Annotated in this window: 53 protein-coding genes and 1 pseudogene; 32 read left to right on the top strand and 22 right to left on the bottom strand. The window is 68.7% G+C overall.

The window, feature by feature from the left end; translation table 11 throughout:
- The first annotated feature begins 89 nt into the window (after positions 1-89).
- The 6 genes from ssb to lnt are packed head-to-tail and all read left to right on the top strand — an operon-like array spanning position 90 to position 5,935.
- Positions 90-566 carry a single-stranded DNA-binding protein gene (ssb, locus tag F793_RS0112110; RefSeq protein WP_018865690.1) on the top strand — a complete coding sequence of 159 codons (477 nt, stop codon included), beginning with the start codon at positions 90-92 and terminating at the stop codon, positions 564-566.
- Between the two features lie 47 nt (positions 567-613).
- Positions 614-1,966: a tRNA (N6-isopentenyl adenosine(37)-C2)-methylthiotransferase MiaB gene (miaB, locus tag F793_RS0112105; RefSeq protein WP_018865691.1), complete on the top strand. Its 1,353-nt coding sequence runs from the start codon at positions 614-616 to the stop codon at positions 1,964-1,966.
- 5 nt (positions 1,967-1,971) lie between these two features.
- Positions 1,972-3,000: a PhoH family protein gene (locus tag F793_RS0112100; RefSeq protein WP_018865692.1), complete on the top strand. Its 1,029-nt coding sequence runs from the start codon at positions 1,972-1,974 to the stop codon at positions 2,998-3,000.
- Complete coding sequence (gene ybeY / locus F793_RS0112095; RefSeq protein WP_018865693.1) at positions 2,990-3,502, top strand: rRNA maturation RNase YbeY; 513 nt, start codon at positions 2,990-2,992, stop codon at positions 3,500-3,502. The genes F793_RS0112100 and ybeY overlap by 11 nt, the downstream gene beginning before the upstream one ends.
- Entirely contained in the window at positions 3,495-4,427 is a 933-nt protein-coding gene (locus tag F793_RS0112090; RefSeq protein WP_018865694.1) for an HlyC/CorC family transporter, read from the top strand. Before ybeY ends, F793_RS0112090 begins: the two co-directional genes overlap by 8 nt.
- A gap of 5 nt (positions 4,428-4,432) precedes the next feature.
- On the top strand, positions 4,433-5,935 hold the full coding sequence (gene lnt, locus F793_RS0112085) for an apolipoprotein N-acyltransferase (protein ID WP_018882757.1): 1,503 nt from the start codon (positions 4,433-4,435) through the stop codon (positions 5,933-5,935).
- Positions 5,936-5,952: 17 nt separating this feature from the next.
- On the opposite strand, the gene F793_RS0112080 is transcribed toward lnt, so the two are convergent.
- Both F793_RS0112080 and F793_RS0112075 read right to left on the bottom strand, forming a co-directional pair.
- The gene (locus F793_RS0112080) at positions 5,953-6,492 is read right to left on the bottom strand and encodes a zinc ribbon-containing protein (RefSeq protein ID WP_018865696.1); all 540 of its coding nucleotides are present in this window, start codon (positions 6,490-6,492) and stop codon (positions 5,953-5,955) included.
- 109 nt (positions 6,493-6,601) lie between these two features.
- Positions 6,602-7,453: a DUF2189 domain-containing protein gene (locus F793_RS0112075; RefSeq protein WP_018882758.1), complete on the bottom strand. Its 852-nt coding sequence runs from the start codon at positions 7,451-7,453 to the stop codon at positions 6,602-6,604.
- 246 nt (positions 7,454-7,699) lie between these two features.
- Between F793_RS0112075 and leuS the strand changes: the two genes are divergently transcribed.
- The 8 genes from leuS to F793_RS0112035 are packed head-to-tail and all read left to right on the top strand — an operon-like array spanning position 7,700 to position 15,346.
- A complete protein-coding gene (leuS, locus tag F793_RS0112070) occupies positions 7,700-10,291 on the top strand; it encodes a leucine--tRNA ligase (protein WP_018882759.1) in 2,592 nt (863 codons plus the stop codon).
- Complete coding sequence (gene lptE, locus F793_RS0112065; RefSeq protein ID WP_018878086.1) at positions 10,288-10,827, top strand: LPS assembly lipoprotein LptE; 540 nt, start codon at positions 10,288-10,290, stop codon at positions 10,825-10,827. Before leuS ends, lptE begins: the two co-directional genes overlap by 4 nt.
- Entirely contained in the window at positions 10,827-11,864 is a 1,038-nt protein-coding gene (gene holA, locus F793_RS0112060) for a DNA polymerase III subunit delta (RefSeq protein WP_018879757.1), read from the top strand. The genes lptE and holA overlap by 1 nt, the downstream gene beginning before the upstream one ends.
- Before the next feature lie 4 nt (positions 11,865-11,868).
- Entirely contained in the window at positions 11,869-13,173 is a 1,305-nt protein-coding gene (locus F793_RS0112055) for a glutamate-5-semialdehyde dehydrogenase (protein ID WP_018882760.1), read from the top strand.
- A gap of 45 nt (positions 13,174-13,218) precedes the next feature.
- Complete coding sequence (gene nadD / locus F793_RS0112050; protein WP_018865702.1) at positions 13,219-13,869, top strand: nicotinate-nucleotide adenylyltransferase; 651 nt, start codon at positions 13,219-13,221, stop codon at positions 13,867-13,869.
- A gap of 8 nt (positions 13,870-13,877) precedes the next feature.
- Positions 13,878-14,270 (top strand): ribosome silencing factor, encoded by a 393-nt coding sequence (gene rsfS / locus F793_RS0112045; protein WP_026279156.1) that lies wholly within the window; start codon positions 13,878-13,880, stop codon positions 14,268-14,270.
- Between the two features lie 15 nt (positions 14,271-14,285).
- Positions 14,286-14,756, top strand: coding sequence for a 23S rRNA (pseudouridine(1915)-N(3))-methyltransferase RlmH (gene rlmH / locus F793_RS0112040; RefSeq protein ID WP_018882761.1), 471 nt, complete (start codon positions 14,286-14,288; stop codon positions 14,754-14,756).
- On the top strand, positions 14,753-15,346 hold the full coding sequence (locus F793_RS0112035; RefSeq protein ID WP_196799896.1) for a nucleoside triphosphate pyrophosphatase: 594 nt from the start codon (positions 14,753-14,755) through the stop codon (positions 15,344-15,346). The genes rlmH and F793_RS0112035 overlap by 4 nt, the downstream gene beginning before the upstream one ends.
- Positions 15,347-15,367: 21 nt before the next feature.
- Here F793_RS0112035 and F793_RS0112030 read toward each other — a convergent pair whose 3' ends face one another.
- Positions 15,368-15,790, bottom strand: coding sequence for a DNA polymerase III subunit chi (locus F793_RS0112030; RefSeq protein WP_018879760.1), 423 nt, complete (start codon positions 15,788-15,790; stop codon positions 15,368-15,370).
- Positions 15,791-15,806: 16 nt separating this feature from the next.
- Positions 15,807-17,300, bottom strand: coding sequence for a leucyl aminopeptidase (locus tag F793_RS0112025; protein ID WP_018882762.1), 1,494 nt, complete (start codon positions 17,298-17,300; stop codon positions 15,807-15,809).
- A gap of 88 nt (positions 17,301-17,388) precedes the next feature.
- On the opposite strand from F793_RS0112025, the gene lptF reads away from it, so the two are divergent.
- The 3 genes from lptF to F793_RS0112010 are packed head-to-tail and all read left to right on the top strand — an operon-like array spanning position 17,389 to position 20,206.
- Positions 17,389-18,495 carry an LPS export ABC transporter permease LptF gene (gene lptF, locus F793_RS0112020; RefSeq protein ID WP_018865708.1) on the top strand — a complete coding sequence of 369 codons (1,107 nt, stop codon included), beginning with the start codon at positions 17,389-17,391 and terminating at the stop codon, positions 18,493-18,495.
- A complete protein-coding gene (gene lptG, locus F793_RS0112015) occupies positions 18,492-19,565 on the top strand; it encodes an LPS export ABC transporter permease LptG (RefSeq protein WP_018878080.1) in 1,074 nt (357 codons plus the stop codon). The genes lptF and lptG overlap by 4 nt, the downstream gene beginning before the upstream one ends.
- Entirely contained in the window at positions 19,562-20,206 is a 645-nt protein-coding gene (locus F793_RS0112010; protein WP_018882763.1) for a GDSL-type esterase/lipase family protein, read from the top strand. The genes lptG and F793_RS0112010 overlap by 4 nt, the downstream gene beginning before the upstream one ends.
- A 321-nt stretch (positions 20,207-20,527) precedes the next feature.
- On the opposite strand, the gene F793_RS0112005 is transcribed toward F793_RS0112010, so the two are convergent.
- A complete protein-coding gene (locus F793_RS0112005) occupies positions 20,528-21,067 on the bottom strand; it encodes an RDD family protein (protein ID WP_018865711.1) in 540 nt (179 codons plus the stop codon).
- 59 nt (positions 21,068-21,126) lie between these two features.
- On the opposite strand from F793_RS0112005, the gene F793_RS0112000 reads away from it, so the two are divergent.
- Positions 21,127-21,480: a PilZ domain-containing protein gene (locus tag F793_RS0112000; protein ID WP_018865712.1), complete on the top strand. Its 354-nt coding sequence runs from the start codon at positions 21,127-21,129 to the stop codon at positions 21,478-21,480.
- 7 nt (positions 21,481-21,487) lie between these two features.
- On the opposite strand, the gene glp is transcribed toward F793_RS0112000, so the two are convergent.
- From glp to mobA, 3 genes are all read right to left on the bottom strand, one after another.
- A complete protein-coding gene (gene glp, locus F793_RS0111995) occupies positions 21,488-22,744 on the bottom strand; it encodes a gephyrin-like molybdotransferase Glp (protein ID WP_018882764.1) in 1,257 nt (418 codons plus the stop codon).
- 13 nt (positions 22,745-22,757) lie between these two features.
- Positions 22,758-23,294 (bottom strand): molybdopterin-guanine dinucleotide biosynthesis protein B, encoded by a 537-nt coding sequence (mobB, locus tag F793_RS0111990; protein WP_018876451.1) that lies wholly within the window; start codon positions 23,292-23,294, stop codon positions 22,758-22,760.
- A 63-nt stretch (positions 23,295-23,357) separates the two neighbouring features.
- Positions 23,358-23,951: a molybdenum cofactor guanylyltransferase MobA gene (gene mobA, locus F793_RS0111985; RefSeq protein ID WP_018882765.1), complete on the bottom strand. Its 594-nt coding sequence runs from the start codon at positions 23,949-23,951 to the stop codon at positions 23,358-23,360.
- Positions 23,952-24,086: 135 nt separating this feature from the next.
- Between mobA and F793_RS0111980 the strand changes: the two genes are divergently transcribed.
- The 4 genes from F793_RS0111980 to F793_RS0111965 all read left to right on the top strand — a co-directional run bounded on the left by F793_RS0111980 (position 24,087) and on the right by F793_RS0111965 (position 28,216).
- Positions 24,087-25,649: a nodulation protein NfeD gene (locus F793_RS0111980; protein WP_018882766.1), complete on the top strand. Its 1,563-nt coding sequence runs from the start codon at positions 24,087-24,089 to the stop codon at positions 25,647-25,649.
- Positions 25,650-25,688: 39 nt separating this feature from the next.
- On the top strand, positions 25,689-26,501 hold the full coding sequence (locus F793_RS0111975; protein ID WP_018878074.1) for a slipin family protein: 813 nt from the start codon (positions 25,689-25,691) through the stop codon (positions 26,499-26,501).
- Between the two features lie 3 nt (positions 26,502-26,504).
- Positions 26,505-27,410, top strand: coding sequence for a site-specific tyrosine recombinase XerD (xerD, locus tag F793_RS0111970; protein WP_018876448.1), 906 nt, complete (start codon positions 26,505-26,507; stop codon positions 27,408-27,410).
- Between the two features lie 92 nt (positions 27,411-27,502).
- The gene (locus F793_RS0111965) at positions 27,503-28,216 is read left to right on the top strand and encodes a DsbC family protein (protein ID WP_018876447.1); all 714 of its coding nucleotides are present in this window, start codon (positions 27,503-27,505) and stop codon (positions 28,214-28,216) included.
- 291 nt (positions 28,217-28,507) lie between these two features.
- Here F793_RS0111965 and trxA read toward each other — a convergent pair whose 3' ends face one another.
- On the bottom strand, positions 28,508-29,383 hold the full coding sequence (trxA, locus tag F793_RS0111960; protein WP_018865720.1) for a thioredoxin: 876 nt from the start codon (positions 29,381-29,383) through the stop codon (positions 28,508-28,510).
- A gap of 336 nt (positions 29,384-29,719) precedes the next feature.
- Between trxA and parE the strand changes: the two genes are divergently transcribed.
- Positions 29,720-31,606 (top strand): DNA topoisomerase IV subunit B, encoded by a 1,887-nt coding sequence (gene parE, locus F793_RS0111955; RefSeq protein WP_018882767.1) that lies wholly within the window; start codon positions 29,720-29,722, stop codon positions 31,604-31,606.
- 63 nt (positions 31,607-31,669) lie between these two features.
- Here the strand turns inward: parE and F793_RS0111950 are convergent, their stop codons facing one another.
- The gene (locus F793_RS0111950) at positions 31,670-32,848 is read right to left on the bottom strand and encodes a glycerate kinase (protein ID WP_081618707.1); all 1,179 of its coding nucleotides are present in this window, start codon (positions 32,846-32,848) and stop codon (positions 31,670-31,672) included.
- Positions 32,849-33,098: 250 nt separating this feature from the next.
- Positions 33,099-34,460 (bottom strand): GntP family permease, encoded by a 1,362-nt coding sequence (locus F793_RS0111945; protein ID WP_018865726.1) that lies wholly within the window; start codon positions 34,458-34,460, stop codon positions 33,099-33,101.
- Positions 34,461-34,587: 127 nt separating this feature from the next.
- Between F793_RS0111945 and F793_RS0111940 the strand changes: the two genes are divergently transcribed.
- The 4 genes from F793_RS0111940 to putP all read left to right on the top strand — a co-directional run bounded on the left by F793_RS0111940 (position 34,588) and on the right by putP (position 41,320).
- On the top strand, positions 34,588-35,193 hold the full coding sequence (locus F793_RS0111940; RefSeq protein WP_196799897.1) for a Spy/CpxP family protein refolding chaperone: 606 nt from the start codon (positions 34,588-34,590) through the stop codon (positions 35,191-35,193).
- Between the two features lie 77 nt (positions 35,194-35,270).
- Positions 35,271-35,921, top strand: a complete 651-nt coding sequence (locus F793_RS0111935) for a cupin domain-containing protein (RefSeq protein ID WP_018882770.1) — start codon at positions 35,271-35,273, stop codon at positions 35,919-35,921.
- Positions 35,922-36,017: 96 nt separating this feature from the next.
- Positions 36,018-39,713, top strand: a complete 3,696-nt coding sequence (putA, locus tag F793_RS0111930; RefSeq protein WP_018882771.1) for a bifunctional proline dehydrogenase/L-glutamate gamma-semialdehyde dehydrogenase PutA — start codon at positions 36,018-36,020, stop codon at positions 39,711-39,713.
- A gap of 131 nt (positions 39,714-39,844) precedes the next feature.
- A complete protein-coding gene (gene putP / locus F793_RS0111925; protein WP_018879772.1) occupies positions 39,845-41,320 on the top strand; it encodes a sodium/proline symporter PutP in 1,476 nt (491 codons plus the stop codon).
- Here putP and F793_RS0111920 read toward each other — a convergent pair whose 3' ends face one another.
- Positions 41,321-41,659 (bottom strand): GIY-YIG nuclease family protein, encoded by a 339-nt coding sequence (locus F793_RS0111920; RefSeq protein WP_018878065.1) that lies wholly within the window; start codon positions 41,657-41,659, stop codon positions 41,321-41,323.
- Between the two features lie 14 nt (positions 41,660-41,673).
- Positions 41,674-42,000, bottom strand: coding sequence for a DUF3634 family protein (locus F793_RS0111915; RefSeq protein WP_018865732.1), 327 nt, complete (start codon positions 41,998-42,000; stop codon positions 41,674-41,676).
- Positions 42,001-42,350: 350 nt separating this feature from the next.
- Here F793_RS0111915 and F793_RS14180 point away from each other — a divergent pair, with 350 nt between their 5' ends.
- Positions 42,351-42,797 carry a hypothetical protein gene (locus F793_RS14180; protein ID WP_231366539.1) on the top strand — a complete coding sequence of 149 codons (447 nt, stop codon included), beginning with the start codon at positions 42,351-42,353 and terminating at the stop codon, positions 42,795-42,797.
- Between the two features lie 94 nt (positions 42,798-42,891).
- On the opposite strand, the pseudogene F793_RS0111905 reads toward F793_RS14180, so the two are convergent.
- The 8 genes and pseudogenes from F793_RS0111905 to F793_RS0111865 all read right to left on the bottom strand — a co-directional run.
- Positions 42,892-43,065 (bottom strand): annotated as a pseudogene (locus F793_RS0111905) (pirin-like C-terminal cupin domain-containing protein); the annotation flags it as partial.
- A gap of 4 nt (positions 43,066-43,069) precedes the next feature.
- Positions 43,070-43,408 (bottom strand): DUF3634 family protein, encoded by a 339-nt coding sequence (locus tag F793_RS0111900; RefSeq protein ID WP_038037188.1) that lies wholly within the window; start codon positions 43,406-43,408, stop codon positions 43,070-43,072.
- Between the two features lie 106 nt (positions 43,409-43,514).
- Complete coding sequence (locus tag F793_RS0111895; protein ID WP_018865736.1) at positions 43,515-44,462, bottom strand: nitroreductase family protein; 948 nt, start codon at positions 44,460-44,462, stop codon at positions 43,515-43,517.
- A gap of 237 nt (positions 44,463-44,699) precedes the next feature.
- The gene (locus F793_RS0111890) at positions 44,700-45,209 is read right to left on the bottom strand and encodes a hypothetical protein (protein WP_018878064.1); all 510 of its coding nucleotides are present in this window, start codon (positions 45,207-45,209) and stop codon (positions 44,700-44,702) included.
- A 317-nt stretch (positions 45,210-45,526) separates the two neighbouring features.
- A complete protein-coding gene (locus tag F793_RS0111880; RefSeq protein WP_018878062.1) occupies positions 45,527-46,702 on the bottom strand; it encodes a hypothetical protein in 1,176 nt (391 codons plus the stop codon).
- A 45-nt stretch (positions 46,703-46,747) separates the two neighbouring features.
- Positions 46,748-47,230, bottom strand: coding sequence for a hypothetical protein (locus F793_RS13415; RefSeq protein ID WP_038035519.1), 483 nt, complete (start codon positions 47,228-47,230; stop codon positions 46,748-46,750).
- A 443-nt stretch (positions 47,231-47,673) separates the two neighbouring features.
- A complete protein-coding gene (locus F793_RS0111870; protein ID WP_018882774.1) occupies positions 47,674-48,513 on the bottom strand; it encodes a hypothetical protein in 840 nt (279 codons plus the stop codon).
- Positions 48,514-48,515: 2 nt separating this feature from the next.
- A complete protein-coding gene (locus tag F793_RS0111865) occupies positions 48,516-50,627 on the bottom strand; it encodes a molybdopterin-dependent oxidoreductase (RefSeq protein ID WP_018879775.1) in 2,112 nt (703 codons plus the stop codon).
- 180 nt (positions 50,628-50,807) lie between these two features.
- Here F793_RS0111865 and F793_RS0111860 point away from each other — a divergent pair, with 180 nt between their 5' ends.
- Both F793_RS0111860 and F793_RS0111855 read left to right on the top strand, forming a co-directional pair.
- Positions 50,808-51,176: a nucleotide pyrophosphohydrolase gene (locus F793_RS0111860; RefSeq protein ID WP_018879776.1), complete on the top strand. Its 369-nt coding sequence runs from the start codon at positions 50,808-50,810 to the stop codon at positions 51,174-51,176.
- Between the two features lie 305 nt (positions 51,177-51,481).
- Positions 51,482-51,850: a rhodanese-like domain-containing protein gene (locus F793_RS0111855; protein WP_018878058.1), complete on the top strand. Its 369-nt coding sequence runs from the start codon at positions 51,482-51,484 to the stop codon at positions 51,848-51,850.
- 77 nt (positions 51,851-51,927) lie between these two features.
- On the opposite strand, the gene F793_RS0111850 is transcribed toward F793_RS0111855, so the two are convergent.
- On the bottom strand, positions 51,928-52,134 hold the full coding sequence (locus F793_RS0111850; RefSeq protein WP_018867937.1) for a hypothetical protein: 207 nt from the start codon (positions 52,132-52,134) through the stop codon (positions 51,928-51,930).
- A 199-nt stretch (positions 52,135-52,333) separates the two neighbouring features.
- Here F793_RS0111850 and F793_RS0111845 point away from each other — a divergent pair, with 199 nt between their 5' ends.
- Together F793_RS0111845 and katG are read left to right on the top strand one after the other, a co-directional pair.
- Positions 52,334-52,882 (top strand): glutathione peroxidase, encoded by a 549-nt coding sequence (locus F793_RS0111845; protein ID WP_018867938.1) that lies wholly within the window; start codon positions 52,334-52,336, stop codon positions 52,880-52,882.
- Positions 52,883-53,127: 245 nt separating this feature from the next.
- Positions 53,128-55,308, top strand: a complete 2,181-nt coding sequence (katG, locus tag F793_RS0111835; protein WP_018882775.1) for a catalase/peroxidase HPI — start codon at positions 53,128-53,130, stop codon at positions 55,306-55,308.
- Positions 55,309-55,722 lie beyond the last annotated feature (414 nt).

Raw genomic sequence — 55,722 nt, 5'->3', positions numbered from 1 at the left:
TCCGCGTCGTGGACCGGTGCACTGTCGCGGCGGGGGTGGGCTGCTACACTATCGGGTCTGTCTCTCCATGCCCGACTGAAGGAGGCCCCATGGCCCGCGGCGTCAACAAAGTCATCCTGCTCGGCAACCTCGGGGCCGACCCGGAAAAGCGCGAGACCCCCAACGGGGTTACCGTCACCAACCTGCGTCTGGCAACGTCGGAACAGTGGACCGACAAGAATTCCGGCGAGAAGCGCGAGAACACCGAATGGCACCGGGTGGTGATGTTCGGGCGCCTGGCGGATATCGCCGCGCAGTATCTGTCCAAGGGCTCGCAGGTCTATATCGAAGGCAAGATCCAGACGCGCAAGTGGCAGGACCAGTCCGGCAACGACCGCTACAGCACCGAGGTGGTCGCCAACGACATGCAGCTGATCGGCGGTCGCGGGGGCGGCGGCGGTGGCGGGTTCGATCAGGACCCGGGCTATGGCGGCGGCAATGCCTATGGCGGTGGCGGCCAGCAGGGTGGCAACCGCAGCAGCGCCCCGGTCTCCGGTGGCTTTGATGACGACGACGTCCCCTTCTAGAACGCACGGCGATCCCTGACCGGCCCAACCAGCGAAGTACCGAGAGCATGATCCGCAAGGTCTATATTCAGACGCACGGCTGCCAGATGAACGAGTACGACTCCGATCGCATGCTCGACGCGCTGCGCGAGCTGCACGGGGCCGAGCGTACCGACGATCCGGAGCAGGCCGATGTCCTGTTGATGAACACCTGCTCCATCCGCGAGAAGGCGCAGGAGAAGGTCTTCTCGCTGCTGGGGCGCTGGCGCCAGATCAAGGAGCGCCGGCCGGAGGTAATCATCGGCGTGGGGGGCTGTGTCGCCAGCCAGGAGGGTGATGCCCTGCGCGAACGCGCTCCGTACGTGGACCTGGTGTTCGGCCCGCAGACCCTGCACCGGCTGCCGGCCATGATCCAGTCGGTGCGCCGCGAGCGCGCGCCGGTGGTGGATATCTCCTTCCCCGAGATCGAGAAGTTCGACCGCTTGCCGGAGCCGAAGGCCGATGGCCCGACCGCGTTCGTCTCGGTGATGGAGGGCTGTTCCAAGTACTGCAGCTTCTGCGTGGTGCCCTATACCCGCGGTGACGAGATCAGCCGGCCGTTCGACGACGTGATCGCCGAGGTGGTCGCGCTGGCCGCGCAGGGGGTCCGGGAGATCAACCTGCTGGGACAAAACGTGAATGCCTATCAGGGGCCGATGGAGGACGGTGATACCGCCGACCTCGCGCTGCTGATTCACTACGTCGCCGCGGTGGACGGGATCGAACGCATCCGCTTCACCACCTCGCACCCGGTGGAGTTCTCCGATTCGCTGATCCAGGCCTTTGCCGACGAGCCCAAGCTGGTCAGTCACCTGCACCTGCCGGTACAGAGCGGCTCCGACCGCATCCTGGCGCAGATGAAACGCGGCCACACGATTCTGGAATACAAGTCCAAGATCCGCCGCCTGCGCGAGGCGCGCCCGGACCTGGACCTGTCCTCCGACTTCATCGTCGGCTTCCCCGGCGAGACGGATGCCGACCACGCGGCGACTATGAAGCTGATCGAGGAGCTGCACTTCGACTTCTCCTTCAGCTTCATCTACAGCGCCCGTCCGGGCACACCGGCGGCCTCGCTGCCGGACGACGTGCCGCTGGCCACCAAGAAGGCCCGTCTGGCCGAGCTGCAGGCCCTGATCGAGCAGCACGGGCGCGAACGCAACCAGGCCATGGTCGGCAACATCGAGCCCGTGCTGGTCGAGGGCCCGGCCAAGCGCAATCCCGGCGAACTGGCCGGACGCACGGCGAACAACCGCATCGTGAACTTCGCCGGCGACCCCGGCCTGATCGGGCAGATGATCCCGGTCGAGATCACCGATGCCCTGGCGCATTCCCTGCGCGGCCGAACCGTGGAGCGGGCCATGTCTGCGGCCGTCGGCGCCTGACCGGAATGGCCAATCGTCTGGATTTCACCCTGGAACCCGGTGACCAGGAGACGCTCGCGCGGATCTCCGGGCCGCTGGATGCCCATCTGCGCCTGATCGAGTCGCGCCTGGGCGTGGCCGTGCACAACCGCGGCCCGCGCTTCAATCTGACCGGTCCGAAGACCGCGGTGCAGGCGGCCGGGGCGCTGATCCACGACCTCCATCGCATGGCGCAGGAGGAGCCGGTCAGCCTGGAGCAGGTGCATACGGCGCTGCAGACGGCGCATGTCGAAGGCCTGGCCGAGCCCGATGGCAATGCGGGCGATCCGTCGCTGCGTCTCAAGCGCGCGGTGATCCGCGGGCGCGGCCCGCGTCAGGCGAAGTACCTGGCGGCGATCGCGCAGCACGACCTCAGTTTCGGCATCGGGCCGGCCGGTACCGGCAAGACCTTCCTCGCGGTCGCCGCCGCCGTCGCGGCGCTGGAACAGGACCGCGTGCAGCGCCTGGTGCTGGTGCGCCCGGCGGTGGAGGCCGGCGAGCGTCTGGGTTTCCTGCCCGGCGACCTGGCGCAGAAGATCGACCCCTACCTGCGCCCGATGTACGACGCGCTGTACGAACTGATGGGCTTCGACCAGACCGCGCGCCTGATGGAGCGTCAGGTGATCGAGGTGGCCCCGCTGGCCTACATGCGCGGGCGCACCCTGAATGAGGCCTTCATCATCCTCGACGAGGCGCAGAACACCACGGTTGAGCAGATGAAGATGTTCCTGACCCGCATCGGCTTTGGTTCCACGGCGGTCGTCAACGGCGACATCACCCAGGTCGACCTGCCGCGCGGCCAGCGCTCCGGGCTCAAGCACGCGATGCAGATCCTGAACGACGTGGAGGGCGTACATATCACCCGCTTCCAGGCGGGTGACGTGGTGCGCCATCCGCTGGTGCAGCGCATTGTGGAGGCCTACGACGCCCACGACAGCGCCTCCGGCAAACCGGATGCGGCGCCCGAGTCCGGTGCCGGCGCCGCTGTGGACGGGCAGGACGCCGATGGGGCTTGAGGTTGCGGTGCAGTACGCCGTGCCGCGCGCCGGCCTGCCGGCTGCCACCACCCTGCACCGCGCGGCCCGCGCGGCCTGGCACGGCGCCGGCGAGGCCGCGGTGACGCTGCGCCTGGTGGATGTCGACGAGGGGCGCACCCTGAACCATGCCTTCCGCGGCCGAGACTACGCGACCAATGTACTGTCCTTCCCCGCACCGGAGCTGCCACCCGGTCTGCCGCCCGAGGCGAACGCCTATCTCGGCGACGTCATCCTGTGCGCGCCGGTGCTGGCGCGCGAGGCGGTGGAGCAGGGCAAGCCCCTGGCCGCCCACTACCACCACATGGTGGTGCACGGGATGCTGCACCTGCAGGGGATGGATCACCAGACGCCGGACGAGGCCGCGCGGATGGAGGCCGTTGAGCGCTCCATCCTGGCCGGGTTAGGCTATCCCGACCCCTACGCCGAGCATCCGGTCCGTGCCCTGACGCCGCACCCAGCCGGAAACGCCCCCGATGCCTGAACCCGAACCCGACGAGCAACCGATCTGGCGGCGCTGGCTGGCCCGCGTCGCCGAGACCCTGCGTCCGCGCCGCGAGCCGGCCACCCGCCGCGAGCTGATCGAGACCCTGCGGGGCGCCCACGCCCGCGAACTGGTCGACCCCGAGGCCCTGACCATGTTGGAGGGCGTGCTCAACGTCGCCGACATGCAGGTGCGCGACATCATGATCCCGCGCGCGCAGATGGAAGTGGTCCGCCGGGATGCGGGGCTCTCCGAGTTTCTCCCCGACGTGGTGGCCTCCGCGCACTCGCGGCTGCCGGTAGTCGGGGATCACCGTGACGAGGTCGTTGGCGTCCTGCTGGCCAAGGACCTGCTGCGCTTCTTCGGCGAGCCCGACGATGCTGCCTTCGACATGCAGGAGATCCTGCGCCCGGCGGTGTTCGTGCCGGAGAGCAAGCGTCTGAACGTGCTGCTGAAGGAGTTCCGCCTGAGCCGCAACCACATGGCGATCGTGGTGGACGAGTACGGTGGCGTGGCCGGACTGGTGACCATCGAGGACGTGCTGGAGCAGATCGTCGGCGAGATCGAGGACGAGCACGATGTCGAGGACTACCTGACCCAGATCATGCAGCACCCCGGCGGGCGCTACACCATCAAGGCGCTGACGCCGATGGAGGAGTTCAACGCCTACTTCCAGACCGCCTACAGCGAGGCCGACTTCGACACCATCGGAGGCCTGGTGCTGTCGCACTTCGGGCATGTGCCGCGGCGTGGCGAACAGATCGTGGTGGATGGCATGCAGTTTCGCGTATTGCGGGCCGACAACCGGCGTCTGCATCTGCTGGAGATGCGCCTGCCGGAGCCGGATGGCCGCGTGACCACCGGCGAGGGGGCGCAGCCATTCGATGGCCCGGCCCCGGAGCCGGGCGACCACCGCGCCCCCTGACGGTCATGCCGATCCGTGTCGCGGACTTGCCGCCCTGGGCCGCGGGGCTGGTGGCCCTGCTGGCCGGGGCGGGGGCGACCCTGGCCTTTGCCCCGGTGGGCTGGTTCCTGGCGGCCCCACTGGCCCTGGCCGCCTGGTTTGCCCTGCTGCCCGGGGTGACCCCGCGTCGGGCCGCGGGGATTGGCTATGCCTTTGGTCTCGGGTTTTTCGGCGTCGGGGTGACCTGGATCTTCAACAGCCTGCTGGTGTTCGGCCAGGCCCCGCTGGTCGTGGCCTCGCTGATTACCGTGCTGTTCGTGCTGGCCATGGCGGTCTATCCGGCGCTGCTGGCCGCGCTGGCGGCGCGCTTTTTGCCGCTGGGGCGTCCGGCCGGGATGCTGGCGCTGGCCGGTGGCCTGGTGCTGATGGAGCTGGCGCGCTCCTGGCTGTTCTCCGGCTTTCCCTGGCTCCTGTTTGGGCACACCGTGCTGGATACACCGCTGCAGCCTTGGTTGCCGCTGGCCGGCGAGCTGGGGGCAGGGTTGGTCGTGGCGCTGCTGGCGGTGGCCGTGGTCAGCGTGTTCCGGGCCGGGCAGCGCGGGGCGGGCGCGGGGCTGGTCGGGGTTCTGGTGCTGGCTTCGCTCGTGCCGGGGCTCGCACGCTGGGTAGAGCCGGGCGGCGAGGCGCTCTCGGTGGCCATGGTGCAGGGCAATATCGATCAGGCACGCAAGTGGGATGCCGACGGCATCGAGTATTCGCTGGGGGTCTACCAGGAACTGACCCGCGAGGCAGGGGACGTGGATCTGGTGGTCTGGCCGGAGACCGCGATCCCGGCGTTCTATGTGGAAGTGCAGCGCCCGCTGGGGCAGCTCGCGCAGTCGCTGGCGGAGCACGATGCCGAGCTGCTGGTTGGGGTGTTCGACCATGCTTCGGCCGGCCGTCACGTCTACAACTCGGTGATCAACGTGACCACCGGCGCGGGGTACAACAAGCGCCAGCTGGTCCCGTTCGGCGAATATATCCCGCTGCGCGGCCAGCTCGACTGGCTGGACCGGCTGCTGGCGATCCCGATGTCCGACCTGTCCCCGGGGACCGGTGACGGGCGCATGCGGGTGGCCGGCCAGACGGCCGGGGTCAGCATCTGTTACGAGTCTGCGTATTCGCGCCACATCCGGGCCGCGCTGCCGGAGGCGGGATTCCTGGTCAATGTCTCCAACGACGCCTGGTTCGGCGACAGCCTGGCGCCGGCCCAGCATCTGCAGATCGCCCGGGTGCGGGCGGTGGAGACCGGACGCCCGATGATCCGCGCGACCAATACCGGGATCTCGGCCCTGATCGATGCCGATGGCCGCATCCTGGAGCGTTCGGGCTCGTTTACCCGCGAGGTAGTCACCGGCACCCTGCAGCCGCGCCAGGGCGTGACGCCGGCGACCGCCACCGGGGCGGGGCCGGCCGTGCTTGCCGCGCTGGTGCTGGTGGTTGCCGGTGCCGCCGTCGGGCGCCGGCGCGGCGCCCGCGGGGCCGACTGAACCTGTCCCCGGAGGGGTTACTCCGCCTCGGTGCCTCCGGGGCCGCGGCGGAAGGTGGTGTTGTGGCAGTTGGAGCACGGGGGGATGCGGCCGACCCGGGTCATGTGCAGCGGATGGCCGCACTTCTTGCACAGCAGCTCGCCCGGGCCGGTGATCTCGCCGGTGTGCCACTCGCCCATCACCTGGGCGCGCGCGGTCAGTTCGGTGATCTCGATCCGGGTGCGGTCGGCGATCCGCTCCAGGGCGTTCTTGATGCCGGCCTCGATCAGGCCCAGATCGATCTGCAGCCAGCCGCGCCAGTCAGAGCTGCGACTGTCCAGGTAGGCGCCGAGGTCCTGCAGGTCGCGGCGCAGGTAGTCCATCACCTCGTGGGCCTCTTCGCGGGTCAGGTCGCTGGCCTTCTGCACACGGTCGCGGGCGTTCTCCAGGGCCTCGGTGATGGCCTTGCTGGTCTTGTCTTCCAGTTTCTCGAGGTCCTCGGTGACCTCGTTCAGCATGCGGTGATAGGCATCGCTCAGGCGCGATTCGCGCTCCTGATCCTTCTGTTCTTCGCTCATCGGCCTCTCCTTTGCGAGCGTAGATGGTGGCGTGTCCCTAACGTTAGCACGAGCGCGGTGGTCCCCGGAGCCCGCGCCCCGGGGACGACCGCGCTTGGCCTGTCGGAGCTCAGCTTGCCTCGACCATATCCCGGTAGCCATGCCACATGGCGAAACCCAGCCACGGGAAGATCACGATCAGGGCCAGCAGGCCGGTTGCGATCGACACCATGAACAGGGCCGTGATGATCAGGGCCCACAGAATCAGGGTGCCCGGGTTGTGGTTGAAGGCCTTCAGGCTGACACCAATGGACTCGATCAGGCTCTTTTGCGAGGCCTCTTCACGCACCCGGTGATCCAGCAGGGCCGGGATGGTCGCCAGGCTCAGGGCGAAGACCACCAGCCCGAAGACGATGGCGGCCAGCACGACCCCTACCAGCGAGATGATCCCGGCGCCACTGCCGAGCATTGCGCCCACCAGATGGTGCAGCTGCCCCATCATGTCGAGTTCGCCGATGTTGAGGACCGCGATCCACATCCACACGAAACTGGCCCAGATCACGAACAGCACGGCCAGGAGCGCGGCAAAGCCCCAGATCGATCCGCCCAGGGCGCCCAGCCAGCCGAGGCCGGCACCGCCCGGCTGGCCGCGCTCCTTCTGCAGGGCCAGGTAGTTCACGCCCACCGCGAGTACAGGCCCCAGCAGCAGGATGCCGGCAAGGAAGGAAAAGGCCATCCACGGCTGGTTCCACGACAGGCCCAACAGGACCAGGCTGGCCAGCGCAATCACCAGGCCGTGTACGAGGGCCACCGGCGTCTTCCAGAGGTCGCGCCAGCCCTTGCCGAGCCAGGTGCCGAGGTCCTCGGGCGCGACTTCGCGGATCGCGGGCGAGTCGGTTTCGGGCGTATGTTCGGGGTGGGTCTCGCCCAGATCCTCGGGGTAGGCCCGCTGCACAACGGGGATTTCGTCCTTCTCGTGCATGTCCTTCCTCCTTGGAACGTCAGGTTCAACGTTTCCGGTTGCTTTACCCAGTGAGGCAGTCCGGGCCGGGGGCATGTTCCTGAATTGACGTGACGCGGTTCACAGGCCGCCGGTGATCCGGGTGTCCCTCCGGATCTCTGCCCTGCGCCGCGCGAGGCTGCGGGGCGCTGTTTCCCTTGGAGGGGGTGGGGGGCGCTGGTATTCTGCGCAGTTCTTTGTTTTCGGCGATCAGGACAGGTGAGGCGCATGCAGGAGCACTATTCCCCCGAGGCGGTCGAGGCGCAGGCACAGCGCCAGTGGGAGGAGGCTGACTGCTTCCGCGCGCGCGAGGACGCCGCCGGCGAGCCGTTCTACTGCCTGTCCATGTTCCCCTACCCCTCGGGCAAGCTGCACATGGGGCATGTGCGCAACTACACCATCGGTGACGTGATCGCGCGCTTCCAGCGCATGCAGGGCAAAAGCGTGCTGCAGCCGATGGGCTGGGATGCCTTCGGCCTGCCGGCGGAAAACGCGGCGATGCAGAACCATGTCCCGCCGGCCGCCTGGACGCGCCAGAACATCGAGCAGATGCGCACCCAGCTCAAGCGCCTGGGCTTTGCCTACGACTGGTCGCGCGAGTTCGCGACCTGCGATGCCGACTACTACCGCTGGGAACAGTGGCTGTTCGTGCGCCTGCTGAAGAAGGGCCTGGTCTATCGCAAGAAGGCGACCGTGAACTGGGACCCGGTGGACCAGACCGTACTCGCCAACGAGCAGGTGATCGAAGGCCGTGGCTGGCGCTCCGGCGCGCTGGTCGAGCGCCGCGAGATGCCGCAGTGGTTCCTGCGCATCACCGACTACGCCGACGAGCTGCTGGAGGCCCTGGACGACCTCAACGGCTGGCCGGACCAGGTGCGCACCATGCAGCGCAACTGGATCGGGCGTTCCGAGGGCGTGGAGTTGGAGTTCGCGGTGGATGGCGGCGAACCGCTGACCGTCTATACCACGCGTCCGGACACCCTGTTCGGCGTCTCCTACATGGCGCTGGCCCCGGAACACCCGCGGGTGCAGGCGCTGGCGGAACATGATGCCGAACTGGCTGCGTTCGTCGCTGACTGCGCGCAGGGCGGGGTGGCCGAGGCCGATCTGGCGACCATGGAGAAGAAGGGTCGGTCGCTGGGCTTTACCGCCCGCCATCCGCTGACTGGTGCGGAGGTCCCGGTCTGGGTCGCCAACTTCGTGTTGATGGAATACGGCACCGGCGCGGTGATGGCGGTGCCGGCACACGACGAACGCGACCACGAGTTCGCGACGAAATACGACCTGCCGATCCGGCAGGTGATCGCCCCGGCCGACGGTGCCGAGTGCGACGTACAGGCCGCGGCCTTCACCGATCCCGGTGTGCTGGTGAACTCCGGCGACTTCGACGGGCAGGCCTCCGAGGCGGCCAAGGCCGCGATCGCCGAACACCTGGAGCAGGCCGGGCTGGGCCGGCGCCGGCGCAACTACCGCCTGCGCGACTGGGGCATCTCGCGCCAGCGCTACTGGGGCTGCCCGATCCCGGTGATCCACTGCGACGACTGCGGGGCGGTGCCGGTGCCGGAGGCGGACCTGCCGGTGCGCCTGCCGGAGGACGTGATCCCGGACGGCGCCGGCTCGCCGCTGGCGCGCATGCCCGAGTTCTTCGAGGCAACCTGCCCGGAATGCGGCAAGCCGGCACGGCGCGAGACCGATACCTTCGACACCTTCTTCGAATCCAGCTGGTACTTCGCCCGCTACGCCTGCGCCGACAACGACACCGCGATGCTGGACACGCGCGCCGACCACTGGCTGCCGGTGGACCAGTACGTGGGCGGCATCGAGCATGCGGTGCTGCATCTGCTGTATGCGCGCTTCTTCCACAAGCTGCTGCGCGACGAGGGCCTGGTGGCCTCCGACGAGCCGTTCACCCGGCTGCTGACCCAGGGGATGGTGATCGCGCCGACCTTCTACCGCGAGCGCGGTGACGGCGGGAAGGACTGGATCAACCCGGCCGATGTCGAGCTGGAACGCGCGGAGGACGGCTCGGTGAAGGCCGCACGCCACCGCGAGGACGGCCAGCCGGTGGTCGTGGGCGGCATGGAGAAGATGTCCAAGTCGAAGAACAACGGCGTGGACCCGCAGGCGCTGATCGAGCGCTTCGGCGCCGACACCGCGCGGCTGTTCACCATGTTCGCCGCGCCGCCGGACCTGTCGCTGGAGTGGTCCGACTCCGGCGTCGAGGGCGCGCAGCGCTTCATCAAGCGCCTGTGGCGGGCGGTGCACGAGCACGTGAATGGTGATGCCCCGGGTGCGCTGGATGTGGACGCGCTGGACGACGCTGGGCGCGAGCTGCGGCGCAAGCTGCACGACACCATCGCCAAGGTCACCGACGACATCGGCCGGCGCCAGACCTTCAACACGGCGGTGGCCGCGAACATGGAGCTGCTGAACGACCTCGGCAAATTCCCGAAGGATGGTGCGCAGGCCGCGGCCGTGCGCCAGGAGGCCCTGGAAGGCATCGTGCGCATGCTGGCGCCGATCATCCCGCACGTGACCGAGACCCTGTGGCGCGCGCTGGGCCATGACGAGCTGGTCGCGACCACCGCCTGGCCGACGGTCGACGAGGCCGCGCGCCAGGCCGCACAGGAGACCCTGGCGGTGCAGGTGAACGGCAAGCGCCGCGCCGAGATCGCGGTCCCGGCCGGCGCTGACAAGGACGCCATCGAGAGTGTTGCCCGCAACGACGAGAACGTACAGCGCCATCTCGAGGGCCACCATGTGGTCAAGGTGATCGTGGTCCCGGGCCGGCTGGTCAACTTCGTGGTGAAGCCGCAATGACCGCCCTGCTGCGCGCCGCGCTGGTCCTGGTGCTGGTGGCTGCACTGGCCGCCTGCGGTTTCCAGCTGCGCGGCAGTGGCGAGTGGCCGGAGGCGCTGCAGCCGGTCCAGATCACCGGGATCAATGCGCGTGATTCGCTGTACCGCGAGCTGGCCGTGACCCTGGGCTCCGCCGGCGTGGAGATCGTCAACCAGCGCCCCGAGGGGCAGGGCGCGATCCTCGAGATCCGCTCGGTCAACGACCAGCGTCGCACCCTGTCGGTGACCGAGGCGGCGCGGGTGTCCGAGTACGAGTTGATCCGCACGGTCGAGGTCCGCCTGCGCCCGGTCGACGGCGAAGCAGTGGACCTGGGGCCGCTGCGCGCCTCGCGCATCTACCTGTTCGACGGGACCGCCGTGCTCAGCCGTGGCGAGCGCGAGGCCACGCTGCGCGAGGCGATGGACCGCGACATCGTGGGTCAGCTGCAGCGCCGGATCGCGGCACTGACCGAGCCGGACGGCCGCCTGCGCGAACCGGCGGAGGAGCCGGCCCCGTAATGGCGCTGGATATCGCCCGCCTGGAGCAGGATCTCGCCCGCGGGCTGGCGCCGATCTACCTGCTGCTGGCCGAGGAGCCGCTGCAGGCGATCGAGGCGGCCGACGCGATCCGCGCGGCCGCCCGCGAGCAGGGCTTCCTCGAGCGCACGGTGCTGGACCTGACCGCACAGTCCGACTGGGGGCCGTTCGAGGCCGCGATCCGCGACCGCTCGCTGTTTGCCGAGCGCACGGTGCTGGACCTGCGCCTGGCCACCGGCAAGCCGGGCAAGACCGGTGGCGACCACCTGAAGGCCTACGCCGGCGATCCGCAGGACGATCTGGTGCTGTTGCTCCAGTTGCCGCGTCCGGACCGCGATATGCGCCGGGCGGCCTGGTTCAAGGCCCTGGAAAACCGCGCGGTGGTGATCCACGCGCGGCCGGTGCCGCCGGCCCAGCTGGGGAGCTGGATCCGCGCGCGCCTGCAGAAGAACGGGCTGCGCATCACCGACCCGGCGCTGGCGCTGCTGGTCGCGCGGGTGGAGGGCAACCTGCTCGCCGCGCGCCAGGAGATCGAGAAGCTGGCGCTGGCCGGCGTGACCGAGATCGACGAGGCGGTGCTGGCGGAGGCCACCACCGACGCCGCGCGTTTCGAGCTGTTCGCCCTGGCCCCGACCGCGCTGCGCGGCGATGTCCGCCATGCCCTGCGCATGCTGGAGGGCTTGCTGGAGGAGGGCCAGGCGGAGCCGCTGATCCTGTGGGCGCTGGCGCGCGAATGCCGGCTGCTGGTGCAGGCGATGGAGCGCAAGGCCGCCGGCGCGCCCGACAAGGAGGCCTTCCAGGGCAGCTTCGGCGATGGCCAGAAGGCCCTGCGCCAGGCCATGTCGCGGTTGAGCCTGACGCAGGCGCGGGGCCTGCTGGCCGAGGCCGCGCGTGTGGATCGCGTGATCAAGGGTCAGGAAAACGGCAATGCCCGGCAGGGGTTGCTAGACTTGGTGGCCCGTATGGCGGGGCGCCCGCTGACCGTGGCCGAACCCGCCCTGAACCCGGAACGAGTCTGACCGCATGAACGCTGCCGTGAACCCCACCGAATCCGTAGCCGACGATGTGATCGCCCAGGTCGAGGCGCTGGGCCGTGCCGCGCGCGTGGCCTCGCGGCGCATGGCCGAGGCCGAGCCGGGCGCGAAGAACGCGGCCCTGCACGCGATCGCCGAGGGCATCGCCGCGCGCCGTGCCGAGCTGGCGGAGGCCAACAGCCGCGACCTGGAGGCCGGGCGCGAGCGCGGCCTGGACGCCGCGATGCTGGACCGCCTGGCGCTGACCGATGCCCGCATCGACACCATGATCGAGGGCTGCCGCCAGGTGGCGGGCCTGCCCGATCCGGTGGGCACCATCTCCGACATGGCCTATCAGCCAAGCGGCATTCAGGTCGGCCAGATGCGCGTGCCGCTGGGCGTGATCGGCATCATCTACGAGTCGCGCCCGAACGTGACCATCGACGCCGCCGCGCTGTGCCTGAAGTCCGGCAACGCCGCGATCCTGCGCGGCGGCTCCGAGGCCCTGCACTCCAACCAGGCGCTGGCCGCGATCATCCAGGCCGGGCTGGAGCAGGCCGGGCTGCCGCGCGAGGCGGTGCAGGTGGTGCCGACCACCGACCGCGCGGCGGTGGGCGCGCTGCTGCGCATGCCGCAGTACGTGGACGTGATCGTGCCGCGCGGTGGCAAGGGCCTGATCGAACGCGTCAGCAACGAGTCGCAGATCCCGGTGATCAAGCACCTGGACGGCGTCTGCCACGTGTACGTGGACGGCGGGGCCGATCTCGACAAGGCGCTGGCGGTCGCGGTGAACGCCAAGACCCAGCGCTATGGCACCTGCAACACCATGGAGACGCTGCTGGTGCACGCGGATCAGGCCGAGGCCTTCCTGCCGCGCCTGGCGACGGCCCTGGCGGAACATCAGGTGAGCCTGCGTGGCTGCGCGCGTACCCGGGCCATCCTCGCGAATGCCGGGACGGATATCGCCGAGGCGACCGAGGACGACTGGGTGGCCGAGTACCTGGGACCGATCCTCGCGATCCGCGTGGTTGACGACCTGGACGCGGCGATCGACCACATCAACACTTATGGTTCGCACCATACCGACAGCATCGTGACCGAGGACTACACCCGGGCCCGGCGCTTCCTGCGCGCGGTGGACTCCAGCTCGGTGATGGTGAACGCCTCCACCCGTTTCGCCGATGGCTTCGAATACGGTCTGGGCGCGGAGATCGGCATCTCCACCGACAAGCTGCACGCGCGCGGCCCGGTGGGCCTGCATGGGCTGACGACCCTCAAGTATGTGGTGTTCGGCGACGGTCATGTGCGTAGCTAAGAAAGACGCGCGATTGGATCAGCGTCTCCCTGGGGCACGCCCGGCGTGATCGGGATCCTCGGCGGCACCTTCGATCCGATCCACTTCGGGCATCTGCGTCCGGCGCTGGAGATCCAGCAGCATCTGGGCCTGGAACGGGTACACTTCATCCCCTGCCACGTGCCGCCGCATCGCGCGAGCCCGGGCACCGGCAGCGACGACCGGCTGGCGATGGTGGAGAGTGCCATCGCGGACGTGCCGGGGTTTGTGGCCGATCGCCGTGAACTGGATCGCGAAGGGCCGTCCTACACCGTCGACACCCTGCTCAGCTTCCGCGAGGAGCTGGGGCCGGAGGCACCGCTGGTGCTGATCATGGGCATGGACGCCTTCGCCGGCCTGCCGTCGTGGAACCGCTGGAAGCAGATCTTCGATCTGGCGCATATCGTGGTCTCGCATCGTCCCGGCAGCCCGGCCTCGCAGGATCTGGGGGGCTGGCTGGGTAATGCCGCAACCCGCGACCCGGCGGTGCTGCGCAATGCCCCGGGCGGGCGGGTCTATTTCCAGCCGGTGACCCAGCTCGATATCTCCGCCACCGCGATCCGGGATGAACTGCAGGCCGGGCGCAGCCCGCGCTTCCTGCTCCCCGGCGCCGTCAATCGCTACATCCACGACCGCGGCCTGTACCGGGCCGTGTCGAACCGCAATCACGGGATATGACCGACAGCATGAACAGTGAACAACTCCTGGAGCTGGTGACCACCGCTCTGGACGACATGAAGGCCCAGAACATCCGCAGCATCGACGTGCGCGGCAAGACCACGCTGGCGGACTACATGGTGATCGCCTCCGGGACCTCCGGGCGTCACGTGCAGTCCACCGCGGAGTCGGTGGCAATGAAGGCCAAGGAGGCCGGCATCCAGCCGCTGGGGGTCGAGGGCCAGGAGAGCCAGGAGTGGGTGCTGGTGGACCTGAACGACGTGATCGTCCACGTGATGCTCCCGGAGACCCGCGACTTCTACAACCTGGAAAAGCTCTGGCTGGCCGAGGAGGCCGCGGATACCGAAAAGGCCGCGCCCGAGGACCCCAGCCTGGAGCGCGTCCGCCGCCTGCGCGGCTGACCGGGGCGCGCCGCCATGCGCCTGGACCTGATTGCGATCGGCAAGCGCATGCCCGACTGGGTGGCGGCCGGGTTCGACGAGTACGCCGGTCGTCTGCCGCGCGAGCTGAACCTGAACCTGCAGGCCCTGGCCGGCCCCTCCGGGGCCAAGTCCATGGATACGGCCACGCTGCTGCGGCGCGAGGGCGAGATCCTGCTGAAGGCCATCCCCGAGGGCGCCCGCGTGATCCTGCTGGACGAGCGCGGCAAGGGCGTGGACACCAGGGGCGTCGCGCGGCGCCTGGAGGACTGGCAGCAGGACGGGCGCGATGTCGCGCTGGTGATCGGCGGGGCCGCGGGGCTGGATGAGGCCGTGCGCACCCGTGCAGAATGGGCCTGGTCGCTGTCGCCGCTGACCTTCCCGCACATGCTGGTGCGGGTGCTGGTCGCCGAGCAGCTCTACCGCGCCTGGTCGCTGCTGAACAACCACCCCTACCACCGCGCGTGACGCCCGTGGCTCATCCGCTGCTGCTGGCCTCCGCATCCCCGCGCCGCCGCGAACTGCTGGAGCAGATCCAGCTCGCCTACGAGGTGGCCCCGATGGACGTGGACGAGACCCCGTTACCGGGCGAGTCCCCAGAGGCGCTGGTCGAACGCCTCGCCATCGCCAAGGCCAAGGCGGCCATCGCGTGCGGCATCCCGGGGCAGTGGGTGCTGGCCGCGGATACCGTCGTCGCGGTGGGCGACGAGGCCCTGGGAAAGCCCGCGGATTGCGCCGATGCCGATGCCATGCTGCAACGCCTTTCCGGCGGGGAGCACCGGGTGGTATCCGGCATGGCGCTGGGCCGGCCCGCTGCATCCATGCGGGCGCGTACCGTGACGACCCGCGTGCGCATGCGGCCGCTGACGTCATCCGACATCGCGGCCTACTGGGCGACCGGCGAGCCGCGTGGCAAGGCCGGCGCCTATGCCATCCAGGGGCGCGGTGCCGCCTTTGTCGAATGGATCGAGGGGTCCTACACCAATGTGGTCGGTCTGCCCCTGTTCGAGCTGGAGGCCTGGCTGCGCGAGATCCCCGACCCGCCGCCGCGTGTCTGAACCGCCCCCGTCAGCGCCCCTTTACTGGATGTTGTGGTGCTCCAGCGGGTAGCCGCGTTCCTTGAAGTAGCGGTAGCGGGCGCGGCCCGCCTCGCGTTCCGATTCCTCGCCGCCGACGATATCCGCGACCCGCTCGAAGCGCCCGCAGTACTCCGGCACCTCCGCCGCCAGGTTGATCAGCACGTCGCAGCGATCCGACGGGGCATGGGCTTCGTGCAGGGAGACCGGGACGTCCGCATCGCGCACGTCGGTGCTGTGCGGCAGGAACGCGGTGTCCTCGAAGGTCCACAGCCACTCGTCCAGCGTGCGTGTCAGCTCCGGCGAGCCGGTGTGGATGTGCACGCGATGGCCCTGGCCGCTGGCCTTTTTCGCCAAGCGGCAGGTGAAGCGCAGGCGCGCCTCCGGGGCCGGGTCCTGCAGCAGGTAGAAGCTGACGTGGGTCATCCGCGCCCGACCCGGATCAGGCCTGGTCGAGCAGGTAGCGCATCAGCATCGGTACCGGGCGGCCGGTCGCGCCCTTCTCCTTGCCGCTCTTCCAGGCCACGCCGGCGATGTCGACATGCGCCCAGGTGTAGTCCTCGGTATAGCGCGACAGGAAGCAGGCGGCGGTGATGGTGCCGGCCGGGCGCCCGCCGATGTTGGCCATGTCGGCGAAATTGCTCTTCAGCTGTTCCTGGTACTCCGGCCACAGGGGGAGCTGCCAGCCGCGATCGCCGGTCTCCTCGCCGGCGGCCAGCAGGCGTTTGATCAAGGGTTCCTTGTTGCCCAGGATCGCCGCACCCTGGTGACCCAGGGCGATGATGCAGGCCCCGGTCAGGGTGGCGATGTCGATCACCACCTTCGGCTTGTAGCGCTCCACCCAGGTCAGGGCGTCGGCCAGCACCAGGCGGCCCTCGGCGTCGGTATTCAGGATCTCGACGGTCTGTCCGGACAGGGTGGTGACGATGTCGCCCGGGCGGGTCGCGCGGCCGTCGGGCATGTTCTCGGCACTGGTGACCACGCCGACCACGTTGACCGGCAGCCCCAGCTCGCAGCAGGCCTCGATCACCCCGAACACGCTGGCCGCGCCGCACATGTCGTACTTCATCTCGTCCATCTCGGCGCCGGGCTTCAGCGAGATGCCGCCGGTGTCGAAGGTGATGCCCTTGCCGACCAGCACCACCGGGGCGGCGCCCTTCTTGCCCCCGGAGTACTCCATCGCGATCAGGCGCGGCGGGCGCTCGGAACCCCTGCCTACCGCCAGGATGGCACCGGCGCCGAGCTTCTCCAGGTCCTTCTCGTCCAGCACCGTGGCCTTCAGCGACTTGTACTGTTTCGCCATCTCGCGCGCGGTGTCGGCCAGGCTCTCCGGGTAGCAGACATTCGGCGGGGTGTTGCCCAGGTCCTTCGCGCGGTTCACGCCGGTGGCGATCGCCGCGGCCTCGGTGCAGGCCTGCTTCGCGGCCTCGGCGTCCTTGCGTTCCACGCACAGCTGGATCTTGTCCAGCTTCACCGGGGTGGTCTTCTCCTTGCCCTTGAACGGGGTGAAGCGGTAGGCGGCCTCCGAGATCGCCGCGACCAGGGTGTGCACCACCCAGGCGATGTCCTTGCCGCGCGGCTGGAAGTCCGCGACCGCGATCGCGGCGCTGGTGGCCGGGCGCTCGACCAGTGCGGCGGCCAGGGCCTGCGCCGCCTTGCGCGCGGCGCGGGCGTCGAAGTCCTTCTTCGCCCCCAGGCCGATCAGGAGTGCGCTACCCTTCCCCTGATTGCCTGGGCTGCCACCGCCGGGCAGCAACAGCCGGCTGCCGGCCTCGCCATCCATCTCGCCGGCCTTCAGCAGTGCCGCGATCTCGCCGTCGCGCGCGGCATCCAGGGCACTGGCGCCCGCGGCCGGATTGCGCTTGTGATTGATGCCGGCGGCGCGGATGCCGGCGCGGGGTTTGTCGAGGGTCGAAGTGGTGACGGAGAATTGCATGAATGCCTCCCGAAAATGAGTTCCATCATGGTACCAGCGCCACGCGGCGACCGACCACGCGCCGCGCGGGCCGCGGGGTAATGCGCGCATGATTCTGCGCCGTGCCGAACGCTTCATCGCCCGCGAGCTGCTGGTCACCCAGACCGCGGTCACCATCGTCCTGCTGCTGGTCATCATCGGCGGCGTGCTGGCGCGGGTGCTGCGGGACGTCGCCGAGGGCACGATCCCGGTCGATTTTCTGCCGCCGCTGGTGGCCTTCGGTGCCTTCAAGGGCATTGTCTTCCTCTGGCCGGTGGCGCTGTTTCTGGCCTTCATGCTGGTGCTGGGCCGGTTGCAGCGCGACAGCGAACTGGTCGCGCTGCAGGCCAGCGGCATGTCCTTCGCCGCGCTTTATCGCGCGCTTTTGTGGGTGGCCGTGCCCGCGACGCTGCTGCTGCTGGTGCTGATGATGCTGGTGGTGCCGCGTACCGAGGCCCAGATCGATCAGTTCCGCGACCTGGCCGAGCAGCGCTCCGACCTGGTCGGGATTACCCCCGGGCGTTTCCTGCGCTCGCGGGTGGGCGAGCAGGTCTTCTTCGCCGAGCGCCTGAGCGAAGACCGCGAGGCGCTGCTGGAGGTGTTCATCTACCGGGAGGTGGAGGGCGAGGCGCAGGTGACCGTGGCCGAGCGCGCGATCCCCGATCCCGGGGCGGAGGGCAGCGGCTTCCTGATCCTCGAGAACGGCTACCGCCACGTCGGTGTGCCGGGCGAAAGCAGCTTCCGCATGCTCGAGTTCGAGCGCCTGCGGACCCAGATCACCGAACCGGACGCCGGGGCGGGGCGCCGCTCGCTGAACGCGATGTCGACGCTGGATCTCTGGGAGGAGCGGCATCGCCCCGACCACCGCGCGGAGCTGGAATGGCGCCTCGCCATGCCGCTGTCGATCCTGGTGCTGAGCCTGATCGCGCTGCCGCTGGCGCAGGTGCCGCCGCGCACCGGCCGTTATGCGCGTATCCCGGCGGCGATCGGCGTCTACGTGCTGTATGCCAACCTGTTGATCCTGGGGCAGGGCCAGCTGGCGGACGGGCGCACGCCGCTGGCCCTGGGCCTGTGGTGGACGCACGGCTCGATGCTGGTGCTTTGGCTGGTGCTCGCCTGGCGCAAGGGCATGCTGGGCCTCGGCCGGGCCATGGAGCGTGACGAGGTGACGCCATGACGACGGTGCTGGGGCGCTACATCATGCGCCAGGTCCTGATCGGGACCGCGCTGGCCGTGGTCCTGCTGGTGGCGCTGGATGCGGTGTTCGCGCTGATCGACGAGCTGCGCGACACCGGGCGAGGCAACTACGGGCTGACCGAGGCGCTTTTGTACGTGGCGCTGACCCTGCCGCGGCGGATGTACGACATGCTGCCGTCGGCGGCGTTGCTGGGTGGTCTGTTGTGGCTGGGCAATCTGGCCGCGAACAGCGAGCTGACCGCGATGCGCGCGGCCGGGATGACACTGGGCCGCTTTATCGGCTGGGTGATGCAGGCCGGCCTGGTCGTCGTGGTGGCGATGGTGGTGGTGGGCGAGTTCTTCGCCCCGGCCGCCGAGAGCCGGGCGCAGAACCTGAAGGCGACGGCCTTCGACGAACAGCTGAGCGTGAGCCCGATCGGGCTGTGGGCACGCGATGGCCGGCGCATGGTGCAGGCGGATACCGTGTTGCCGGGCAATCGGCTGATCGGGGTGCGCATCATCGAGGTGGACGCGAATCGCGAGCCGCGCGAGATCACGCGCGCCCAGAGCGCACAGTACGAGGGCGGGGCCTGGCGGCTGCAGGACGTAAAACGCTCAAGGCTGTCGCTGGAACGTGTCGAGTCGGAGCGTCTGGAGACCGAAACCATCGAGCGGCTGATCGCGCCGGAATACTTCGACGTGCTGGTGGTCGAGCCGGGCCAGATGGCGGCGCAGAACCTGGCGCGCTATATCGGCTACCTGCAGGAGAATCGCCTGGACTCGGCCCCCTATGAGGTCGCGTTCTGGCAACGCCTGACCCTGCCGGCCAGCACCTTCGTGATGCTGCTGCTGGCCATCCCGTTCCTGTTCGGTTCCCAGCGCGAGGGCGGGGCCGGCCGGCGGTTGTTCATCGGCATCGCGATCGGCGTGTCCTTCGCAATCGTGATGCGCGCGATGACCCACCTGGGGCTGGTCTACAACCTGCCGCCCTTCGTCGCCGCCAGCCTGCCGGTCGTGCTGTTCCTGATCCTGGCACTGGTGGCGCTGTATCGAATGGGGCGCCAGACATGATGGCCTGGCTGCGCGCGGGCTTCCTGCTGGGGCTGGTCGCCATGCTGGTGGCCTGCGGGAGCGGCGTCCCGGGCGACTTCGATCCGCTCCCGCGCCAGGCGACCGTACTGGCCTTCGGCGACAGTGTGACCCACGGGACCGGGGCCGGAGCGGGCGAGGACTACCCGGCGCGCCTGGCGGCGATCACCGGCTGGACGATCGTCAACGACGGGGTGCCCGGGGATCGCGCCAGCAGCGCCCGCGAGCGTCTCGCCCCGAGCCTGCGCGCGCACGAGCCCGATCTGGTGCTGATCTGGCTGGGTGGCAACGATTTCCTGCGCCAGCGCGACCCGGCCGCGGTGCGCGAGGATCTGCGTGTACTGGTGGAGATCGTTCGCGACCATGGAGCCCAGCCCCTGCTGCTGGGGGTGCCGCGGGCCTCCGCCCTGGGCGCGGCCACGGGCCACCTGCGGGACGACCCGATCTACCGCGAGCTGGCGCACGAGGAACAGGTGCCCCTGATCGAGGGCGTGCTCTCCGGGGTGCTGTCCGAGAGCGATCTGCGCGCGGACCCGGTCCATCCCAATGCCCGCGGCTACCGCCGCATCGCCACCGAGATCGCCGAGGCCCTGGACGACCTCGGCCTCTGGCTCGCCCCCTGATGGTTGTGCACCACGAAGCGCACGAAGGCACGAAGAAGGGCCAGGTCAAAAGCGATTGAACCACAGAGAGCACGGAGGGCACGGAGAAAATCGGTGTTTGTTTGGCGGCGGGCAGTGTGCCGACGTGCGCAACAGATCGCATCAAGCCTGCGGACCGACCACCCCCGGTAGATTTCGCGTGGCTCGACCCGTCCCGGCGAGGTTCGATCCGAAAGCCTTTCGGTTTTCTCCGTGTCCTCTGTGTTCTCCGTGGTGAATCCGCCCTTTGCCCTTCTTCGTGCCTTCGTGTGCTTCGTGGTGAAACAAACAACCGGATCGAGGTCAGGTCTTGCGGTTCTGTTTCCAGCGGGGTTTGGCGAGGCCGGGGATGCGCACCAGTTCGGTGCCGGTGAGCCAGTCGTGCAGCATCCAGCGCCGCGGGTGGAACTGCGACAGGCCGATCGCGAACAGCGCCGCCGCGGTAACCACGGTAACGGCGACCGCGCCGTATTCGCGCACCGCCCAGATGGCCATCAGGATCACCAGCCACTGGGCGACCGCAACCAGATAGCGCAGCGTCGCCTGCCAGGCATTGACGGCGTGCCCGCCCTCGGTGCGCAGCTGGATGTTCCAGGCCTGCATGCCGAGCGTCTGCCCGGTGCGCGTCCAGAACCAGTAGAAGAACCCCCAGGCCACGATCAGGTTGAGCACGAAATGGGCGCGGGGCGAGTACAGCCCGGTGGTGTTGCCGAGGATGACCACCAGCAGGCCGAGGACCATCCAGATCGCCACCAGCAGCAGGGCGTCGTAGACGATGGCGGCCAGGCGGCGCAGCAGGCTGGAGGGCTGGCCGTCGATGGACGAGGCGGCGGTTTCGGTCATGGGCGTTCCGGGTGGTTCTGGATTTGGCCGCGGGTGCGGAGTGGGCGTAGTCTTGCCGCATGGAGCGACGCTTTCAACGTATCCCCCTGGAATTTCCGGCTACCCTGCTCACCGATGGCGGGGGCGGCCCGGTCCGGGTGGAGGATATCTCCCTGAAGGGCGTGCTGCTGGAGGGCGCGGATCTTCCCGCGATGGCCGATGGCGACGAGGTCAGTGTCGACATCCCGCTCAGCGAGGAGGCGCGGATCACCTTCGAGGGCCGGGTGCGCTGGCACGAGGGCCTGTGGCTGGGCGTGGAGATCGAGGCCATGCCGCTGGAATCCGCCTCCCACCTGCGCCGTCTGGTCGAGCTCAACCTCGGTGACGAGGCCCTGCTGGAGCGCGAATTCGCCGCGCTGATCCAGGCCGACTGACTCGGCCTCAGGGGGTCGGAAAGATCTCTCGGAACGGCAGGACCTCCACCCAGTCACCCGCACGGGCCCCGGCGGATTCGCGTGGCAGGACGACGTAGGCGTTGGCCTCGCTCATCGCGCGCAACTGATGTGAACCCTGGCCGCCGGCGGCGCGCACCACCCAGCCGCGTTCGTCGGTCTCCAGCACCGCGCGCTGGAAATCCTTGCGCCCGGGGGTCTTGTGGAGGTCTTCCAGCAGGCGTGCGTTCAGGGTCTGCGGTGCGGTCGCTGCGCGCCCGGCCAGCTGCTGCAGGGCCGGGCGCACCAGCAGGGCGAAGGTGGTCATTACGGCCACCGGATTGCCCGGCAGACCGAAGAAGTGGGCCTGGCCGAAATGCCCGAAGGCCAGGGGGCGCCCGGGCTTGATGGCCAGCTTCCAGAAGCCGACCTGGCCGGAGGCCTGCAGCACGCGGGTCACATGGTCGGCATCGCCGACCGAGACCCCCCCGGTGGTGATGATCACGTCGGCCGTTGCCCCGGCACGCGTCAGGGCCTCGCGTACCGCATCCTCGGTGTCGCGGATCACGCCGTAGTCCTGCACCTCGACCGGGTAGGCCGCGAGCAGCGCCCTCAGGGTGTGGCGGTTGCTGTCATGGATCTGCCCCGGGCCCAGTGGCTGATCCACGGGCACCAGTTCGTCCCCGGTCGAGAAGAAGGCCACGCGCGGCCGGCGCAGTACCTTCACCCGGGCAATGCCCTGGCTCGCCAGCACCCCGATCTCGGCGGCGCCCAGGGTTGTCCCGGCGGCATACAGCGGGGTCCCGGCGGCGGTGTCGCCACCCGGGCCGCGGATGTTGTGGCCCGTGGCGAGGTCGCCGTTGTGCAGAAGGATGGTGGCGTCGTCCCGTTCCACCTGCTCCTGCATCACGACCAGTTCGGCCCCGTCCGGGACCACCGCGCCAGTCAGGATGCGCACGCACTGGCCCGGTTGCAGTTCGCCATCCCAGGGGTGCCCGGCCGCCGAGGTGCCCATCAGCGCCAGGCGCGCACCCTTGGCGGCGTCCGTCGCGCGCAGGGCGTAGCCATCCATCGCGGAGACCGCGGCCGGCGGCACGTCGATGCGCGCGGCCAGGGGTTCCGCCAGGGTCCGCCCGAGGGCCTGCTCCAGCGCCACTGTCTCCTGTTCCTCGAGGCTCTGGCAGGCTTCCAGGATCGCGGTACGGGCCTGTTCCAGGGTCTTGGCGTTGGGATCGAACTCGTCGCAGCCGGGGGCAGCCTCGGGCATGGGGGTCTCCGGGTCAGGGGTGGATGTCCAGGTAGTCGATGACGAAGGCCGCCACTGCGTCGGGGTCATTCACCGGCAGCAGCGGGCCGTCGAAGTCCAGTGTGGCGGCATCGGTGGCGACCGCGACCACGCCGGGGATCTCGCGGTACAGCGGGGCCTTGCCCACCGACGGTCGATGCACCTCGATCTTGGGCAGGTCCCATTGCTTGAAACCCTCGACCAGGATCAGGTCGGAGCGGCGCGGGTCCAGGCGCGCGCAGAGCATGTCCAGGTCCGGCACGCGGCCATCGTCGGTCTCCGGGGTCTCCACCATCAGGGCGTAGCGCCGACCGGAGGCCACCAGCATCTGGTCGGCGCCGGCATGGCGCAGCTCATGGCTGTCCTTGCCCGGCTTGTCCACGTCGAACTCGTGGTGGGCATGCTTGATCATCGCCGGACGCAGGCCGCGGGCTCGCAGGGCCGGGATCACGCCCTTCAGCAGAGTGGTCTTGCCGCTGCCGCTCCAGGCGGCGAAGCCGATGCGCGGGAGGTTGGAGGTGGACTGGATCATGGTGGCCTGCCTGCGTTAAGCGCGTCCGAGTATAGCGAGATCCGGCCGGGGCGCGAGGGGCGTTCAGCCCATCAGGTCCCCGGGGGTGTTGATGTTGGCGAATGCCTCCGGCTGATCGGAGAAGTCCACCGTGATCGCGCCGATCTCGTGAAACCAGCGTCCCACCGCCAGCGAACCATGCGCGAGATCCGCTTGCAGGCGCGGCGCCACCGTCGGCCCGAGGAGGGCAAACAGCGGCTGCAGGCGGTTGCCGTCGTGGGCAATGGCGGCCGGCGCCGGGTGGGCCTCCAGGGCCTGGCGCAGGCGGTACTCCAGGTCCAGGGGCAGCGCGGGTGCGTCCACCGGCGCGCACAGGATCGCGTGGTCGGGGAAGGCCGCGAAGGCCGCGGCGATCCCGGCCAGCGGGCCGCGATAATCGGCGTGGGAATCGGTCAGGACGGGAAACCCCAGCGCTTGATAACGGTCGATATCAGTATTGCTGCTGATGGCCAGGCGCGGCGCCTGGGGGCGCAGGCGCGCGATGGCGTGTTCGATCAGGGGGCGGCCCCGATACTCGACCCAGCCCTTGTTGCGCCCGCCCATGCGCCGGCCCTGACCGCCGGCCAGGATCACGGCGGCGAGATTCTCGGGCGGGGTCTGCTTTGCCTGCGGGTCCATGCGGGTCCATGCGGGTCCATGCGGGTCTGAGGGTTCGGCGCTGGTCCGGCCTTTGGTTTATCGTGGTGGGCGAGTCGGCTGTCGCGTGTGCGCACGCAGTGTACGACGAATCCACCCTGACGGGAGAGGAAGCCCATGCGGGTTTCATTTGGACGCAAGGCAGGAGCGGGCGGAGGGCGCCGCTGGCGCCACCTGCTGTGGCTGACCCTCCTGGTGCTCGGGGCCGGCTGGCTGGCCGCCTCGAGCCTGGCCCAGACCGCGGATCGCCACGGCCTGTTGCTGACGGTGAATGACGCGATCGGCCCGGCCACCGGCGACTACATCCGCCGGGGGATCGAGCGGGCCGAGGCCGAGGACGCCGAGATCCTGGTCCTGATGCTGGATACCCCGGGCGGTCTGGATTCCAGCATGCGCAGCATCATCAAGAACATCCTGCAATCGGATGTGCCGGTGGTCACGTATGTCCACCCGGCGGGTTCCCGCGCGGCCAGCGCCGGCACCTACATGCTTTACGGGTCGCATGTCTCGGCCATGACCCCGGCCACCAATCTGGGATCGGCCACCCCGGTGCAGATGGGCGGCGGCGGGCTCCCGGGCATGGACCCGCCGGAGCCGGACGAGGACGCGCGCGACGATACGGAAACCGACGAGGCCAATGGCGAGGCGCGCGACGACGAAACCGACGCGGCGGATGAGCCTGCGGATGAGAATGGAGCCGCCAACGGCGAGGTCGAACCCGCCAGCGAGGAGGAACTGCTGGAGGACGACCCGGCCCCGCGCCGCGGCGGCGACGCGATGGAGCGCAAGGTGCTGGAGGACGCGGTGTCCTATATCCGCGGCCTGGCGGAACGCTACGGACGCAATGCCGACTGGGCGGAGGAGACCGTACGCGAGGGCTCTAACCTGACCGCGACCGCCGCGCTGGAGCAGAACGTCATCGACTTCGTGGCGGACAACCTGAGCGACCTGCTCGCCCAGATCGACGGGCATACCGTGCGCATGCACGACGGCGAGCGCACGCTGGCGACCGAAGGGCTGGAGATCGTGCGCATGGATCCGGACTGGCGTACCCAGTTGCTGTCCGTGATCACCAACCCAAACATCGCCTATATCCTGATGCTGCTGGGGATCTACGGCATTATCTTCGAACTGGCCAACCCGGGCGCGATCTACCCCGGCGTGATCGGTTCGATCGCGCTGATCCTGGCGTTCTTTGCGCTGCAGGTGATGCCGGTGAACTATGCGGGCCTGGCGCTGATGCTGCTGGGCATGATCTTCATGATTGCAGAGGCCTTCGTGCCCAGTTTCGGGGCGCTGGGCATAGGAGGCATCGTGGCATTCACAACCGGTTCCATCATCCTGTGGGACGACCCCAACCTGAACGTGGCCCTGCCACTGGTGATCGGCACGGCCATCGCCATCGCCATCCTGTCCGTCTGGGTGCTGGGACGGCTGTTCAGCCTGCGCGGCAAGAAGCCCGCCACCGGCTATGAAGAGATGATCGGGATGATCGGCGAGGCGCGCGAGGACTTCGATCGCAGCGGTCGGGTCTGGGTCCACAGCGAACAGTGGAACGCGGAGACCTCGGCACCGGTCCGCGAGGGACAGAAGGTGCGCGTGACCGCCATCGAAGGACTCAGGCTGCGGGTCGAACCCGTGACTGAAGAAGACACCCCGGGCACTGCCACGACCGGCTGACCGGTCGCCGCCGAGCCCATAACGCAGAAGGAGCAGGACATGAACGATCTCGGTTTCTTTGTCGTCCCGCTAGTCATCCTGGTCGCCATCATCGTGATGTCGATCAAGGTGCTGCGCGAGTACGAGCGCGGCGTCATCTTCTTCCTCGGCCGTTTTCAGTCGGTGAAGGGCCCGGGCCTGATCATCGTGATCCCGGGCATCCAGCAGATGGTGCGGATCGACCTGCGCATCATCACGCTCGACGTGCCCAGCCAGGACGTGATCTCGCAGGACAACGTGACGGTACGCGTGAACGCGGTGCTGTACTTCCGCGTGGTGGATTCCGCCAAGTCGGTGATCCAGGTGGAGGACTACTACGCCGCCACCAGCCAGCTCGCGCAGACCACGCTGCGCTCGGTGCTCGGCAAGCATGATCTGGACGAGATGCTCTCCGAGCGCGACAAGCTGAACAACGACATCCAGGAGATCCTCGATGCCCAGACCGACGCCTGGGGCATCAAGGTCACCAATGTCGAGATCAAGCATGTCGACCTGGACGACTCCATGATCCGCGCGATCGCGCGCCAGGCCGAGGCCGAGCGCGAACGCCGCGCCAAGGTCATCCACGCCGAGGGCGAACTGCAGGCGGCCGAAAAGCTGGTGCAGGCGGCGCAGCAGATGGAGGCCAGCCCCTCTTCGCTGCAACTGCGCTACATGCAGACGATGTCCGACATGTCGACCAACGGCAACGCCAACACCATCTTCTTCCCGCTGCCGCTGGAACTGACCAAGGTCTTCGAGAACCTGGCCGGCAAGTTCCGCGCGGAGAACCCGGACGCCCCGGGCAATGTCGGGAAACCTGGTGGCCAGTAACGCGTGAGCGTCGCCACGGCGGCATCTCCGGCCCTCGACCGCTTCCTGGACGAGCTCTGGGCGGTCGAGGGTCTGTCCGACCACACCCTGTCGGCCTACCGGCGCGATCTGGAGGGTCTGGCGCACTGGCTGGAACCCAGGGGGGCAAGCCTGGAATCCGCCCGTGCGGCCGATCTCCTGGGCTATGTCAGCGCCCGCATGCAGGCCGGGGCACGGCCGAAGTCCATCACCCGGGCACTGTCCAGCATCCGGCGTTTTTATCGCTATCTGGTCCACCAGGGCGAGCGCGAGGATGATCCGAGCGCCGGGATCGAGTCCCCCCGGGCCGGGCGCCCGTTGCCGGACAGCCTGTCCGAGGCCCAGGTGGAGGCCCTGCTGCGGGCCCCCGATATCGACGATGCGGTCGGGTTGCGGGATCGCGCGATGCTGGAACTGATGTATGCCACCGGACTGCGGGTCTCCGAACTGGTGGGGCTGGAGCAGTCGGAGGTGAACAGTCGGCAGGGCGTGGTGCGCATTACCGGCAAGGGCGACAAGGAACGCCTGATCCCACTGGGCGAGGAGGCGGCCCACTGGCTGGCTCGCTATCAGCGCGAGGCACGGCCGGACCTGATGGACGGTCACCCGCCCTGCGAGGCGGTGTTCGTCACCCGGCGTGGCGGCGGGCTCACGCGTCAGGCCTTCTGGTACCGCATCAAGGCTCACGCGCGCCGTGCCGGCATCGAGTCGCCGCTGTCGCCGCACACCCTGCGCCATGCATTTGCCACGCATCTGCTGGACCACGGGGCGGACCTGCGCGTGGTGCAGATGCTGCTGGGCCACAGCAGTCTGTCGACCACACAAATCTATACCCACGTCGCGCGCGCCCGCTTGCAGAGCCTGCATGCGGAACATCATCCCCGCGGCTGACGTCTATTACCGGACTCCGCCAGATGGCCCGGGGATACCCCCGCGAGGCTGGTAAACTGGCGCCGCTTTTTTGTACCGACACGAGAGAATCCATGTCCCTGAAACGCGCTCTTCCCCTTGCCGCGGCCCTGGCCGTCATCAGTACCCCGCTCATGGCCACCGAGGCCATCGAGGAATACATGGCCCGGGTCATCCCGGATACCGAGATCGACAGCATCCGCGAGACGCCGATGGAAGGTGTCTTTGAGGTCCGTTACGGCACCGATATCCTCTATGTCTCCGAGGACGGGCGCTATCTGATCCAGGGCAACATGGTCGACCTGGAGACCCGCGAAAACCTGACCCAGTCCGCGCTCAGCGGCGTGCGCGCGGACATGTTCGCCGCCATCGACGACAGCGAGCTGGTGACCTACTCGCCGAACGGAGAGACCCGGGGCGTGCTGAACATCTTCACCGATCCGAACTGCCCCTACTGCCGCGAGATCCATCAGGACCTGCCGGAGTATCTGTCGGCCGGGATCAAGGTGCGTTACCTGATGTTCCCGGTGCTGGGACGTGATTCCCCGGAGATCATGGACCGTATCTGGTGCGCGGAGGATCGCGAAGAGGCGATGGACCGGGCCAAGGAAGGCGACAAGCTGAACGATATCGACGGCAGCTGCGCCACGCCGCAGGATCAGCACATGGCCATGGGGCAGCAGCTGGGCCTGCGCGGCACCCCGGCGCTGATCACCGAGGGTGGCCAGCAGCTCTCCGGTTACCAGGAACCGCAGGCCGTGATCGAGCGCATCCTCGGCAGCAACTGATCCGGACGTCGACCGGGCCGCAGCCAGCGGCCCGGCTCGACCCACCCGGGAAGGGCCCCTTTGTGGGAGCGAGCCTGCTCGCGAATCCCCGCCCGCGCTTGCCCTGCACACCGTGGTTCCCGTCGCAGGTGCAGCTCGGATCGATGGTGGTTGATCAACGCCAATCGCCGAGGGGGCTCGGCTCCTACGGGGGGCTTGCCGCGTGCTGCAGGAGGCCAGCCCTCTGGCCGACGGGGCGACGTCGAAGTCTTAGCCGTCTGCAAGGATGCTGTGACGGCAATCGGAGCCCGGTCAGTACAGCAGCGAGGCCATCTGCCGGCGGAACTGACCGACCAGCGGGTGATCGTTGCCGAGGACCTCGAACGCGGCCAGCAGGCCCTTCTGGCCGGCCCCGTCGTTGTAGGAGCGGTGCTGTTTCATCAGTTGCAGGTACAGCCCCAGCGCCTCCTCGGCGCGGCCGGACAGCATCGCGTAGGCGGCCATCTGCTCCAGTGCCTCGGGGCGCGGATCGCCTTCCTGCAGCTCCTGTGCCAGCGCCTGCGGGTCGATGCCGGCGGCCGTCTTGGCGAATACCAGGCGGGCACGCAGGGCCTTCGCCTCTTCCTTTTCGCTCTGGTCCAGCGGGAGCTTGCCGAGCTCGGCCTCGGCGGCTTCCGGGTCGCCGGCTTGGGCGAGCGCGCGGGCCAGCTCGATGCGCAGGTCGCCGTTGTCCGGGTCCTCTTCCAGCGCCGCGCGCAGCGTGGCGAGGGCCGCGTCCGTGTCTCCGGCCTGGGCCTGTTCGCGGGCCTTCTCGATCAGCTTGTCGGAGGGCTTCTCCAGGTACTGGTCGATCATCGCGCGGATGTTCGGCTCCGGCTGCACGCCCATGAACTGGTCCACCGGCTTGCCGTGACGGAAGATCATCACCGTGGGCAGGCTGCGCACACCGTACTGCTGCGCCAGGGCCTGCTGCTCGTCGCTGTTGACCTTGGCCAGGCGGAACTTGCCGGCGTACTGCGCGGCCAGTTGCTGCAGCAGCGGCATCAGCTGCTGGCAGGGCCCGCACCAGGCGGCCCAGAAATCCACCACGACCGGGCGCTTGTGGGATTCGTCCAGAACGGCCTGCTGGAAATCCTCCTGGGTCACGTCGAGGATGTCGTTGCCAGTGATGCTCGCGGCTTCTTCCATCGGAAACCTCCTGTGAAGACGGGGATACGGAATCTGTCCTGCATTGTTGGGATCGGCCCCGGGATTGCAAGCAGCCTTTCCCCCGCGGGCTTTGGTACGCTGCGCACAGTCCGGGACGAGGGGACACGCCGGTAACGAAACCCGCCACCCTCGTCATCGCGAGGCGCGCAGCGCTGTGGCGATCCATGCGTGTGGCCCCGGCGCCGGCAGGCGCGGACGTCGGGGCTTGCGTTGAGGGGTCGCTTCGTCGCCTTCGGCTCCTCGCAATGACGGTGCATGATGGCCGAGGCGGTGCCCGGCGCGGGGCACGGTCCATATCAATAAAGGGGTTCCTGTGTGAGCTATTCCGCATCCGATATCGAGGTCCTCGAGGGGCTGGACCCGGTGCGCAAGCGCCCGGGCATGTATACCGACACCACTCGCCCGAACCACCTCGCCCAGGAGGTGATCGACAACTCGGTGGACGAGGCGATCAGCGGCCACGCGAAGCGGATCGACGTGATCCTGCACAAGGACGACTCGGTCTCCGTGTCGGATGACGGCCGCGGGATGCCGGTGGATCTGCACCCGCGGGAGAACCGCCCGGGCGTGGAGGTGATCCTGTCCACGCTGCATGCGGGCGGGAAGTTTTCCGACAAGAACTACCAGTTCTCCGGGGGGCTGCACGGGGTGGGCGTCTCGGTGGTCAATGCGCTGTCGCAGCAGCTCGAGGTGCAGATCAAGCGCGACGGGCGCGAGTACCGTATGGCCTTCGCCGGCGGCCACAAGACCCAGGACCTGGAGGCGGTGGGGGAGGTCGGCAAGCGCAATACCGGCACCACACTGCATTTCTGGCCGGACCCGCAGTACTTCGATTCGGCGAAGTTCTCGGTGCCGAAGCTCAAGCACATCCTGCGCGCCAAGGCCGTGCTGTGCCCGGGCCTGACGGTCACGTTCCGCGACGAGACCACCGGCGAGGCCTGCGAGTGGTGCTACCAGGCGGGGCTGCGCGACTATCTGGTGGAGGCCCTGGATGGCCTCGATCGTGTGCCGGAGGAGCCATTCATGGGCTCGGTCTCCGGGGCCACCGAGGCTGCCGACTGGGCCGTCACCTGGCTGCCGGAGGGCGGCGAGGTGGTCAGCGAAAGCTACGTAAACCTGATCCCGACGACTCAGGGTGGCACGCACGTGAACGGCCTGCGCACCGGTCTGACGGATGCCGTGCGCGAGTTCTGCGAGTTCCGCAGCCTGCTGCCGCGCGGGATCAAGCTGGCGCCGGAGGATGTCTGGGAGCGGGTCTCCAGCGTGCTGTCGTTCAAGATGCAGGACCCGCAGTTTGCCGGACAGACCAAGGAACGCCTGTCCTCGCGCCAGGCCGCGCCGTTTGTCTCCGGCGTGGTCAAGGATGCCTTCAGCCTGTGGCTGAACCAGCACCCGCAGCAGGGCGAGCGTATCGCCGAGCTGGCGATCCAGAACGCGCAGAAGCGCAGCCGTGCCGGGCGCAAGGTGGTGCGCAAGAAGGTCACTCAGGGGCCGACCCTGCCGGGCAAGCTGGCCGACTGCGCCAGCCAGGACCTGGAGCGCACCGAGCTGTTCCTGGTCGAGGGCGACTCGGCCGGCGGCTCCGCCAAGCAGGCGCGTGACCGCGACTTTCAGGCGATCATGCCGCTGCGTGGCAAGATCCTGAATGCCTGGGAGGTGGACCCGGACCAGGTGCTGGGTTCGCAGGAGATCCACGACATCTCCGTGGCCCTGGGCGTGGATCCGGGCCAGGCCAGCCTGGACGGGCTGCGCTACGGCAAGGTCTGCATCCTCGCGGATGCCGACTCCGACGGCGCGCACATCGCCACCCTCCTGTGCGCGCTGTTCCTGAAGCACTTCCGCCCGCTGGTAGAGCGCGGGCACGTCTACATCGCCATGCCGCCGCTTTATCGCGTGGATGTCGGCAAGCAGACCTTCTACGCCCTGGACGACGACGAGAAGGCCGGCGTGCTGGAGCGCATCGAGGCGGAGAAGATGAAGGGCAAGGTCTCCGTGACCCGCTTCAAGGGGCTGGGCGAGATGAACCCGCTGCAGCTGCGCGAGACCACCATGAACCCGGACACCCGGCGCCTGGTGCAGCTCACGCTGGACGCCGCCGACGACACCCAGCAACTGATGGACATGCTGCTCGGCAAGAAGCGCGCGGCGGAACGCCGCGCCTGGCTGGAAGGCAAGGGCCACCTGGCCGACGTCGCCGTCTGACGCCAGGCGCCCGGCCTCTCAGCTCAACGTCATCACGTACGAGCGCGTTCAGTGGGATGATGTTCAGTCCGGTGCGGATGGTGAATCTGTCGGGTGACGGGCCTCGACCAGAGTGCGGGTACGCTCGGCGATGTAGCGCGCGGGGTGGGCCAGAGCCTCGTCCAGGGTGATGCTGCCATCGCACAGGGCGCGGGCGTCGCTCAGGCCAAAGGCCGCCAGTTCGGCCGGGTCGCAGGCGATGGAGCCGGCCACCGCCACGACCGGCACCTGCTGCTCGCGGGCGCGGCGTACCACCTCGGCGACGACCTTGCCGTGCGAGGTCTGGCCATCGAGCTGGCCCTCGCCAGTGATGACCAGGTCGGCCTCCCGCAGCGCGGCATCCAGTCCGATCAGCTCGGCCAGGTAGCCGGCCCCCATGCGAGCGCGACCGCCGAGGACGCAGTCCAGCGCGAATCCAAGCCCGCCGGCGGCGCCGGCCCCCGGGGTGTCGACGGGCCGCTGCAACTGCCCCGCGGCCTCGATAGCGGCGGCCAGGCGCTCCATGTGGGCATCCATGGCCGGGATGTCCGCGGTCTTCAGGCCCTTTTGCGGCCCGAACACGGCCGCCGCGCCATGCGGCCCGGTCAGCGGGTTGTCGACGTCGTTCAGGACGGTGATGTCGACGCGGGCCAGGCGCGGGTCCAGTGTGTCGAAGTCCACCCGTTGTAGATCCGCGAGGCCCGCGGGGTGGGGCGGCAGGCGCTGCCCTTGCGCATCGAGGAAACGCACGCCCAGCGCGGCCAGCATGCCCGCGCCGCCGTCCACCGTGCCGCTGCCGCCGAGACCGATCAGCAGGTGTTCGGCGCCCGCGTCCAGGGCGGCCAGCATCAACTCGCCGACCCCGAAGCTGTGGAGCTGCCAGGGGTCGTGGCGATCGTCGGGGATCCGGTCCAGGCCGCAGGCGGAGGCGACATCGATCACCGCGCGCCGCTCGTGATGATCGCAGCCCCAGCCGGCGCTCAGGTGGGTGCCGGTGGGGCTGGTGACGTCGGACAGGTGCCAGGCCCAGCCGAGGGTATGGCTGACCAGACGGGCTGTGCCCTCGCCACCGTCGGCCATGGGCAGGGCGCGTATCCGGGCATCCGGGCGGGCCGCGTGCACGCCCCGGGCCATGGCGGCCGCCACGTCCTCGGCCTCGAGGCTTCCCTTGTAGCTGTCCGGGCAGACGACGACCCGGAGGTGACCAGGGGGACGCTGACTAATCGGCACGTTCGCGCTCGAGTCGACTCTGCGCGCTGACAAGGCGCGGTGAGTGAAGTGTAGCCGAGCTACATGAGCGAACTGCAACGCCGGCAGCGCGCAGAATCGGCCGAGCCCCTTCGGGGTTGGTGCCCCCTGTTCCCCGATGCTGCGTTGCGCCGCTTGCGGGTAGAACCACTACCCGCTGCACGACGCGCCTTGTCTCGGGAAACGGGGGGCACCAATGCGAGGGTGCAGGCGGGTCTGCGTCCCCCTAAACAAAGATGAGCCCCAGGATGTAGATGGTGATCATCGCGCTGATGCCCTGCAGCAGCGTGGCGGTGGTGAACGCCTTGTACGCGGTGGATACCTTCATGCGGCTGAACTGGGTGACCACCCAGAAGAAGCTGTCGTTGGCGTGCGAGACGGTCATCGCGCCGGCGCCCACGGCCATTACGGCCAGCACCATGCCCATGGTCGAATCCAGGCCCAGCGACGCCAGCATCGGCGCGATCATGCTGGAGGCGGTGACCAGCGCCACGGTGGAGGACCCCTGGGCGGATTTCAGCGCGGCCGCGATCAGGAACGGCACCAGCAGACCCAGACCCAGCCCGCTGAGCAGGTCGCCCAGCTGGTCGCCGATCGGGGTCTCGCGCAGCACGTTGCCGAAGGCGCCGCCCGCGCCGGTGATCAGGATGATCGGCGCGGCCAGCAGGATCGCGTCCACCGTCATCTGGTGGAAGCGGTCCTTGATGCCGGCCCCCTTGATCAGCAGCAGCGCGAAGATCACGCCGATCGCCAGCGCCACCACCGGGGTGCCGAGGAAGATCAGGGCCGCGGCGAGCATGCCGGGGTCGCTATCGCGGGTGGCCAGCGCGGCCACCGAGCCGATGGAGATCAGTACGATCGGCGCCAGGATGGGCATGAAGGCGCCCAGGGTCGTCGGGCGATGCTCCAGCTTGATCTCTTCCTTCTCGATCTCCTGGCCAGTCGCTTCACTGATCGGGTCCGGTTCCAGCAGCTCGTCGTCGTTGGCCTTCGCGTAGCGGCTGGCCCACAGCCAGCCAACGGCGGCCGCCACCGCGGACACGAACAGGCCGACCAGGATCACCAGGCCCAGCGCATCGGCGATGCCGACATTGCTGGCGGCCGCGATCGGGCCGGGGGTGGGCGGCACGAAGTTGTGGGTGGCGAACAGGCCGGTGGCCAGCGCGACACTCATGGCGACCACCGAGATGCCGGCGGTCTTGGCCAGGGCATTCTTCAGCGAGTTCAGGATCACGTAGCCCGAGTCGCAGAACACCGGAATGGACACGATGTAGCCGATGATCGAGACCGTCAGGGTCGGGAAGCGGTCGGACAGGGTGCGGATGATCGCCTCCGCCATGACGACGGCCGCACCGGTGCGGTCGAGGATGACCCCGATGATCGTGCCCAGCGCGATCACGATGCCGATATAGCCCAGGGTGCTGCCGAAGCCGTCGTTGATGACGCTGATGGCCTCGCGCGGGGCGATGCCGCCGATGATCGCCATCACAAAGGCGGCGATCAGCAGGGCCAGGAACGGGTGCACGCGCAGTTTCGCCGTGGCGAACACCAGCGCGGCGACGACCACAATCAGTCCGATAATCAGCATGTCGCGTCCTTTCTGTTTTGGTTGTTCTGGGCCCCGCTCTGGAGTCTAGACGTCCCGTAGTGATCCCGCGCCCCGAGATCGCCAGCGATCTACAATGCGAACACTTTTCACCGTCGAGGGTTCCATCATGCATCGTGTACTCCGCTTTTCCGGGTGGCTGGTTGTGGGGCTTGCCCTGGTCGTTGCGGCACCGGCTGCGGCCAATCCGTACTCCGAATTGCAGGCACGCGAGATCAAGGCACTCTCCGCGCAGGAGACCGAGGATCTGCTGGAAGGGCGGGGTATGGGCATGGCGCTGCCGGCCGAACTGCATGGCTATCCGGGGCCGATGCATGTGCTGGAGGTGGCCGACTCGTTGGAGCTGACGCCCGAGCAGCAGCGCGAGACCGAGCGCCTGTTCGCGGTGATGCGGGAGCAGGCGCGCGATCTCGGCCGGCGCATTGTGGAGCGGGAGCGGGAACTGGATGCGCGCTTCGCGGAGGGCGGTATCAGCAGCGCGACCATCGAGTCGCTGACCGTCGAGATCGGCGAGCTGCGTGGTCGCCTGCGCCACCTGCATCTGTCCTACCATCTGGAGATGGATGCGCTGCTCGACGCGGAGCAGAAGGCGCGCTATCGGCAGGCCCGCGGCTATCAGGGCGAGTCCGAGAGCGAGTCCGATGGCTCGCCTGGGGCGCATTCTGGGGGCGGCCATCACGGTCATCATCCGGGGCATGAAGGGCACCACCACTGAGTGACTGAGTGGCCGATCCCTGCCCAGGAACTAACAGGGGGTCTCGTGTTCGACTGGGGAGGTGAACGGAGCGCGCGATGGAAGCCCTGAATCTGGATATACAACAGCCGGTGGTGGTGGAGACGGCCGCCATGTCGTGGAGCGGCAGCCGCGCCGAAGGTGTGGTGCGCAAGCCGCTGGAACGCGAGCTGGCGGAAGCGGGTCGCGCGACCAGCATTGTCCAGTTCCAGCCGGGAGCCCGCTTCCCGCCGCACACCCATGCGCTGGGCGAAGAGATCCTGGTTCTGGACGGCGTGTTCTCCGACGAGGCCGGGGACTATCCCGCCGGGACCTACCTGCGCAACCCGCCGGGTTCCCGCCACGCGCCGCATTCGGACCCCGGCTGCACCCTGTTTGTAAAGCTCGAGCAGTTCGCCCCGGAGGACCGCGACAAGATGGTGGTGGATACCCGTTCGGCGCCGTTCCAGCCGGGCATTGGCGGGTTGCGGGTCCTGCATTTGCACAGCTTCGGGACCGAACACACCGCCCTGGTGCACTGGCCGACTGGCGAGCACTTCCAGCCCCATCGGCACTGGGGCGGGGAGGAGATCCTGGTGCTATCCGGTGAATTCATCGACGAGCACGGGCGTTACCCCGCCGGCACGTGGATTCGCAGCCCGCACCTGAGCCAGCACAATCCCTGGGTGGAACAGGAGACCCTGATCTACGTGAAGACGGGGCACCTGTGACCCTTAGGCCCCGAGGACCGCGGACGCGCCCGTCTATGCTTCCAGTCAGAGGCCGGCGCCCGGTCGAGCCAACCCCGGCACCGCAGGAGCAGGCCGATGACGCAGCCCCACACCCGCCCGCACCCGACACGCGACCCGGCGTCCGATCCCCACCGCGCCCGCATCCGTGAGGCCTACACGGCCGACGAGGCGGCCGTACTGTGGGAGTTGCGCGGCGGCATCCGGATGGATGCCGAGGCCCGCGCCCGCATCGCGGCGGAGGCCGCGCGCATCGTCGAGCGGGTACGCGCCGAGACCACGCCGTCGATGATGGAGAGCTTCCTGGCCGAGTACGGCCTGTCCACCGAGGAGGGGGTCGGCCTGATGTGCCTGGCGGAGGCGCTGCTGCGGGTGCCGGATGCCGAGACCATCGACGAACTGATCCAGGACAAGATCGAGCCCTCCGACTGGGCGGCCCACCTCGGGCACTCATCGTCCCCGCTGGTGAATACCTCGACCTGGGCGCTGATGCTGACCGGCAAGGTGCTGAACGACGATCCGCAGCGCCCGGCCGCCGCCCTGCGCGGCCTGATCCGGCGTGTCGGCGAGCCGCTGGTGCGCACGGCCGTCGCGCAGTCGATGAAGCTGCTCGGTCGCCAGTTCGTGCTTGGCGAGACCATCGCCCAGGGCATGCGCAATGCCCGCGAGAGGGAACACGAGGGCTACACCTATTCCTACGACATGCTGGGCGAGGCCGCGCGCACCGATGCCGATGCCCGCCGCTATCACCAGGCCTATGCCACGGCGATCGCCGAGATCGCGAACCAGGCGCAAGGCGACGTGCGCTCCAGCCCCGGCATCTCGGTCAAGCTCTCCGCGCTGCACCCGCGCTACGAGTACACCCAGCGCGCGACGGTCATGGCGGAGCTGGTGCCGCGGGCGCAGGAGCTGGCGCGTCAAGCCGCGCGCGCCGGCATCGGGTTCAATATCGACGCCGAGGAGCAGGACCGTCTGGACCTGTCGCTGGACGTGATCGAGGCCCTGCTGGCGGACCCGGAGCTGGAGGGCTGGGACGGCTTTGGCGTGGTCGTGCAGGCCTACGGCCGCCGCGCGGCCCCGGTGATCGAGGCGCTGTATGCGCTGGCGCAGCGGCTGGACCGGCGCATCATGGTGCGTCTGGTCAAGGGCGCCTACTGGGATACCGAGATCAAGCAGGCCCAGGAGCTGGGCGTGGAACGCTTCCCGGTCTTCACCCGCAAGGTCAACACGGATGTCAGCTACATCGCCTGTGCGCAGATGCTGCTGGACCGGCGCGACCGCATCTACCCGCAGTTTGCGACCCACAATGCGCACACCTGCGCGGCGGTGCTGGCGATGGCCGGAGACGCCCGTGACGGCTTCGAATTCCAGCGCCTGCACGGCATGGGGGAATCGGTGCACGCGATCGTCAAGGCGACGGCCGGCACCCGCTGCCGCATCTACGCGCCGGTGGGGGCGCACCGCGACCTGCTGGCCTATCTGGTGCGGCGCCTGCTGGAGAATGGCGCCAACAGCTCGTTCGTCAACCAGGTGGTGGACAGCAGCATCCCGCCCGCGGAGATCGCGCGCGATCCCATCGCCGACCTGGACGCGCTGGGCGACGCCGTGGCCAACCCGGCCATCCGTGACTCGGTCGATCTCTACCGGCCACAGCGACAGAACTCGCGCGGGTACCGCGTCAACGAGCCGGCCTCCATCCTGCCGCTGCTGGCCGCGCGCGAGGCGTTCGCGCAGACGCAGTGGCAGGCCGCACCCATGCTGGTGGAAGGTCACGCGGCGCAGGGCGCGCCGCGCGTTGCGGTCTCCCCCGCCGATCCCGGTGCCGTGGTCGGCGAGGTCCGCGAGGCCACGGCGGCGGAGGTCGAACAGGCGCTGGACACGGCCCTGTCCGGGTTCGTCGACTGGTCGGCGCACCCGGTGACGGCGCGCGCCGATCTGCTGCGCGCGATCGCGGACCGCTACGAGGAACATGCCCCGGAACTGATCGCACTGGCCAACCGCGAGGCCGGGAAGACCGTCTGGGACGGCATTGCCGAGGTGCGCGAGGCGGCCGATTTCCTGCGCTACTACGCGGGCGAGGCCGAACGCCTGGGGCAGGAGGCGGAGCTGGAGCCACGCGGCGTGTTCGTCTGCATCAGTCCCTGGAATTTCCCCCTGGCGATCTTCACCGGGCAGGTCGCCGCGGCCCTGGCCATGGGCAATACCGTGGTCGCCAAGCCGGCTGAGCAGACCCCGCTGATCGCCGCCCGCGCGGTCGAGCTGATGCGTGCGGCCGGTCTCCCGCAGTCGGCCCTGCAGCTGTTGCCGGGCGATGGCCCGACGGTGGGCGGGCCGCTGACCGCCGACCCGCGCATTGCCGGGGTCTGCTTTACCGGTTCCACCGAGGTCGCGCAGCGGATTCACCGCAGCCTGGCGGACAACGCCGGGCCGGATGCGGTCCTGATCGCGGAGACCGGCGGGTTGAACGCGATGATCGTGGACAGCTCGGCGCTGACCGAGCAGGCGGTGCGCGACATCCTGGCCTCCGCCTTCCAGTCCGCCGGGCAGCGCTGCTCGGCGCTGCGCATGCTCTACGTGCAGGACGAGGCCTACGACCGCCTGCTGGAGATGCTGCAGGGCGCGATGGACGCGCTGAGCATCGGCGATCCCTGGCAGCTGGCGACCGACGTCTCGCCGGTGATCGATGCCGAGGCGCAGGCGGATATCCGCGACTACCTGCGGACACAGGAGGAGCAGGGGCGGCTGCTGAAGTCCCTCCCGGTACCGGAGCACGGCCGCTTTGTCGCACCGTCCATCGTCCGGTTGTCCGGGATCGGCGAGCTGGAGCGCGAAGTGTTCGGGCCGGTGCTGCACGTGGCGCGCTTTCGGGCCCGCGAGCTGGATGCGGTGGTGGATGCCATCAACGCCCGCGGCTATGGTCTGACCTTCGGTCTACATACCCGCATCGACGACCGCGTGCAGCAGGTGGTGGAACGCCTGCGCGTGGGCAACCAGTACGTCAATCGCAACCAGATCGGCGCCATCGTCGGCTCGCAGCCGTTCGGCGGAGAGGGGCTCTCCGGCACCGGGCCGAAGGCGGGCGGGCCGCTGTACCTGACGCGCTTTGCCCGTCGCACGTCCATTGCCGCGGAGCGGCCGGACCCGCCGGAGGCGGGCGCGCAGGCGGAATGGGTGGCCCCGCAGCGCCTGCAGCAGGCCCTGGATGCCCTGGACGGGAGCGATTGGGCCAAGCGCACCGACCGCATGCACCTGCTGCGCGAGGCGCTGCCCGAGCGCACGGGTCTGCTACGCAAGGCCCTGGCGGAGACCGCGGCCTTCGACACCAGTCCGCAGACGCTGCCGGGTCCGACCGGCGAGAGCAATCGTCTGCGCCTGTATCCGCGCGGTCCGGTGCTGTGCCTGGGGCAGGGTGCGGAGATCGCGCTGGCGCAGGCGGTGCAGGCGCTGGGGGCGGGCTGCCCGGTGATCATGCTGGCGCCGGGGGCCGAGCGCGCGGCGCGCGCGCTGCACGGGAAGGGCGTGCCGCTGGTCGGGATCGACGGCGCGCTGGAACCGGACGCACTGGCCGCGCTGGAGGGGCTGGTCGCGGTGGCCGCAGCCGGCGTGAGCGACTGGACCCGAGCGCTGCGTCAGGCGCTGGCACAGCGGGACGGGCCGATCGTTGCGCTGGAAACCGCCCTGATCGCGCCCGAACGCTTTGTGGTGGAGCGCCACCTGTGCATCGATACGACGGCCGCCGGCGGCAACGCCAGCCTGCTGGCGGCGGCCGACTGAGCAGAGCGTGAGGATCACGCCGCACTGACGACGCGAGGCCGCCGGGCGGCACGGCGTCCTCTACACTTGATCGAGACGCGACCGAGTACCACAACAACAAGGGCCATCGGCCTGATACGAGGAGACGCTCCATGGAGATCAACATGCCGATGCCCACCCTGGTGACCTTTGCCGCCTATCTGGCGGCGATGCTGATCCTCGGGATTGCGGCCTACCGCACGACCACCACGCTGTCGGACTATGTGCTCGGCGGGCGCCGCCTGGGACCGGGGGTGGCCGCACTGAGTGCCGGGGCCTCGGACATGAGCGGGTGGCTGCTGCTGGGGCTGCCCGGTGCGGTCTACGTGTCCGGCCTGTCCGAGTTGTGGATCGGGGTCGGGCTGGTGGTCGGGGCGCTGCTGAACTGGCTGTTCGTGGCCGGGCGCCTGCGCCGCTTCACCGCGCTGGCGAAGGACTCCCTGACCATCCCGGACTTCCTCGAGAACCGCTTCGAGGACCGCACGCGTATCCTGCGCGTGGTCTCCGCGATCGTGATCCTGGTGTTCTTCACCCTGTATATCTCGGCCGGGCTGGTCGGGGGCGGTCTGCTGTTCCAGAGCTCGTTCGGCATGGATTACGAGACCGCCGTGTGGGTCGGCGCCATCGTGATCATCAGCTACACCTTCCTGGGTGGCTTCCTGGCGGTCAGCTGGACCGACTTCCTGCAGGGCATCCTGATGTTCCTGACGCTCCTGGTGGTGCCGATGTTCGCGGTGGTGCTGGTCGGTGGCTGGGGCAGTGTGCAGAGCGAGGTCGCCGCCGTGGATCCGACGCATGTGCAGGTGCTGCAGGGCATGACCTTCCTCGGCATGATCTCGCTGCTGGCCTGGGGGCTGGGCTATTTCGGCCAGCCGCATATCCTGGCGCGCTTCATGGCGCTGCGCTCCGAGCGCGACGTGCCGCGCGCCACGCTGATCGGCATGACCTGGATGGTCCTGGCCCTGATTGGCGCGGTGGCCACGGGCTACATGGGGATCGCCTACTTTGCCGACGCGCCGCTGGCGGACGGCGAGACCGTGCTGATCGAGCTGATCCGCGCGCTGTTCAACCCGTGGGTGGCGGGCATCCTGATGGCGGCGATCCTCGCCGCGATCATGAGCACCATCGACTCGCAGCTGATCGTCTCCGCCAGTGCGATCACCAACGACTTCTACCGCGGCATCCTGCGCACCGAGGCGGGGGCGACCGAGTTGGTGTGGATCAGCCGTGCCGCCGTACTGGGCGTGTCGCTGGTGGCCCTGCTGCTGGCGATGGCGCCGGAGGCCGGGGTGCTGGACCTGGTGGCCTACGCCTGGGGCGGCTTTGGCGCGGCCTTTGGCCCGGTGATCATCCTCGCGCTGTACTGGTCGCGGATGACGCGCAACGGGGCGCTGGCCGGCATGGTGGTCGGCGCGGTTACCGTGATCCTCTGGAACCAGGCCGAGGGCGGGCTGTTCGACGTCTACGAGTTGCTGCCCGGCTTTATCTTCGCGACCGTGGCCATCGTCGTGGTGAGCCTGCTGACCGGCAAGCCTTCCGCCTCGGTGCAGGAGCAGTTCCGGCACTCGCGCCAGCAGCCGCTGGAGTAGTCACGTCGCCGAGGGCAGCCGGCAGATGCTGGCGGCGTGTGCCCAGTCGCGGGCGAGGGCCCGTTTTGCGGCGGGGCTGTAGCGCTTGATGCGCAGCTCCATGCGCAGCGCCTCGCCACGAGAGGCAAAAGGCCGCGCGGCGAGCAGCTGCCTGGGCCGGTGCATCCGGGTGAAACGGGCACCGCGGCCGCTGCCATGGGCCGCCATGCGGGCGGCCAGGCGCGGTGTCACCCCGGTGTAGATGCGCCCACCCGCGCATTCCAGCAGGTAGACGAACCAGGCCCCGGCGTGCTGGCCGGTCTCCCCGGGTGTGGGAGCGGGCGCGGGCGCGCAAGCCACGGGCACGGCTTCGGTCAGCGCCGCTTCTTGCGGCGCTTGCGGCCTACCTTGATGCGCTGCAGGGCGTGCTGCAGTTCGGATCTGGCCTCTCGGGGTATCGAGGCCGATCCGCGCAGTTGCAGCCCCTGCTGGCGGCGCACGGCGGTCAGGCGACCGTGCTGGATGCCGTAGCGGCGAACCACGTCCCGTACCGTGTGCTGGAACGACTTTGGCGGGTCGCCACGGCGGACCCGCGGCTGTCCGTCCTCGATCTCGATGCTGAAGATGATGCTGACCTGCCAGATCAGCACGGCACCGGCTGCCAGTAGCAGCGCGATCATCAGTAGCAGGGCCAGCAGCATGCAGGTGTCTCCTTCCTTTGCCCAAGCGGGCCGCGCGGTACGCGGTTTGCGGTCCTCGCGGCCGTCGGCCGCGTGCCCATAGTGTCGGTCCCGGGCCGCCGGAACACCACCCCCGCCAGGGCAGCATGCCGGCAACCCGGTTCCGGCGGACCGGATCGTGCTTGCCGATCAATGCAACCCGGACGCGGGGCCGGATGGCGCACGCGGCGCGCCATGGGGCGCCCTGGCCGATCAGCGGCAGGGCCTGGCATGGTCCCTGCTTTTCCACCGGTCCGAGCCGGGACTCGCGTTCCGGAAGTGCACACTGTCCGCTACTAGCGCCGGACGGATGAAACCCCAGGAGCCGAGCCATGCTTGACGGAATCGGAGCCAGCGCCGCATTCAATCGTCCCCAATACGGGAACACACCCGGTGGTCAGGGTAATGGGCAGTCCCCTGCCCATGCCGCTGCACAGTCGACGCAGGAGGCGCGCACTGCCAGCGGGCAGGAGACCCGGGCCAACCCCGCAGATGCCCCGCATGCCCAGGGCCCGGCACAGGCGCCCGCCCTGTCCGCACCGGCCATCCAGGTGCTGGCCACGTCGAGTACAACGTCGATCACAACGGACAGCGCCCCCATGGGCGCGATGGCCCCGGCGGCGGGCCTGGCCAGCTTTGCCGGTTCGGCTGTTGCGCCGGGCGTGCAGCCGGCGTCGGTTGACGCGGCTGCCGGGTTTGGCGAGACGCTGCAACCCGACGGCACACTGGATGCTACCGATCCGGCCAATCGGGGTTCGCAGGTGGATACCGAGATCTGACCCGGACGCCCGGGTCGGCCCCGGTTCCGCTGACCTGCGCGGCGTAATCGAGAGCATCCTGTGGCGCAACTCTCGCGGGTACCGGCCCCGGTAGTCAGGGCAGCGGGATGAACTCGTGCTCGTCGCCCGGGACCTTCGGGAAGCGGCCGTCCTGCCAGTCCTGCTTGGCCTGTTCGATGCGCTCGCGGCGGCTGGAGACGAAATTCCATTCGATGTGGCGCTCGCCTACGGGGGCGCCGCCTACCAGGGCGATGGTCGAGGCCGTGGTGGTGTTATCCCGTCGCGCGCATGCCGCCGCCACCGCCACCGCCGCCGCCCGGCGGGGGTGTCCAGACGTTGCGAAAGGCCTGGTGTGTCTTCTTTGGGAGATCGCGGGAGAAACGCAGCTGCACGCCGGCGTCGGTGCGCACGGCGGTGATCCGGCCGCGCTGCAGCCGGAACTGGCGCGCGACCTCCTCGCAGCCGCGCAGGAAAGCGGTCGGCGGTTTGCCGCGCCGCACGCGGGCCGCACCATCGCGCAGTTCCACCGCAAACACCTGCCGTGCATGCCAGAGCATCAGCGCCAGGCCAAGGCCCAGCAGGGCGAACATAATGAGCGGGGTGAGCAGCATCACGAGTAATGGCGTCGGACGAAAGGTGAACGGGGGTTCAGTGTAGCGCACGCCATTCATGCCCCTGCCGCGTGTCGTTTCAAATGGGCGCGGGCGGGCGCTGCCCTCAGCGTTTCAGCATCTCGTCCAGCGGGCGTCGCGGCGTGGGGTGGGGCGTGCCGTCCGGGCGGCCGAGCGCGAACAGCAGTTGTGGCTGGCCCCCGCCCAGCAGTTCGGCCAGTTTGGGGCGCCATTCTGTCTGCTGGATCGGCTGATTCAGATAACGGGCGCAGAGCCCGTGCCGCGTGGCCTCAAGCAGTACGCGCTGCAGGGCCTGCCCGGCCGTCAGCCACTGCATCGGGCCCTCGATCCCGGTGCCCAGTGCCAGCAGTACCGGTGCGGCCCGGGCCGCGCGGGCCTCGTCCCGGGCCATTACTCGGGCGGATACCAGGTGGCGCACGCTCCAGCGGGTCAGACCACCGCTCAGGCGCCCGACTGGCAGCCCGTCGCCATGGGAGGGCGCGCGCATCCAGTGCGCCAGCTCGCGGCGCCAGGCGGGGTTCTTCCACTGCGCCGCCGTCGCCGCCCGGACCCGCTCGGCGACTTCCCCGCGGCATTCCGGGTCCGTGATCGGACGCAGCCAGGCCCCTTCCTGGCGGGCGGCCTGTACGAGGGTGGCGATGATGTCCGCGGAGGGTTGGTCCGGCCGAAAACGGCCGCGCCAGGAATGGCGCGCGCCGATCCACTCCCGCAGGGGTGCCAGCTCCTGCCGGTCCGGCCCGCTGTGGTGCCCGGTCAGCAGGCGCACGAACGGGCCGCTGCCCGCCTGTTCCGGGCGTACGTTCAGGCCCTGGCCGTCCGCGGCGGCGGCCATGCGCAGGTTCAGCACCGCGCAGCCACAGCTGATGATGCGCTCGCGCCCGGTCGGGTCGTTCACGGGCAGCGAGCGCGCCGGATCGGTCCAGACCTCGACCCCTGCGCGATCCACGCGGAACCGCCAGGGCTGGGTGTTGTGCGAAGAGGGCGCCTGCCCGGCCAGGCGCAGCCACTCGCGGATGACGGGGTCGATCTCCATGTCGCCAACATACCCCCGCCCAGCGCAGCTGGCGACTGTTGCCGGTGCAGCCGCAAGCAGATCACGACGCTGTGCCTGTCCCGCCCGGGCTGCCGGCGGTGATAGGTCGTAATTCAGGGGTTACAGCGATCAGCCGATTAGCCGTCGGTACAAGGCGAAGTCGGCATCGAGGTCGGGGTCTGTTTCATCCAGTGGCGGTGCGCATTGCCGACCCGCAGGTCAGCAAGGTTGAGTCCTTCATGATCGATCTCCGGGCGACACCGGTGCCGAGTCCCTTGAGAGTCTCGATGTGGGGGTATCCAGAGGGTTCAGCCACCAGATGGTGAACAGCAGCAGAGCGGTGGAGATGGGGTACATCGCGAGGCTCATGCCGGTGGATGGTATGACGATTGCGGCCGGGAGGCCCGCTACCAGCCCGGCCTTGATGGTCAGCGGCACTTTGCGCAACGGCCGGTTCATCAGACTGGCGCCTGTATAGAGGGCGATCCAGCCCCACAGCCCGGCGATTGCGGCAAACAGGCTCCTTGCTTCAAAGATGATCCGGGCGCGGGTGAAGTCTTCTTCGTGGATTCCCCGGTCCCGCGCCAGGTGCGAGGCATCGTCGAAGACCGAGCCGAGTCCCCACGCCGTAGAGAAATAGCCGCTGCCCAGCCAGAACAACCAGGCCAGGAACCAGAGAAAAATCACGCTGGAGACGCCCAGTAACACAAGCATGGCGGCCTTCAGGCCCAGTTTCAGGATTCTCATGGCTTACCTCTGGATGCGCTCAGGGCGTTACGAATGGGCGCCCGGAATACGAATGGGGCGCGGACCGCGTACGGCATCAGCAGCGGGAGGCCGAACACCAGCATCCGTTCGAGCTGTGGAGGTGTCCCGTCGGGCATACCCCGGACAGCCAGGAAGAACACCGGGAAAGGGGCAAGCAGGGCAAGGGCCGCGTAGAACACCCGTGTATCCGGGTGTGCGGGGGCACGGGCTCCGAGGATGATCAGGGCGAATAGGGCTGCGTAAACGAAAAGAAAAAGCAGAAACCACGTAAACAACGCTAGTGTGAACATGGGTGGTTACTCCCTGCCTTGTGGCGTGGCCGAGGCATCCGGAAGCGCGGTGTGCATCTGGATCCAGGGTGCCCCGAGACGCCCCGGGTACTCCTCCAGGAGCAGCCGGTCACCCTCGCGTACCGATCGGTAGAGCGCACCTCCGACCTTTACCCCGTATCCCCGTTGGGGGCCGTCCCATCCGTCCACGCGCAGGTAACGGCGAGTGCCTCCCCGGCTGCTCCTCATGGTGGTCTTTTCCTGCACCTCCACCACGTATTGGGCGGGTGCCGCCTGGTCGAACGCCATGTTCACTTCGCGCAGCAGGCCGTAGCTGGTCATCAGGGCACCCAGATAACCTGCCAGGGCCAGCTCGAGCAGGACCAGGTGCGTTCGTGACGTCCGGCCGAGCAGCGCAATGCTCAGCGCCATCAGCGAGCCGACCACGACGGTCGCGAGAGTGAATGCAAGCGACAGGAGACCTGTCGCACTGGCAGGGGCAGGCAGGGGCGAAAACATGATGGGGGCCAGCAGCGCCGTCCCGCCCATCAGCAGGGCCGTACTGGCACCCGCGAACAGCGCCGCCTTCCATGCAAATGGCTCCCTGCGGCCGCGTACCGCGGCGGGAACCTCCGCCTCCAGTGCCTCGGCGATCTCGCGCAAGCCTGGGACGAATGCCCGGGCGAGCACGATCGGTCTTGGTTTCTTGCGCCGCCTCGGCGATTTGACCTCCACCCAGATCCGTTCGCGCCGAACCCGGAGCTGGCGGAACCGAACATCTTGCTCTTCGCATTGTTCGAGGAGGCGCAGCATTCGTGCCTGTGTCGTGGCGCAACCCGTGAGGGCGCGGCAGAGGCTTTGCTGGTCCGTGACCAGGTAAAAGGCCCGGTCGAACGCTCGGTTTCCGGTGCGGCAGGCCACGGAGAGGCCAATGGCCGTAAAAGGGTAGTCCCACCAGCGTCGAGCCTTGACGCGAAGCTCGATATCGGGGGCCTGGTCGAAGCCGATGCGTTGCAAAGGGGCGCGACGGCTTCCGGTTTCCTGCTCGCTGTAAAGGGCGTCCTCGGGCGGGTTGCCCATTGGTGTTCCGGTGTACGGGTTGTTGAATGTCAGGGCCTGCAATTTCCAGCGGTCCTCCATCCTGTGTCGGTAGCCAATGACCGCCATTCCGATCATCGTGACCAATCCAGCCAGCATCCACATCCGCACGTCCCTTGTGGCAGTGTGTGAGCGCGAACCCGTCGGGCCCTACTCGGTGTCGCTCCGGGGTGAGCTGCCCGGGTTCCATTCCGCCTGCATCGCGAACAGATCGACCAGTGCCCGGGCATTCGGATCGTCACAGCCGTGTTGGTCGATGCGCCGCTTCACCTGGGCCTGGATGTCTTCCTGGCCGCGAAGCAGGGTCGCCGCGATCTGCTCTTGGGTGGCTTCGGGGTGCTGGTCCTCCAGCGCCATGACGGAGCGCAGGTAGACCATCTGCTGATTAGCCAGAAACGCGATCATCTGATCCTCTTCGACTTCCGTGCAGCGCATGGCGGCCGTACCGGCGGCGACGAATTGACTCAGGATGGTCAGGATCTCGGGTGGTTCATCGGCCTCAGCCGGGGCCATCAGCCCCAGCAAGAGCAACCATCCGAGCGTTGCGGCCCCGATGGTCGAAGCGCAAAGGCGGTGCGATCGCGTACACGAGGCAAGGCCCGGGCGGGCCGAATTGCGGCGGGTCTTCTTCATCGTTTCCCTCCCTGGAAACATTGCCAACACCCTTGATCGGGTGTGCCCCTAATCTAGGGAAATGCGGATTAATGTGCACGCACGCGCTCGAGTCGCTTTTGCGTGCGAACAAGGCGCGGTGACTGCCGTGCAGTCATTCTGCACAAAGGAGCCGCAACGCCGTGCGCGCTCAAAAGCGGCCGAGCCCCTGCTTTCAATGGTTTGTGGGGTTGGCACCCCAGGTTCCCCGATCCTGCGTTGCGCCGCTTACGGGTAGAACCACTACCCGCTACGCGACGCGCCTTGTCTCGGAAAACCTGGGGTGCCAACGCGTGCGTGCACATTAATCCGCATTTCCCTAGATGCCCGCTGCGGGCCTGTCACCCCTTGGATTGCCCGCGTGCTGATGGGGGGTATGGGGGCGGACAGGTTGCCCCGGCCAGGCCGGGCGCGGGCTGCCGACGCTACAGCGTGTGGCCGGTCAGGTGCTGGTAGAGGGCGAAGCCGGCGTCGCGATCCTGGCAGCGCAGGATGGCGGCGCGGCCGGGGGTGGACGGGTCCGGCTGCAGATTCACACCGGCTGCCTCGGCGGCTTGGAAGTCGGCGTCCCGCAGTTCGATCTCGCCGAATACCGAGATGACGAAGCCGCCGGGGATCGGCGGGGGCGGGGTAAAGGGTTCGTTGTCGGCCAGTGCCACCCAGGCCGGGATGAACGCCGGGCCGTAGAAGTCGAAGAAGCCGTTGGAGCCGCGCAGGTGGGCCTCGATCGGTCGCCCGCCAATCAGCTCGATGTTGCAGATTCCGCTGTAGCCGGTCAGGTTGCGCCGCACCCAGTCGGCGATCCACGGTTCCACCTCGGGCACGGCGGCGCCGACCTCCCAGTAGATCGGGCGCGCGGCGTCCTTCTCGTCCGAGCCGCGGGTGTGGGCGAACCAGCGCACCTCGCCGTCCTCCACCAGGCAGTCGGTGCTGGTGTGGGCCCCCTCCAGGCGCTGGCACCAGAAGCTGCCGGGCTCGGCCGGCACCTCGCCGGCGGCGACGGCGCGGGCATCCAGCCCCATGCCGGCGAGGTTGGTGATCGGCTTCACGAACACCGTGTCCGCCGCGTCCAGCCCCAGGTCCGTGGGCGCGACCCCGCAGGGCGCGGCGGTCAGGCCCGCATCCAGGGCCAGGCGCAGCTTGTCGTAGACATGCCGATGCGCGGGGTTCAAGCGCCAGGCGGCGGCATCCGACACCGCCACCTCGCGACGCGGCTGCGGCCGGAAGAGGTGCCGGCGCTCGGGCAGAACACCAACGAAGGGCACGGTCAGCCCGCCTCCGGCAGGCGTTGCTCGTGCCCGGCGTGCAGGCGTTCCACCTCGCACAGCAGCGACTTGAACGCGGGGAAGCCGCTGATCGGGTCGAGGTTGCGGTCGTCGGTCAGCTCGTTGACGTTGGCGTGGTTCCAGCCGTGCTGGCAGTGCGCCACACCGGGCTTGATGCGGTCGGTGACCTTCGCCACGAAGGCGACCCGCCCGCGCGGCGAGCGCACCTCCACGGTGTCGCCATCAGCGATGCCGCGCGCCGCGGCATCCTCGGGGTGCAGCTCCACCAGCGGCTCCGGCATTGCCCGGCGCATGCGCTCCAGGTACTGGTGCTGCGAATGGGTAGCGTGCTTGTGGCGCGCGCCGCTGGTCAGCACCAGCGGATAGTCGCGCGCCAGCTCCGGCGTGGAAACCGGGCTCTCGGCCGGCTCACGCCAGACCGGCAGCCCGTCGTGCCCGGCCTCGCGCAGCTCGGCGGCGTCGAACTCCACCTTGCCGCTGACCGTGCGGAAGCCGTGCAGGCGGTACTGGCGGTCGCCCTCCTCGAAGCCGTGCTCGACCATGTCGTCCAGCGCCTTGGCGAACACGGTCACGCCGTCCGGGTCGTTGTACACCTGCTCGCGGATGGTCTCGGGGATGCCCGCGGCGGCCTCGGCCCAGCTCGCCTCCAGATCGCCGTTCCAGAACTGCTCCGCCATCCCCAGGCGCACGCCCAGCTCGAGGAACACCTCGGCGTCGGCGCGTGCCTCGCCGCGCGGGTCCACCGCCTGATGCCGGTAACGCAGCTCGCCCCGGAAGTTGCAGCCGGGATAGGCGATCAGCGCCGGGCGCTCGAGGCTGGTGGCGGCCGGCAGCACGATGTCCGCCATGCGCGTGGCCGGGTTGTGGAAGAAGTCCGACACGGCGAAGAAATCCAGCGCCCCCAGCGCCTGTTCCATGCGCTTCGAGTTCGGCCACATCGCGGTGTTGATGCCCATCGCCAGCAGCGAGCGCACCTGCTGCGGCCGGCCGTCGAGGATCGCGTCCGGCAGCAGCATGCTCTGCGCCGCCGGCCAGTGGGCCGTCCACACCGGGAAGGTCTCGTCGCCGATGCGCGGCGGCAGGTTTTCCCTGCAGTGGTCGAACAGGTCGATCGGCTTCGGCGTGACCTTGTCGTTGAAGAAGCGGTTGCCGCCCTCGCGGTCGATGTTGCCGGTGACCGCCGCCAGCAGGGTCACCGCGCGGTGATTCTGGAAGCCGTTGGAATGCTGCACGGTGGCGGTGGGCGAGAGCATGATCTGCGCCGGGGCGCGGGTCGCGTAGAGCTCGGCGGCGCGCTGCAGATCGGCCGCCTCGATTCCGCAGATCGCCGCCACCCGCCCCGGCGGGAATTCGGCCACGTATTCGCGGAAGGCCTCCACCCCGTTGCCCCATTCGTCGAGGAAGGCCTGGTCCTGCCAGCCGTTCTCGAAGATCAGGTAGTGCATGCCCAGCGCCAGCGCCCCGTCGGTGCCCGGACGGATCTGCAGGTGCACCTCGGCCTGCTCCGCCAGCGGGGTCACGCGCGGGTCCACCACCACCGTGGCGCAGCCGGGGCGTGCCGCGGCCAGCGCATGCTGATGGAACGGCGGGATGGACCCGCGCGGGTTGGTGGACCACACCAGCAGGCAGCGGGTCGCATCCGAGGCCACGGTGGAGGAGGTCTTGATCTTGGTGCCGAAGGTCACCTCCTCCGCCACCTTGGTCGAGGAGAAGCAGCAGCCGCTCTCGGTCAGGTAGTTGGGCGAGCCGAAGGCATGCGCCAGGCGCTGCAGCTGCGGGCGCGCCTCCTTGGTATAGCCGGCGAAGAACGCGGCCGCCGGGGCGCCGTGCTCCTCGCGGGTCGCGCGCAGGCGCTCGGCGATGGTGTCCAGTGCCTCGTCCCAGGAGATGCGCTCGAACTCGCCGCTGCCGCGCGGTCCGGTGCGCCGCAGCGGGTACAGCAGACGTTCGGGATGGTTGCGCCGATCCAGCTGGACGTAGCAGCGCGGACAGTCGGGGCCGTCGATCTTCACCGGCTCGCCAGCGTTGTCCAGGGTCACGTCGATCGCGCAGTTGGCGTCGCACTCGTAACAGGTACTTTTTACACTCGCCATCGGGCGATGTTCCTTGTTCCGCGGGCAGTCCCGGTTGCTGAAGGCCGATTATGCCGGTAGCCGGCGAGCACTCGTGAACAACGCCTGGAATCGCGGGGCCACCGCTGTATGGGGCGGTACGCCTGGCGTTGGTTGAGGGTACGATGCGACCCGGGCGGCGATCGATATCAAGGGGGCGCGATGAAAGGGGAATCGGACGGCGCACAGGGGCTGGAGGAACTCGCCCGGCAACTGGAGTCGTTCGTCGAGGCGCGCGACCGGGTACGGTTCAATTCGCCCAAGAACCTTTCCATGGCACTGGCGGGCGAGGTCGGCGAACTGATCGAGCATTTCCAGTGGCTGACTCAGGAACAGTCCAGCCACCTGTCCGCCGAGACCCACGAGGCGGCGCGCCAGGAGATCGCGGACGTCCAGATCTACCTCCTGCTGCTGGCCCGCAAGCTCGATATCGACCCGGTCGAGGCCGCCAGCGACAAACTGGAGATGAACGCCCGGAAGTATCCCGTCGAAAAGGCCCGCGGCAACGCCCGCAAATACTCTGGCCTGTAACCCGTGCCACCCAGCCACTGTCTGTGAGACAGCCTTGGGCGACAGCCACGGTGGAGCTAAACGCCGCAGGAGCGTGCTTGCGCGCGAAATCCCTGCCAAAGTCAGACGCAGGCCGGGGCTTCGCGTGCAAGCACGCTCCCACAGAGGCGTGCCCCGTCATTGCGAGGCCTCGCAGAGGCCGTGGCAATCGGCCGGAGCGGCCCGCGAGGTGTCGGTGTGGCGATGAACCACTCTCGACGCACGCGAGCGCAGGCGGATGTACGCTTGGGGTCAGCCACGGGCATCGTGGACAGGAGGTGATCGCGATGGATTGGAGCCAGTGGCGACCGTTCGGCCGCGTGCCGGAGATGAGTCCGGAGGATCTGGCGCGGGCGTTGGAAAACGCCGAGGTGCAGTTGCTGGATGTGCGTACCGGGGTCGAGCACCGTCGGAGCCGCATCCCGGGTGCCCGCCATCTCCCGATTACGCGGTTCTCCGAGGCGGCGCTGTCCGGCCTGGAGCTGGATCGCGGACGCCCCGTGGTGGCCATCTGCCTCAGTGCACACCGCAGCATCCCGGCCGTACGCAAGCTGCGGGCGCACGGCTACGATGCCCGTCAGCTTCAGGGTGGCATGTTCGCCTGGTGGCGGGCCGGGCTGCCGTGCGAACGAGGCCGCACGGACGCCGGGGAATGAAGGCCGTCCGGCGCGGCCCTTTCGGTCAGGAACCGCGTTTCAGTTCCGTTCGCTGCGGGCGGCCGACCCCGGACACTTCAATCGGCGTCATCATCGTCCTGCTTGCCGCCCGGGGTGACGGTGCGTCCCACCGCCCCGGCGGTCTTGCCGGTGGCCTTTACGGTTCCGGTTGTGACACTGACAGCGGCGCTCCCGGCAGTGCCGGCAACCTTCACGGCGGTGCAGCCAGTCGCCAGCGGCAGGATGACGGCAAGCAGCAGGAGCGGGCGGGCGTAGACAATCATCGGCGGAAGCCCTTGTTGATGGTTGCCCACAAGGGTACGCACGACATGCCCGCAAGGCCATGGCCGGCGCGGACAGGCGCTTCGGCCCGGCGGCTGTGCGACGGCATCGCGATCCCGGCCTGGCCGTGACCAACCGGCCTTCCGCAGAACCCGAAGGCATGCCGGTGGTCTGACCGTGGAGACCCCGTGGAGATGTGTCATGTCCCGTTTCGCGCCCCTGTTCGCCGCTCTGTTCCTGGTGCTGCCGATGGCCTGTGCAAGCGCCACGGAGCCGAATACCGAAGCCCTGTTCCATCACGAGCTGGGTCGCCTGCATTCGTCTGAAGTGATCAACCTGCAGGAGCGTTTCCAGGGGCAGCCGCTGCTGATCATCAACACGGCCAGCCATTGCGGTTACACCGACCAGTTCGGCGGTCTGGAACAGTTGCACCGGGACTACCGGGACCGGGGGCTGAAGGTGGTCGGCTTCCCTTCCCATGACTTCAATCAGGAGGCCGACGACGAGGCCGAGACCGCCCGGGTGTGCTTCGAGAACTTTGGCGTCACCTTCGACATGTTCAGGCCGATTGGCGTGCGCGGCGCGGATGCCCATCCGATCTTCCGCGAGCTGGCGCGCCAGGCCGACGCCCCGCGCTGGAACTTCTACAAGTACGTGGTGGACCGGGAGGGTCGGGTGGTCGCGCATTTCCCCAGCCAGGCGGGCCCCGGCTCCGCCGATCTACGCCGCGCGATCGAGAGCATCCTGTAACCGCACGCGCTGTGCACTCGCCCGTGGAGCGATAGTGACGGGCTATCCCGATCATGGTGAATCTCAACTGGCACCAATGACTCGGGCGGCCTACCTTCAGGGATACACAAACAGCACGCCGTTCTCCGGCTGCAGCCGGGAAGAGACGGAGAAGGCGTGCGGTCCCTCACGGAAGCCGGCCATCACGAAAGGATAGTGGCTTCCCGAACACGAACACGCTCTACGCAGCGAACAAGGAGAAGGATATGGGTGAGCATCAGAACATGGGCAAATGCCCGGTCATGCACGGCGGCGAGACGGCCGCTGGTCACTCGGTGATGGACTGGTGGCCGGAATCGCTGAATCTGGACATCCTGCATCAGCATGACCGCAAGACGAACCCGATGGGCGAGGACTTCGACTACCGGGAAGAGGTGCAGAAGCTCGACTTCGAGGCCCTGAAAAAGGACATGCACGCGCTGCTGACCGAGAGCCAGGCGTGGTGGCCGGCCGACTGGGGACACTACGGCGGGCTGATGATCCGCATGTCCTGGCACGCGGCGGGTACCTACCGGATCGCCGATGGCCGGGGTGGCGGCGGCACCGGCAACCAGCGCTTCGCGCCGATCAACAGCTGGCCGGACAACGCCAGCCTCGACAAGGCGCGCCGCCTGCTGTGGCCGCTCAAGAAGAAGTACGGCAACAAGATCAGCTGGGCCGACCTGATCATCCTGGCCGGTAATGTGGCCTACGAGAACATGGGCCTGAAGACCTTCGGCTTTTCCTTCGGCCGCGAGGATATCTGGCACCCCGAGAAGGACACCTACTGGGGCGCGGAGAAGGAGTGGCTGGCGCCCTCCGACGAGCGCTACGGCGACGTCGAGAAGCCCGACACCATGGAGAACCCGCTGGCGGCCGTGCAGATGGGCCTGATCTATGTGAACCCGGAAGGCGTCAACGGCAAGCCCGACCCGCTGAAGACCGGCGAGCAGGTCCGCGAGACCTTCGCCCGCATGGCGATGAACGACGAGGAGACCGCGGCGCTGACCGCCGGCGGTCACACCGTGGGCAAATGCCACGGCAACGGCGATGCCGGCGCGCTGGGGCCGGAACCCGAAGGCGCCGATGTTGAGGAGCAGGGCTTCGGCTGGAAGAACCCCAATATGCAGGGCAAGGCCACCAACGCCATCACCTCCGGTATCGAAGGCGCCTGGACCAAGAACCCGACCCAGTTCGACATGGGCTATTTCGAGGCATTGCTCGACCACGAGTGGGAGCTCAAGAAGAGCCCGGCCGGCGCCTGGCAGTGGGAGCCGGTGGACATGAAGGAGGAGGACAAGCCGGTCGATGCCACGGACCCCTCTATCCGCCATAACCCGATCATGACTGATGCGGATATGGCGATGAAGATGGATCCCGTCTACCGCAAGTACATGGACGCCTTCCGCAAGGACCCCGAGTACTTCAAGGATTGCTTCGCCCGCGCCTGGTTCAAGCTGATCCACCGCGATATGGGCCCGAAGACCCGCTACATCGGGCCGGACGCGCCGCAGGAGGACCTGATCTGGCAGGACCCGGTGCCGGCCGGCAACACGGACTATTCCGTGGAGGCCGCCAAAAAGAAGATCGCCGCGAGCGGGCTGAGTATCGCCGAGATGGTCGCGACCGCCTGGGACAGCGCCCGTACCTTCCGTGGCTCCGATATGCGCGGTGGTGCCAACGGCGCCCGCATCCGCCTGGCGCCGCAGAAGGACTGGGAAGGCAACGAGCCCGAGCGCCTGGCCCGCGTGCTCAAGGTCTACGAGCAGCTCTCCGCCGAGACCGGCGCTAGCGTGGCCGACCTGATCGTGCTGGGCGGCAGCGTGGGCATCGAGCAGGCGGCCCGGGCGGCCGGTCACGATGTTCTGGTGCCGTTCATCCCGGGCCGGGGTGACGCCAGCGCCGAGATGACCGACGCCGACTCCTTCGAACCGCTGGAGCCGCTGGCCGATGGCTTCCGCAACTGGCTGAAGAAGGATTACGTGGTCAAGCCGGAAGAGATGCTGCTCGACCGCGCCCAGCTGATGGGCCTGACCGCGCCGGAGATGACCGTGCTGATTGGCGGTATGCGCGTGCTGGGTACCAACCATGGTGGTAGCAAGCATGGCGTGTTCACCGACCGCGAAGGGCAGCTGACGAACGACTTCTTCGTCAACCTGACCGACATGGCCTACGCCTGGCAGCCCGCGGGTAACGGCGTGTACGAGGTGCGCGATCGCCAGAATGATCAGGTGAAGTGGACCGCCAGCCGCATCGACCTGGTGTTCGGCTCCAACTCCATCCTGCGCAGCTACGCCGAGGTCTACGCCCAGGACGACAACCAGGAGAAGTTCGTGAAGGACTTCATCACGGCCTGGACCAAGGTGATGAACGCCGACCGCTTCGACCTGGAGCAGTTCCAGCAGTAAGCACGGCCCGAGCCGGGCGGTTCGCCCGGTTCAGATCCATAGGCGCCCGGGGTTTTCCCGGGCGCTTTTTTTGTTGCGCAGGGTGGAAGCTCTCGGCGTAGGCCCTGACACCCGCCGGATCCGGCGCCCGGGCTGTCCCGGGAGATCGCCACGTCGCTGCGCTCCTCGCGATGACGGTGCTTCACTGGCCGTCATCGCGAGCTCCCGCGGGGGCTGCGGCCATCCGCAGGTCGTCCCGGGCTCCGGCCGGCATGATCGAGGGTAGTAGTGTGCTGAGTTGTGTGCAGAAGCTGGCAGGAGGTGAGCGGCCATGGTATTCGGGTTGGTTAGCGACCACCTGAACCCCTCAAGGAGGGCGAGACCATGACCACTCACAAGAGCCAGGCTACTGCGGATCGCACGTCACTGCGAGCG

Source organism: Thioalkalivibrio sp. ALE22, assembly GCF_000381445.1.
Classification (GTDB): Bacteria; Pseudomonadota; Gammaproteobacteria; order Ectothiorhodospirales; family Ectothiorhodospiraceae; genus Thioalkalivibrio.
This window is presented reverse-complemented; position numbering and strand designations above follow the sequence as displayed.

What these genes read in the sequence shown, in the direction of transcription:
- ssb (WP_018865690.1), top strand. Translation starts at nt 90, where the DNA reads ATGGCCCGCGGCGTCAACAAAGTCATCCTGCTCGGCAACCTCGGGGCC.
- miaB (WP_018865691.1), top strand. Translation starts at nt 614, where the DNA reads ATGATCCGCAAGGTCTATATTCAGACGCACGGCTGCCAGATGAACGAG.
- F793_RS0112100 (WP_018865692.1), top strand. Translation starts at nt 1,972, where the DNA reads ATGGCCAATCGTCTGGATTTCACCCTGGAACCCGGTGACCAGGAGACG.
- ybeY (WP_018865693.1), top strand. Translation starts at nt 2,990, where the DNA reads ATGGGGCTTGAGGTTGCGGTGCAGTACGCCGTGCCGCGCGCCGGCCTG.
- F793_RS0112090 (WP_018865694.1), top strand. Translation starts at nt 3,495, where the DNA reads ATGCCTGAACCCGAACCCGACGAGCAACCGATCTGGCGGCGCTGGCTG.
- lnt (WP_018882757.1), top strand. Translation starts at nt 4,433, where the DNA reads ATGCCGATCCGTGTCGCGGACTTGCCGCCCTGGGCCGCGGGGCTGGTG.
- F793_RS0112080 (WP_018865696.1), bottom strand. Translation starts at nt 6,492, where the DNA reads ATGAGCGAAGAACAGAAGGATCAGGAGCGCGAATCGCGCCTGAGCGAT.
- F793_RS0112075 (WP_018882758.1), bottom strand. Translation starts at nt 7,453, where the DNA reads ATGCACGAGAAGGACGAAATCCCCGTTGTGCAGCGGGCCTACCCCGAG.
- leuS (WP_018882759.1), top strand. Translation starts at nt 7,700, where the DNA reads ATGCAGGAGCACTATTCCCCCGAGGCGGTCGAGGCGCAGGCACAGCGC.
- lptE (WP_018878086.1), top strand. Translation starts at nt 10,288, where the DNA reads ATGACCGCCCTGCTGCGCGCCGCGCTGGTCCTGGTGCTGGTGGCTGCA.
- holA (WP_018879757.1), top strand. Translation starts at nt 10,827, where the DNA reads ATGGCGCTGGATATCGCCCGCCTGGAGCAGGATCTCGCCCGCGGGCTG.
- F793_RS0112055 (WP_018882760.1), top strand. Translation starts at nt 11,869, where the DNA reads ATGAACGCTGCCGTGAACCCCACCGAATCCGTAGCCGACGATGTGATC.
- rsfS (WP_026279156.1), top strand. Translation starts at nt 13,878, where the DNA reads ATGAACAGTGAACAACTCCTGGAGCTGGTGACCACCGCTCTGGACGAC.
- rlmH (WP_018882761.1), top strand. Translation starts at nt 14,286, where the DNA reads ATGCGCCTGGACCTGATTGCGATCGGCAAGCGCATGCCCGACTGGGTG.
- F793_RS0112030 (WP_018879760.1), bottom strand. Translation starts at nt 15,790, where the DNA reads ATGACCCACGTCAGCTTCTACCTGCTGCAGGACCCGGCCCCGGAGGCG.
- F793_RS0112025 (WP_018882762.1), bottom strand. Translation starts at nt 17,300, where the DNA reads ATGCAATTCTCCGTCACCACTTCGACCCTCGACAAACCCCGCGCCGGC.
- lptF (WP_018865708.1), top strand. Translation starts at nt 17,389, where the DNA reads ATGATTCTGCGCCGTGCCGAACGCTTCATCGCCCGCGAGCTGCTGGTC.
- lptG (WP_018878080.1), top strand. Translation starts at nt 18,492, where the DNA reads ATGACGACGGTGCTGGGGCGCTACATCATGCGCCAGGTCCTGATCGGG.
- F793_RS0112010 (WP_018882763.1), top strand. Translation starts at nt 19,562, where the DNA reads ATGATGGCCTGGCTGCGCGCGGGCTTCCTGCTGGGGCTGGTCGCCATG.
- F793_RS0112005 (WP_018865711.1), bottom strand. Translation starts at nt 21,067, where the DNA reads ATGACCGAAACCGCCGCCTCGTCCATCGACGGCCAGCCCTCCAGCCTG.
- F793_RS0112000 (WP_018865712.1), top strand. Translation starts at nt 21,127, where the DNA reads ATGGAGCGACGCTTTCAACGTATCCCCCTGGAATTTCCGGCTACCCTG.
- glp (WP_018882764.1), bottom strand. Translation starts at nt 22,744, where the DNA reads ATGCCCGAGGCTGCCCCCGGCTGCGACGAGTTCGATCCCAACGCCAAG.
- mobB (WP_018876451.1), bottom strand. Translation starts at nt 23,294, where the DNA reads ATGATCCAGTCCACCTCCAACCTCCCGCGCATCGGCTTCGCCGCCTGG.
- mobA (WP_018882765.1), bottom strand. Translation starts at nt 23,951, where the DNA reads ATGGACCCGCAGGCAAAGCAGACCCCGCCCGAGAATCTCGCCGCCGTG.
- F793_RS0111980 (WP_018882766.1), top strand. Translation starts at nt 24,087, where the DNA reads ATGCGGGTTTCATTTGGACGCAAGGCAGGAGCGGGCGGAGGGCGCCGC.
- F793_RS0111975 (WP_018878074.1), top strand. Translation starts at nt 25,689, where the DNA reads ATGAACGATCTCGGTTTCTTTGTCGTCCCGCTAGTCATCCTGGTCGCC.
- F793_RS0111965 (WP_018876447.1), top strand. Translation starts at nt 27,503, where the DNA reads ATGTCCCTGAAACGCGCTCTTCCCCTTGCCGCGGCCCTGGCCGTCATC.
- trxA (WP_018865720.1), bottom strand. Translation starts at nt 29,383, where the DNA reads ATGGAAGAAGCCGCGAGCATCACTGGCAACGACATCCTCGACGTGACC.
- F793_RS0111945 (WP_018865726.1), bottom strand. Translation starts at nt 34,460, where the DNA reads ATGCTGATTATCGGACTGATTGTGGTCGTCGCCGCGCTGGTGTTCGCC.
- F793_RS0111940 (WP_196799897.1), top strand. Translation starts at nt 34,588, where the DNA reads ATGCATCGTGTACTCCGCTTTTCCGGGTGGCTGGTTGTGGGGCTTGCC.
- F793_RS0111935 (WP_018882770.1), top strand. Translation starts at nt 35,271, where the DNA reads ATGGAAGCCCTGAATCTGGATATACAACAGCCGGTGGTGGTGGAGACG.
- putA (WP_018882771.1), top strand. Translation starts at nt 36,018, where the DNA reads ATGACGCAGCCCCACACCCGCCCGCACCCGACACGCGACCCGGCGTCC.
- putP (WP_018879772.1), top strand. Translation starts at nt 39,845, where the DNA reads ATGGAGATCAACATGCCGATGCCCACCCTGGTGACCTTTGCCGCCTAT.
- F793_RS0111915 (WP_018865732.1), bottom strand. Translation starts at nt 42,000, where the DNA reads ATGCTGCTGGCCCTGCTACTGATGATCGCGCTGCTACTGGCAGCCGGT.
- F793_RS14180 (WP_231366539.1), top strand. Translation starts at nt 42,351, where the DNA reads ATGCTTGACGGAATCGGAGCCAGCGCCGCATTCAATCGTCCCCAATAC.
- F793_RS0111900 (WP_038037188.1), bottom strand. Translation starts at nt 43,408, where the DNA reads ATGCTGCTCACCCCGCTCATTATGTTCGCCCTGCTGGGCCTTGGCCTG.
- F793_RS0111895 (WP_018865736.1), bottom strand. Translation starts at nt 44,462, where the DNA reads ATGGAGATCGACCCCGTCATCCGCGAGTGGCTGCGCCTGGCCGGGCAG.
- F793_RS0111890 (WP_018878064.1), bottom strand. Translation starts at nt 45,209, where the DNA reads ATGAGAATCCTGAAACTGGGCCTGAAGGCCGCCATGCTTGTGTTACTG.
- F793_RS0111880 (WP_018878062.1), bottom strand. Translation starts at nt 46,702, where the DNA reads ATGTGGATGCTGGCTGGATTGGTCACGATGATCGGAATGGCGGTCATT.
- F793_RS13415 (WP_038035519.1), bottom strand. Translation starts at nt 47,230, where the DNA reads ATGAAGAAGACCCGCCGCAATTCGGCCCGCCCGGGCCTTGCCTCGTGT.
- F793_RS0111865 (WP_018879775.1), bottom strand. Translation starts at nt 50,627, where the DNA reads ATGGCGAGTGTAAAAAGTACCTGTTACGAGTGCGACGCCAACTGCGCG.
- F793_RS0111860 (WP_018879776.1), top strand. Translation starts at nt 50,808, where the DNA reads ATGAAAGGGGAATCGGACGGCGCACAGGGGCTGGAGGAACTCGCCCGG.
- F793_RS0111855 (WP_018878058.1), top strand. Translation starts at nt 51,482, where the DNA reads ATGGATTGGAGCCAGTGGCGACCGTTCGGCCGCGTGCCGGAGATGAGT.
- F793_RS0111850 (WP_018867937.1), bottom strand. Translation starts at nt 52,134, where the DNA reads ATGATTGTCTACGCCCGCCCGCTCCTGCTGCTTGCCGTCATCCTGCCG.
- F793_RS0111845 (WP_018867938.1), top strand. Translation starts at nt 52,334, where the DNA reads ATGTCCCGTTTCGCGCCCCTGTTCGCCGCTCTGTTCCTGGTGCTGCCG.
- katG (WP_018882775.1), top strand. Translation starts at nt 53,128, where the DNA reads ATGGGTGAGCATCAGAACATGGGCAAATGCCCGGTCATGCACGGCGGC.